The sequence below is a fragment of the Bacillus massiliigorillae genome (genome assembly GCF_000380245.2).
Taxonomy (GTDB): domain Bacteria; phylum Bacillota; class Bacilli; order Bacillales; family DSM-1321; genus Bacillus_AD; species Bacillus_AD massiliigorillae.
This window is the reverse complement of the sequence record NZ_HG428741.1, coordinates 2585692-2643362: the sequence shown is the minus strand read 5'-3', so window position 1 is coordinate 2643362 and position 57671 is coordinate 2585692. Positions and strand designations below refer to the sequence as shown.

Here is a 57671-nt window from a genome sequence, read left to right as displayed (position 1 = left end):
TAGTTTATCATTTAGGTTTTGCTAAAAAGCTAACACTCCTTCAAAATATAATCATTTATGCTTGTCTTATCTTTGGTTGCACGTTACTTACTTTTTTTGCAGTCTTTCTTCCGATGGCAGAAGTGCTTCTCATTACAGCTTTGTTCCTTGGTATATATAGATTTCGCTTACATTTACATAGAAAAGCAAAAAACCACTAATATTTCAATTGAAAAGACCTTCAAGAATCTACAACAAAATCTATCTCTAAAAAATTTCATAAAGGAGGAGCCTTTTGATGAAGTCATTGCAGGATGCTTTATACAATTGGTTGTCGATTAAAGTTGTGAGTGATGCTCGTCCGGAAGATAAGGCGGCTAATGAAACGGTAGCAATGTTTCTAAAGATTCTTGAAGATGATCATAACGTATCGTCATTAGAAATTACAAAAGATGAGGATATGTATTATGTGACTTATGAAAAGAGCGGAATCAGCCATACAAACCGATTTCCAGTAGAATTAATAGAATGTATTTTAATGAGTATTAATGAAAATCCAGCACGCTATAAAAATTATGAATAAATGGATGTTATAACTGGTGAGAGCTTTAGTGTATCACCAGTTATTTAAGTAGAACGAAAATAAAAAGAAATAGCACTGAATATTTCAGTGCTATTTCTATGAAAAAGTAGAGAACTTTTCATTCATTTGGCTTTTACCATTCTTTTTCTTTGTTAAGAGGTTTGCGAAAAATGAAATTCCCTGTGTTTAAACGATCGTTTGTTCTTTCTTCGATTCTTCCGTAACATGACTGACACATAAATGTATGTATAGGACGATTACGTAATTTTTTGGCAGTAGGTGAGTCGTCAGGTATGGTCTCAATATTGTCACAAATTACACATTTAACTTTCATAAGTACACCTCTAGCTTGTTTTCTATTGTTAGTATACCATGTTTATGGGAATAGGAATAATTGAAAGTAGCAAATTATTAGCATATACTTACAATGTGAAGTGAAATATTCAACAATAGAATCGGTACTGATGAAAATATCTTTTTGTGCTAGATTATTGTTTATAAATAAAGGAGTTTGATGTAATGGCTAATTTAGTGGAAAATGTATTAATTCAACCGCTTTTTGATGAATTACAGAAGCAACGTTTTGTGACACTAACGACAATAGATCATGAAACAGGTATACCAAATGTGAATGCAATTTCATGGACAGTAGCGAAGGATGAATCGACGATTGTATTTACTGTAGCTAGTCGTTCGAAAATCGTAGAGAATATTCGTCAATCGAAATATGTTGTAATTACATTAATTGCTAATGAATCGACATATTCGATTAGTGGGGAAGCTGTAGTAAAACAAGAACAATTAGAAGGTGTTAATTTAAAGCTTTCGCTTATTGAATTGCAAATAAGTGAAGTTCGAGATGTTATGTTTTATGGAGCGAGAATTACATCTGAACCTCAGTATGAGTTTACATATGATAAAACTGCAGCCGATACTTTAGATATTCAAGTAATGGAAGCGATGAAAAAAGCTTAGTCATCTGACTAAGCTTTTTTCGGTGTTATTTTGTCATTTGATGATTGGATTGGTCTTGTTGTTCTTTTTGTAATTCTTTTTGATCTTTCGCTGGCATTTGATTGTTTGTGTTCGCGTTATCAGGAGGCATGTGATCTTCCGGAACTTCTGGTATGATTCTTCCAGCAATATCAGCTAATTCATTCATAATACCAGAAATAGGCTTGCCAGCTTTAATATCTTCTCCAACCTCTTTTAAGCGAGCTATGATGTCGGGATCAGCTACAATAACTGCTTTCTTACCGTATGGATCATGTTGCAATCTTTCAGATACAGAATATTTAATTGACCCTACCTGAGAGCGATCAATATTAGCATCAACATCTACTGCAACAAACACATATTTGCCAAGAACAACAGCATCAGCAGCTCTTACGTGAGGTACTTCTAAAGCTGCTTTTTCTAAACGAGTAGCTATTTCTCGGTTTTCTTTTGAATTTATTTCGTTATTTACATTATTTTTAACTTGCTGCTCATTTATTTGCTGATTGTTATTATCATCATTTCTATCGTTCATTTGACATCCGCCAGCAATTAACAGCAGTGTTAGAAACATAAGTCTTAATTTAATCATGTTGGCACCCTCACTTTTAAGTTTGTATGACTTACTTTTCTTATTTTGGTGTAGCTCTTCTAACTTTATTCTCTTGGACATATATTTTTAGCAAGACGATTGTTGCATTCATATAATGTTATTACAAAAGTTACCAAAATGTAGGTGGTTTCTATAATTCTTTCCGGCAGGAGGCATTATATTGAGTAAAATATATGTGTTAGATACAAATGTGTTATTGCAGGATCCTTATTCCATTTATTCATTTGAGGAAAATGAGGTGGTTATACCAGCAGTTGTCTTGGAGGAAGTGGACTCCAAAAAAAGAAACCTAGATGAAGTAGGGAGGAATGCTAGGCAAGTATCAAAGCTTATTGATCATTTGCGACAGTCCGGAAAATTACACGAAAAAATTACCCTTCATAATGGAGGATCTTTACGTATTGAATTAAATCATAAATCTTTCCAGCAATTGCAAGAAATATTTGTGGAGAAAACGAATGATAATAGAATATTAGCTGTTGCTAAAAATTTGTCATTAGAAGAAGAAGCAAAAGAACAAGGTAAACAAGTTATTTTAGTTAGTAAAGATACGCTTGTAAGAGTGAAAGCTGATGCGTTAGGGTTAATAGCTGAAGATTTTCTCAATGATCGTGTAGTGGAAATTGATCATATATACAGCGGTTTTTTTGAAGTATATATTTCGAAGGAAGCGATGGATAAATATTATGAGAAAGGTGAATTATTAGTAGCAGATATTGTTAATCACCCTTTTTATCCGAATCAATTTCTAATCATGAAAGATTCATTAGGAGGAAGGGCTTCTGCAATTGGTATAGTTGATCGAGATGGAAAGAAAGTAAAGCGTCTAGTGTTTGATCAAGAGAGAGTTTGGGGAATTAAATCGAGAAATGTACAACAAATGATGGCAATGGAATTATTACTTCGCGATGATTTACCATTAGTCACAATGATAGGAAAAGCGGGTACAGGTAAAACCTTATTAGCGCTTGCAGCTGCTCTTATGCAGACTGAGGATTTAGGTAAATACAAGAAGTTGTTCGTGGCAAGACCGATTGTACCAGTTGGTAAAGATATTGGCTTCTTGCCCGGTGAAAAGGAAGAGAAATTAAGACCTTGGATGCAGCCTATTTATGATAATTTAGAGTTTTTATTCAACACGAAGAAACCGGGTGAGTTGGATGCGATTTTAGCTGGGATTAGTTCTATTGAGGTAGAAGCGCTTACGTATATTAGAGGTAGAAGTATTCCTGAGCAATTCATCATTATTGATGAAGCACAAAACTTAACGAAACATGAAGTAAAAACGATACTAACACGTGTTGGTGAAAGAAGTAAAATCGTTTTAATGGGAGATCCTGAACAAATTGATCATCCTTATCTTGATGAACATAATAACGGTTTAACATATGTGGTTGAAAAATTTAAGGATCAAAGTATTAGTGGTCATGTGAAGTTAATAAAAGGAGAACGTTCTACACTAGCTCAATTAGCGGCGAATATTTTATAAATCAAATACACATCAAAGGCTGAATTTCAGCCTTTGATGTGTAAATTATATGATATTAAAGGCTGTCACATGCGTGATTACATTGTCTTTTGTATTTCCATAATAAACGTGAATAGGCCCATCTTCTTTCAGGGATTTACCTTTATTAGAGAAACAAAGAATGAACTTCATCGCTTCGTCAATTGAGAATGTTTGATTGCCATTTGAAGATTCAACAACGACTTTCGTTGCGTCTTCGTTAGGTTCACTGTTTCTTAAGAAGTAATGAAAATTAATACCATATGTTTCAGTTGTTAATTCTTCTTTTAAGTATTTCTTTTTCTTTGGAGTTCCTGGTGGCTTTGGAGCAGTATTTCCTTCAATTAACTCCTTGTCCCAATGCTTAGAAACTGCTTTTGTATATTCTTCTAGTTCGTTACGTTCTTCTACTTGGTTTAGAAAAAATTCGTCTAGCTTCTTCTTTCTATCGTCTATAATCCAAACGCTAGGATCAAGTGTAAGTGAATATTTTACATTCCCTTTGATAGGTACAATAATTTCCATGATAATCTCCTCTTTTTTCTTATATTCTCTTTTAAGTATATAGAAGAAAGAATAGTATGAAAAACGGAAAGCACTAATTTATTATATATGACATTTTTTCGGATAACTCCCTTAATAATTGCCTTGCATTTTTATGATAGAAAGGTTAGAATTTATAGATAGATTAAATAGTTAATCGCTCTGAAACGGGGGATTTGTGAATGGCGTCAGAAATGCTTGTTGATCATCGTGAGAAGGCGTTAGCTTTATTGAAAGCTGATGCTGATAAAATATTAAAATTGATCAAGGTACAAATGGATAACCTTACTATGCCTCAGTGTCCGCTTTATGAAGAAGTATTGGATACGCAAATGTTTGGTCTTTCAAGAGAGATAGACTTTGCTGTCCGTTTAGGATTGGTAGAAGTAGTAGATGGTAGAGCGCTTCTTGAACAACTTGAAAGAGAGTTGTCAGTATTACACGAAGCATCCATGAAAAAATAACAAGTTTCTAAAAAACTCAAACAATTGTCACGAATTGTTTGAGTTTTTTTGAATAGTTCAAAGGAATTTGTGTTATTCGGAAGGGTGGATTCAAGAATAAAAGAGGAATGTCTGTTCATATCGACAACAAGTAATGTAACAATTAATTAAATGTGTTATCGGATAAAAATGAATGGTTCACACTATTTGTTTAATGTGTTATACTTAATTAACTGATTCATTTTTTTCGTTAATGCTAGCGGATAAGGACGATAAAAAATGTTGAAAAAAGAAATAAGAAATAAAATAAGGTCGTTTGACTTAGTTTTGATTGTAACTATTATTGCGTTAAGTGTGTTTGGATTAGTCATGATTTACAGTGCAAGCATGATTGTTGGTCCAGCGAAGTATGAAGTAGATAGTAATTACTTTTACATAAAGCAAATCAAAAACTTAATTTTAGCGGCAATAGCGTTTACTATTTTCGCTATTATTCCATATAAATTGTATCAGCGTAAAGCTGTGCTTATGACCATTGTATTTTCATCGATAGGTACTTTATTACTATTAGATGTTTTTGGACATACAGCGAACAATGCCCAAAGTTGGATAAAGGTTTTTGGTATGAACATACAGCCATCAGAGTTTATTAAGCTAGGGGTTATCATCTATCTTTCCGCTATATATGCGAAAAAACAAAAATACATAAATAATTTTAATGCGGGAGTACTTCCACCTTTATTTTTTCTATTAATTGTATGTGTTCTGATTTTTTTACAACCAGATTTCGGTACAATGCTTATTATTTTATTAATAGCAACGACGATTATTTTATCATCGGGTATGAGCTTTAAGAGCTTAATGAAATTAGGTAGTATTCTTCTAATTGCAGCAATTATTATTGTTCCAGTGCTTTTCCTGATGAAGGATCAGATTTTTACTGAAAATCGTATGGGAAGAATTTATAGTTTTATCGAACCTTTTAAGTATGAAGAGAAAGAAGGCTATCAATTAGTTAATTCTTATATAGCGATTGGTTCAGGCGGTGTTAGTGGTTCTGGGTTAGGTAATAGCATTCAGAAATATGGATATTTACCAGAACCTCATACAGACTTTATTATGGCGGTAATTTCTGAGGAATTAGGAGCTAAAGGAGTATTATTTGTATTAGGCTGTTTAAGTTTTATAATTCTGAGAGGTTATCGAATAGCTGTGAAATGTCGAGATCCATTTGGTAGTTTACTTGTGATTGGGATTTCGAGTATGATTGGAATACAATCTTTTATAAATCTCGGAGGAGTAACAGGTTTAATACCGATTACTGGTGTTACCTTGCCGTTTGTTAGTTACGGTGGTTCTTCGATTGTTATTTTAGCCATTTCGATGGGTGTATTAGTAAATGTCTCAATGTTTACTAATTACGAAAACAAATATAAGCTTAATAGGGAAGCGAGAAATATAGCTTCATAAAGAGTTTAATACATTAAATTGTAGTTAATACAAAGGAGTTGTATTTCAACTCCTTTATTAAATATTAAAAATAGAAAAAGTAGGTGTTAAGATTGGAAAAACGTATAAGAAAAGTCCTTGCTGCTAACCGCGGTGAAATTGCAATCCGAGTTTTTCGAGCATGTAATGAGTTAAACATTCGAACAGTAGCTATTTATTCGAAGGAAGATTCCGCATCTTACCACCGATTTAAAGCTGATGAAGCTTATCTTGTCGGCGAAGGCAAAAAGCCAATTGATGCGTACCTTGATATTGAGGGAATCATCACTATTGCCAAAAATTCAGGCGTAGATGCAATTCATCCTGGCTATGGATTCTTGTCTGAGAATATTAACCTCGCTAGACGATGTGAAGAAGAAGGCATTCTATTTATAGGACCAAAATCTAAACATTTAGATATGTTTGGTGACAAGGTCAAAGCACGTACACAAGCAGAATTAGCACAAATTCCTATTATTCCAGGTAGTGATGGTCCTGTTGAAAGTCTTGATGAAGTTGTAGCTTTTGGAACTGAACATGGTTTTCCAATCATCATTAAAGCTTCACTTGGAGGAGGCGGTCGTGGAATGCGTATCGTCAATAGCCTTGATGAAGTTGAAGAGTCGTATAATCGTGCTAAGTCTGAAGCGAAAGCTGCATTTGGGAATGATGAAGTATATGTTGAGAAATACATCAAAAATCCAAAGCATATCGAAGTTCAAATTCTAGGTGACCATGAAGGAAATATTGTTCATTTATTCGAAAGAGATTGCTCTGTTCAAAGACGTCACCAAAAAGTAGTTGAAATTGCTCCTTCAGTCTCACTAACAGATGAATTGCGTCAAGAAATTTGTGATGCAGCCGTTAAACTTATGAAGAATGTCAATTATTTAAATGCGGGAACTGTAGAATTTTTAGTAGCAGATAATCGTTTTTATTTTATTGAAGTTAATCCGCGCGTACAGGTAGAACACACTGTAACAGAGATGATTACAGGAATTGATATTGTACAATCTCAAATATTAATTGCTGAAGGTCACAGCTTACATAATGAAACAGTTAGAATTCCGAAGCAAGAAGATATTCAATTGTTTGGTTATGCTATCCAATCACGTATTACAACAGAAGACCCACTTAATAATTTTATGCCGGATACAGGAAAGATTATGGCATATCGTTCAGCAAGTGGCTTTGGAGTGCGCCTTGATGCAGGAAATGCGTTTCAAGGATCAGTCATTACCCCATACTATGATTCCTTACTTGTGAAAGTGTCTACTTGGGCGCTATCATTCGACCAAGCTTGTAATAAAATGTCACGAAACCTAAAAGAATTCCGTATTCGTGGTATTAAAACAAATATTCCATTTTTAGAAAATGTAATTAAGCATCAAAATTTCCGTACAGGTAATTTTGATACATCATTTATTGATGTAACACCAGAATTATTCGTATTCCCAGTTCGTAAAGACCGTGGAACGAAGATGCTGTCGTATATTGGGAATGTAACAATCAATGGTTTCCCTGGAGTTGAGCAAAAGAAGAAACCGGTATTTGATAAACCACATTCTATTATCTTGCCAACTGATTTGGAATACACACCAGGTACAAAACAAATATTAGACAGCCAAGGTGCTGACGGACTTGTTAAATGGGTTAAAGATCAGAAAGAAGTATTAATTACTGATACGACGTTCCGAGATGCACATCAATCTTTACTGGCAACACGTATACGTACGACAGATATGTTGCAGGTTGCTGAGCCTACAGCAAAAATGTTACCAAATCTTTTCTCATCAGAAATGTGGGGAGGCGCAACTTTCGATGTTGCGTATAGATTCTTAAAAGAAGATCCGTGGGAAAGACTGATTCAATTAAGAGAAAAGATGCCAAATATTTTATTCCAAATGCTTCTTCGAGGTGCGAATGCGGTTGGATATAAGAATTATCCAGATAATGTTATTAGAGAATTTGTTAAGCAATCCGCTCAAACTGGTATCGATGTCTTCCGTATTTTCGATAGCTTAAACTGGGTTAAAGGTATGGAAATAGCTATCGATGCAGTTAGACAAAGTGGAAAAATTGCGGAAGCAGCTATTTGTTATACTGGTGATATCAATGATCCGACGAGAACTAAGTTTGACATTGAGTATTATAAAAATCTTGCCAAAGAATTAGAAAATCAAGGAGCACATATCCTAGCAATTAAAGATATGGCTGGTTTACTAAAACCTGATGCAGCGTATCGCTTAATTTCAGAATTAAAGGATACAATTGATTTACCAATTCATTTGCATACACATGATACGAGTGGTAACGGTATTTACACATACGCTAAAGCTGTTGAAGCAGGTGTAGATATTGTTGATACTGCCTTAAGTACAATGGCGGGTATGACTTCTCAACCGAGTGCGAATACTCTTTATTATGCTCTTGAAGGTTCTGAGCGTAAACCAAACATAGATATTAAATCATTAGAACAACTATCTTATTATTGGGAAGATGTTCGTAAATATTATCAAGATTTTGAAAGTGGAATGATTGCACCACACACAGAAGTGTACCAACATGAAATGCCAGGTGGGCAATATAGTAATCTTCAACAACAAGCGAAAGCTGTTGGTCTTGGAGAACGTTGGGAAGAAGTTAAAGATATGTATCGCCGTGTAAACTTGATGTTCGGAGATATTGTTAAGGTTACACCGTCTTCTAAAGTTGTAGGTGACATGGCGCTGTTTATGGTTCAAAACAATTTAGACGAAGATGCTGTTTTATCAAAAGGTGATACACTTGATTTCCCGGACTCTGTTGTAGAATTATTTGAAGGTATGTTAGGACAACCAGCTGGTGGTTTCCCACAAGAATTACAAAAAGTAATTCTAAAAGGAAAAGAAGCCATCACAGTACGTCCTGGTGAACTATTAGAGGATGTAAACTTTGAAAAATTAGAAGAAGAGCTGTATCAAGAAATTAAACGTCCAGTTACCGAACTTGATTTAATTGCATATGCACTATATCCGAAAGTATTCTTAGAATACGTACGAACTGTTGAGCGTTTCGGAAATATTTCTACGTTAGATACGCCTACATTCCTATACGGAATGCGTAGAGGTGAAGAAATAGAGGTAGAAATTGAAACAGGCAAAACACTTATTGTAAAATTAATATCTATTGGTGATGCACATGCAGACGGTACAAGAAATATTTATTTCGAATTGAACGGTCAGCAACGTGAAATCGTCATCAAAGATGAAAGTGTAAAATCAACAGTTGTGTCAAAACTAAAAGCAGATCCGGGCAACATAAACCATATTGGGGCAACAATGCCAGGTACAGTTATTAAAGTTATAGTGGATAAAGGAGAAAAAGTGAAAAAAGGTGACCATTTAATCATTACAGAAGCGATGAAAATGGAAACAACAGTTCAAGCTCCTTACACTGGTTTTATTAAAGACATTTATGTATCAAATGGTGAAGCTATTTTGACAGGAGATTTATTAATAGAAATCACTAAAGAAGGCTTATAAACAAAAAAAACAGACTTTCACGGTCATTGACCGAGGAAAGTCTGTTTTTTTGTTCAAAGATAAAAAAGTATATAATTTTGCGTGTTGTCTAACCTTACACCTGCCATGCTCGGAAATAAGCCAACCTGTTTTGAAAACCAAGAGCGGGTTTTCAAGAACAGCTCGTCTTACCAATGGTGTCTAGCTTCAGCGACCAACCCTTCGAGTCATAAGCCATCTCGCTTTAGAAATAAAAAGTGTATTTCTTAAGCGAGCCGTCTTATGCTGGTCGGGGCTAAACGGGTCACTTCAGCATTTCAATATTGCCGCATAGCTCTTTTTTGTTTGGGAGTAAATCAAGGAGCGTAAACATCAATCAAAAAAGATCGGTGACGGTTTTTCTTATTAAGAAGCCGGCTGATCTACTTTATTAGTTGAACGTTCTTTTAGAATTATTGAATTGGATTTATTTCTACTAGCTAATAACAATAAATAACTTAAAACCCCAAACAAACAAGAAATAAAGAAGGCATGTGATAGAGCTACATATAGATTTAATCTGCTATATATGATAAATGCTCCTGCAATTACTTGTAGTGCAGATAGAATAAGTGATGCAATCCAACTCCAATAGACTACTTTTTGATGTTTATAATGTTTAACGACTATATAGGTTGTATATGCTATCCAAACAAATGAAAGCCCTGCTAGCGTTCTATGTCCCATTTGAACCCATTCATATAAATTAGTAGGTAGGAAAAATTCATTGTTTCGACACAACGGCCAATCTTTACACACTAAACTAGCTTTGGTATGACGAACAAGCGCACCTGTATAAATAACGAAATAAATATATAGAAGAATTCCTACAGTGTGAAATGTAATTCTTTTATCAATAATGACTGTCTCAGCTTTAAATTTCTTATCAACTTCAAAGATTAAGAGAGTTAATAGAAAAACAGAAGCAAAAGAAATTAACGAAATTCCAAAGTGTAATGCAAGTACAAAGTCTGATTGCCCCCACATAACGGCAGCAGCTCCTACTAATCCTTGGATAACTAGAAATGCGAAGGAGAGTAGGGACAGGAATTTCGTTTCTCGAATATGACCGATACTTTTCCAGCTCCAAATGGATAAAATTAATACCATAATTCCAACAGTTCCAGAGATTAAACGATGAGCTAATTCAATAACTAATTCAGCTGTGATTACAGATGGAATAAATTCCCCTTCACATAATGGCCAAGATCTTCCACACCCCATGCCCGAACCTGTTTTAGTAACTAAAGCGCCTCCAAGAAGTATTAAAAGCATACCTATTGTTGTTAATACTGCAAGTCTTTTTAATCCTCTATGCACAGAACATTCACCTTCTTCATCATAGAAATAAAAAACAGAGAATAAATAAAATATACTTCCTAAATAGTAAAAAAATTGAATTTATTATCTCATTACCATCATAATGAAAAAGAATGTTTGTTTCAAATGATAAATTGCATATTTTGTGGAAAATAAGGTAAACTTTTAAATAATTCCAAAAATATTCAAATTTATTATAACTTTCATGGAAAGTTAATCGTATTGTATTATTTTTAGGTCAAAATTTGTAGAAATAGTGAAAAAGGTTGAAAGGATTGTGTTATTTTGATAGAAATAAAAGGGTGATATGTATTTATATGTAAATTTTCTTTGGTTGTTATGTAGAAATAAAGTTTAGGTTATAAATGAAGTGTGGAAATTAATAAAGTTATAATTGTTAAATAAATACAATAATAACATGTAAAACTTATTAATCCTTGTGTATTGATATGACACAAATAAGACAAAAACAGGACAAAAAAAATTCACAAAAGTGAATGAAACTATGATTTAATATACAGAGAATGTTAAAATATGTTATTATAATCTATTTATTACATAATTAGTATATTCTTAATATTATTATGTTATAATTTGATGCATATTTAGTGAGCGCCTGTCATTACAAATATAGAAAAGTGTGGAATAATGTTAGTATAGATATAATAGAGACTTTTTTATATTTAGTGATTTTATAATAGGGGGAAGAAATATGTCGAATTCAAAGGTCTTGGCTCAAACCTCACATGAATCAAGCCTTCAAAATGAAATACCTAAAACGTCTGCATGGGATGACTTTTTAGCCATTATTAAGATTGGAATTATTAAATCTAATTTAATAACAACTTTCACGGGTTTATGGTTAGCACTTCATTTTTCTGGGATGAGTTTTTTGAATAATTTGGATATTGTGTTCTTGTCGTTAGTTGGATCAGCTCTAATAATAGGCGGAGCGGGTACCTTAAATAACTATATTGATCGAGATATTGATCATTTAATGGAGCGAACAAAAGCTAGACCAACAGTTACTGGGAAGGTAAATTCTATTCGCGTTTTAGTATTAGGTCTTGCTCTTGTTACGGTAGGGACAATCTTGTTAGCAATGACAACGCTATCAGCAGCACTGATTGGACTGTTAGGGGTATTCGCTTATGTTGTACTCTACACTTTTTCTAAGAGATATTTTGTATCTAATACGATCATTGGATGTATTAGTGGTGCTACTCCACCTCTAATCGGTTGGGCAGCTGTGGATGGCAATTTAGATGTTATGGCTTGGGTCTTGTATTTATTGATGTTCATTTGGCAACCACCACATTTTTATGCGTTAGCAATGAGAAGATGTGAAGAATATAGAAAAGCTGGTATACCAATGTTACCAGTTGTAAAAGGGTTCAAGAGAACAAAGTTATCTATTAATTTTTGGGTATTATTATTAATGCCTTTACCTTATTTCTTACTTCCACTTGGCACTCCGCTTGTTATATTAACAATCATTTTGAATGTTGGTTGGTTAGCGTATGGGTTATATGGATTTAAAATGAAAGATGATATTAAATGGGCAAAAGGAATGTTTATTTATTCCTTGAATTATTTAACAATTTTATTTGTTTCAATGGTTATCGTAACCTTGATTTAAAGTAAAATTTTAGGTAGTGGTGATTAGTTACTAATCACCACTACCATCATAATTAAGCAAATTGGTCCCAAACAGGGATTTTTCTTATAACACCACCTTTCTATTGTGATTATAGGGGCCTTTCTGCGGTTTTTAACTGGGAATTCTTTCTTGGTTTGTAAGAAATTTAAATAGAAGGAATTTTGATGTAAAAAAGCAAGTGGGATTCAAGAGAAATTTTTTACGAAAGAGGGGTTTCATTGGTATGAAAAAACGGCTACAAAAATGGCGTGTGTTTGGGTTATTTACACTTTTAACGCTTATACTAGCTGGCTGTGGTAAACCATATTTATCCACGTTAAAGCCTGCGGGAGAAGTAGCGCAAAAACAATACGATTTAATGGCCTTAAGTGTATTTATTATGGTACTAGTAATCGTAGTTGTGACTTTGTTGTTCATTATTGCAGTTCTGCGTTTTAGACGTAAAGACAACAAAATTCCAAAACAAGTAGAGGGAAGTCACAAGCTTGAAATTATTTGGACAGTTATCCCGATTTTATTGTTAATTATCCTTGCTGTTCCAACTGTGTCTTATACTTTCCAGTTTGCTGATACGGCACCAATGGAGAAGAAAGATAAGGATGGTAAAACAAAAGGTGATGTAACAGTAGTTAATGTACGCGCAAATCTTTATTGGTGGGAATTTGAATATCCAGATCATGGCGTAATAACGAGCCAGGATTTAGTTGTTCCTACTGATGAAAGAGTGTATTTTAATGTAACTGGAGCAGACGTAAAGCACTCATTCTGGGTTCCAGCTGTTGGAGGTAAAATCGATACTAACCCAGATAACATTAACAAATTTTATTTAGAGTTTGATAGTGAAAAAGCGAAAGAGGCGGAGAATGTTTTTTATGGAAAATGTGCTGAGCTTTGTGGGCCGTCACATGCTTTAATGGATTTTAAAGTGAAAGCCGTTTCAAAAGATGAATTTAAGCAATGGATTGCTGATATGAAGGGTGCAGAGGCGAAGCCTAAGGTTGAAGGGTCTGTTGCACAACAAGGTGAAGAAATTTTCAACAAAAGTTGTATTGGCTGTCATGCTGTAACACCTAATGATTCGAGACCAGCTGAAGCGCGAAAAGCTCCAAACTTAGCAACTTTTGGAGAGCGTGAAAAAGTAGCTGGTATTCTAGATCATAATGAAGAGAATGTGAAAAAATGGTTAACAGATTCTCAAGAATTAAAACCTGGTAATAAAATGCCTAGCTACGCTAACATGTCACAACAAGAACTGGATGCATTAGCAGCTTATTTAATGCAGTTGAAAGTTCAAAAGTAAGACAGGGGATTTAATTGATTCATAGGGAGGTAGAATCGTGAGTACTTACGCTCGAAAAAAGGGGATAGGTCCATTTATTTGGGACTACATAACAACTGTAGACCATAAAAAAATCGCTATTCTGTACTTAATTGCTGGTGGATTATTCTTCGTAATTGGCGGTATTGAAGCGATGTTCATGCGTATTCAGTTAGCTGTTCCGAACAATGACTTTGTCAGTGCTGGTTTGTTTAATGAATTAATGACGATGCATGGTACTACAATGATCTTTTTGGCAGCGATGCCGTTAGTATTTGCTTTTATGAATGCTGCAGTACCACTTCAAATAGGAGCTCGTGATGTTGCGTTTCCTTTTTTGAATTCATTAGGTTTTTGGTTGTTTTTATTCGGTGGAATTTTCTTAAACTTATCTTGGTTTATAGGAGAAGTCCCAGCGGCAGGTTGGACATCATATGCGTCACTATCTTTAGCTTCTGAAGGGCATGGAATTGATTTTTATGCACTTGGTCTACAAATTTCTGGTGCAGGTACGTTAATTGGAGGTATTAACTTTCTAGTAACGATTATTAATATGCGTGCACCAGGTATGACATTTATGAGAATGCCGCTATTTACTTGGTCAACTTTTGTAGTATCAGCTCTTATCTTATTTGCGTTTCCTCCATTAACAGTTGGTTTGTTTTTCATGATTTTCGATCGTATGTTTGGTTCCAATTTCTTTGATGTAGCTATGGGTGGTAATACAATTATTTGGGAACATTTATTCTGGATTTTTGGTCACCCTGAAGTATATATCTTAATATTACCAGCGTTCGGTATTTTCTCTGAAGTTTTCGCAACATTCTCAAGAAAAAGATTATTCGGTTATTCTTCGATGGTATTTGCAACAATTTTGATTGGTTTCTTAGGTTTCATGGTTTGGGCTCACCATATGTTCACCGTTGGTTTAGGGCCAATTGCCAATGCGATTTTTGCGGTTGCGACAATGGCTATTGCGGTTCCGACGGGTATTAAGATCTTTAACTGGATCTTCACTATGTGGGGCGGAAGTATTAAGTTTACAGTACCAATGATGTATGCAGTTGCCTTTATTCCATCATTCGTAATGGGTGGGGTAACGGGTATTATGAATGCTACTGCAGCAGCGGATTATCAATATCACGATAGCTACTTCGTAGTAGCCCACTTCCACTATGTAATTGTAGGTGGGGTTGTATTGGGTTTACTTGCAGGAGCACACTTCTATTGGCCTAAAATGTTTGGAACGATGTTAAGTGAAACTCTTGGAAAAGTAACTTTCTGGTTCTTCTTAATTGGATTTCATTTAACATTCTTTGTACAACATTTCTTAGGATTAATGGGTATGCCACGTCGTGTATTCACATTCTTGCCAAATCAAGGCTTAGATACTATGAATTTGATTAGTACAGTCGGTGCAGGCTTAATGGCTGTAGGTGTAATTGTTCTATTATACAACGTAATTATTACGTCAATTAAGAATAAGAAAGTTGGTAATGATCCTTGGGGAGATGGACGTACTCTTGAGTGGGCTATTTCTTCTCCACCACCGCATTATAACTTTAAACAGTTACCATTAGTACGTGGATTGGATGCTTTCTGGTTAGAGAAAATGGAAGGTAAGAAGGAAATGACTCCTGCAGAACCACTTGGAGACATTCATATGCCTAACAATTCATTTATTCCTGTCATGATTTCTTTCGGTTTATTCGTTGCAGCATTTGGTGCAATGTATCACTCAGATGAAGGTAAGAGTTGGGCTTTACCGGTGTTAATTATTGGGTTATTGATTACCCTTGGTTCAATGTTTGTTCGATCTATTAAAGATGATTTAGGTCATCATATTCATAAGGAAGATTTAATGAAAGATGATGACGAAAAGGGAGGGATCGCATAATGCATGCAGAAGAAAAATATACTGAAGCAACGTGGCCTTCTTCACCTGAAAAAGCTACCCTAGAAGGTAAAAATAAGTTTATGGGCTTCTGGTTTTTTCTTGGAGGAGAAACAGTTCTCTTTTCTACATTGTTTGCGACTTACCTTGCATTAAAAGATAAGGTACCTAGTGGGGATCATAAACTTGCGGAAGATATATTTTCATTACCTCTTACATTTGTAGCAACAATGCTTCTTCTAACAAGTTCTTTAACAAGTGTTTATGCGATGTATCACATGAAGAATTATAACTTCAAAGGAATGCAAGCATGGTTACTAGTTACTGTACTACTAGGTCTTGGGTTCTTAGGTCTTGAAGTTTATGAATTTAATCATTATGTACATGAGTATAATTTTACTTTTACAAGTAGTGCATTTGGTTCTGCATTCTATACATTAGTTGGCTTCCATGGAGCACACGTTGCATTTGGATTGCTTTGGATTACAACATTGATGGTTAGAAACGCAGGACGTGGATTAAATCTATACAATGCTCCTAAGTTCTATACAGCGAGTCTATACTGGCATTTTATCGACGTTGTATGGGTATTCATTTTTACAGTTGTTTATTTAATGGGAATGGTGGGATAAGTGATGGAAAATAATCATGTTAATTCAACTCACCCGAAGGTAGACATTAACTACCGTCGCAAAAAAAGTGCAGAGGAAATGAGACATCAAGTTATTTCATTTTCACTAATGATATTCTTAACGTTATTGTCTTTTGCAGCTGTAGGATTTGATGGTTTTTCAAGATGGTTTGTTATTCCAGTCATTGTTTTATTAGCTGTGGTTCAAGTAATATTCCAATTATATTACTTTATGCATATGAGTCACAAAGGACATAGTATGCCTGCGTTGTTTCTATACTCTGGCTTAGTTGTCGGAGCAGTAACAATTCTTGCATTTGCTACAATTGTTTGGATTTAAGGGAAAAGATCTTGGGAAAAGGTTGACTAATAAGTGGCTACCCTATATTCGTATAGGGTTAGCTCTTTCTAAGGTCAACCTTTTTACTATTTTAAATGATATGACTTGAAAGTAATTTGTCCGTTACTCGAAGAAATGATGATTATTCGCAAAAAAGAGGTGTAAAGATATGACACTTGAAATTTTTGGATTTAGAGCACTTTGGAGTCCGTTTTTTTTAATAACTATTTTGATTGTTGGGATTTTGTTTTTTGTTGCTGCAACTGTTTATCGTGAAAGATTATCTAATAAAAGTGAAAAATTGACAAAAACACAAGCTGCTTTATTTATTACAGTACTTGTGCTTCTATATATTATAAAGGGATCTCCTATAGATTTATTGGGTCATATCATGTTTAGCGTACATATGACACAAATGGCTATTCTATATTTAGTAATTCCTCCATTATTAATTGTGGCAGTACCTAATTGGATTTGGCGAAGTATATTATCTATTCGTATTATTAAAAGTGTTTTTCAATTCGTGACAAAGCCATTAATTGCACTCATAGTTTTTAATGGAACTTTTTCATTCTATCATATTCCAATTATTTTTGATGCAGTAAAAACTGATATGTTTTTACATGCGCTCTATACAATTTTATTGTTTTTTACCGCTATCTTTATGTGGTGGCCGATTATTAATAAATTAGAAGAGTATCAAGGTTTTTATGGAATTAAGAGAATCGGTTACATATTTGGAAATGGAATACTTTTAACACCTGCGTGTGCGCTAATAATATTTGCAGAAGCACCTATGTATAGTACGTTCTCTAATCCAACTCAATGGTTAACAGCGATGGAGTTATGTGTTCCTGCAAGTACGTTATCTGGGCTAAATATTACAGGACCTGAAGTATTTAACACGATGCCATTGCTTGAGGATCAGAAGACGGGTGGAATCATCATGAAGATTATTCAGGAAATTGTTTATGGTGTAGTCTTGGCACATATTTTCTTTCAATGGAGCCGTCAAGAGAATGTACATGCAGTTGATGAAATACCCGCTGAATTACAAACAAGTGAGATAAAACCTGTTCAATAGATGGATATTCCATTTTTGGATTATATTTATTGTCGGTATTGTTACAATTATTGAAAAATATGAAAATCTTTATTAAAATAGTAATGAATACATACAGGAGAGGACGTTTTATAGCCTATGTCATTACCAATTCTACCCACGATTAGTACATCATTTATTGTATTAAGTGCAATAACAGTAGCTATCGGCTGGGTGTTAATTAAGCAAAGAAAAATAGAAGCTCATCAAAAAACAATGATGCTTGCAGCAGTGTTTGCGATAATCTTCTTTGTCATTTATCTTAGTAGAACGATTTTTATAGGAAACACTGCTTTTGGTGGTCCTGATGATATTAAAATCTATTACACTATATTTTTGATTTTCCATATCACTTTGGCGACAGTTGGAGCAGTAATGGGAATCATTACGCTTTGGTCTGGATACAAACGAAATTTAAAGAGACATCGGAAAATAGGCCCAATTACTAGTATTATATGGTTTTTTACTGCCATTACAGGTGTAGCGGTTTATATGTTACTCTATGTTTTTTATCATGGTGGAGAAACTACTTCAGTTATTAAGGCTATATTAGGTTTTTAAAAATAGGAATGAAAAAAGGATGTTGCTTAATATAATAAAGCAACATCCTTTTTTGTCTGGTCATTTTTTGTATCGAAGGGGGGAAGGTTTTGAAAGATTATAAAACTGAAAAAATTTTAATCATGAATTGTTCGTTAGATATGGCAAAATCCATTATTTTGTTTAGAAAAGAATTAGCGGTCCGTTCACCCATTGAGATTCCTAATAATTGGCCTTCTAATCGATTTTTAAGCTTTCTTCCACTATTAATTGAAGATCTAGAGACTGAAACAGTATCGGACTTTCATTTGTGGATACTAGCGGATATTTTGCAAAAAAAAATGATGGGTGATCTTCTGCTATATAAGATGAAGGATAGACAAGAAACGGCTTTTTTAGAAACATATTTTATATCATTTCAGCATGAGAAGAAATACTATAAAGAAATGATGAAGCTTTTTTTAGAGTATGTCATGATTCATTTCGATGGGGTGTATAAACATGTGAATGTAGAAGTATTGTATACTGATAATTTTAAAATAGATGTGTTGAAACGTTTGGGATTTTATTTGAAGAAAAAAGAGCATCCTCATTTAATGTGGAGTTTTACGTTGAAATAAGGAATAAACAGTAGAATGGAGCTATCCGAAAGGTGATTACAATTACCTTTCGGATAGCTCTTTTCTATATATTAGTAGACCAATAGGGCTTTTTGAATAACCTTAGCCAACCAAAATATGTTTCTATTAATAGACTATATTTTAAAGTTAATTTTAATTAAGTCTGCTTCTCTTGCTGCTGTAAAGGCTATTAAAATAAGTGGTCCAATGATGAAACCAAGTAATCCTAATATTTTTAAGCCTAAATACATGGCGATTAATGTAGCAAGTGGAGACAAACCAATGTGGGCACCCATTACTTTTGGTTCTACTGTTCTTCTAATAATTAGAAGAATAGCTGCTAATATTGCTAGCTGAGCAGCTGAAGATGTATCACCTGTAATTAAATCAAAAATAGACCATGGCGCAAGAATTACGATAGAGCCAATAATAGGTATGAAATCAATCACCCAAATTACAAGTGACATAAATACGGCAACTTCAGGTTTAATTAATAATAAACCGGCTAGTGATACTACAAAAATAATAATACTAACTAAAAATTGCGCTTTCAAAAACCCAAAAACTACACTTGATAATCTTGAACTCATAAAATGTACTTTTTCAGCTGTTTTTTCTTTTAGCATACTGTACAGACCAACTGTGATTTTGGGAAGGTCAATTAGGAAGAGAAAGAGTGCTATTAGAAAGACAAGAAAGCTCACTAAATAATTAGGAATTTCTTTAACGAAATTAGTAACGTTTTCAATCGTAATGAAGTTTCCAATTTCTGAACTGATGTAGTCGAGAGTTGTTTGAACTTGACTACTAATGGCATCTGTAACGGCTTTCGGTAAGTGTTCTGATGCATCAACCATATCTTTCTCGATTTTGTTCCAAGCAGCATTGATTTCGTTCATATATTCAGGTGCATTTTGAACGATTTGTGCAACTTCTGTAACTACTTTAGTAGTAATTACATAAGAAGAAAAGCCGATAAATGCGATGAATACGATAAAGACGGTCATTACAGATAATTTTTGACTGAAGGAGAATTTGTTTTGAAGCATCTTTACTAATGGTGCTAGTAATAGCGAGGTAAAAAAGGCAACTAGTAATGGAACTGAAACTGGTAGGATGTAATAGCATGCAACAATCAGTAACAGTATAATTAATAGTTTAATGATATTTTGCTTTGTAAAAAAGCGTGTCATGTAATCCACTCCAATATGGCAAACTTCTAATAGATGTTGATTTAAGGCTATTTTATTATAAGTGGATTGTATTTGATAAACAAGATATTCATAGTATTTCCCATGTTTTACTTGTTTATCTGGTACTAATTTATATGAAGTATAACAAGCATAAAGGCTATGCAAGAAATGATTAAAAATTACTTCTCGCATAGCCCTGTTTGTAGTTATTACTCAATAATGGCGAACGTGCTGATTTCATTACTAACTTTTTCAAGAATTTGTTCACATTGTTTAATTAGTGTATGAGGAAAGTTCTCGGCGCTACCATATTCAACACCATGCGGATAATAATGCTTACCTAAAAGTGGAGTAAGAAGTTGCATAACTGCATGGTGTGCTCCTACATCACCTTCAATAGCATATGCTTGCACTCGAAGATAATATACTCCTTCCTTTAATTCAAATTTACGATCATAATTTGCACGTTCATAATCCCATTGTTCAGAACGTACTAAGCCATACTCGTCCATAACTTCATCTAAACGAGTTAAATCGGCTTTAAAATCCTGGATTTTTGTGTTTTCGAACCTCACAAATATTACCTCCTAATTGATTTCACCTTTGAATGTTGGGGAAAAAATAAATTATCTAAAATATTGAAGAGAATGATAATTTTTCCTATTTTAATAATAGTATGAATCTATGTATCTTGCAACGAGTAGATGGAAAGAAATAGGTTTTTCACAAAAGTGACAACATTGTTATAAGATATTGAAAAGCTTATGTGTGAGATTATTGAAAATAAAAAACAAGTGTATGTTAGGTGTATTAATGCATTCCAAATAAATTTATATATGAACTTTGTTTTATATACCTTGCTTAAGAGCAAAATGATATAATGTTATTAATTTATTGACAGCATTTCAATAATGGGAGGAGAGAAAATCTCTGAAAATTTTTCTTAAAGTGTGCTTTCTAGCAACACTCATTTTTATTATTAGTATTTATTATTTTCATGAAGAGGAAGAATTATTAAACAAAGAACAATCAGCTAGTCAAATACAAAATCCAATTGTAAATAAAAAACAGCAAATGCAACAAAATGCTTCGGAAGGACTTTCGCTGTTAATTGGAAAGAGTAGTAAAGAGGTTATGAAGCAATTTGGTGAACCCTCTAGAAAAGATCCTTCTCCATATGGATATGAATGGTGGATTTATTCTGATCAAGCAGAGCAGTATATGCAAGTTGGTGTAGAAAATGGACAAGTTGTTTCTGTATATGGACTTGGCAAAGAGTTGAACATTGCACCATTTGCTATTGGACAGCCAATTGATCAATTATTTCAATCTGTAAATCTTGAAACAACAATTGATATCGATTGGAAGGGGAATTCGTATCGTTTTGAGCTTTCAGAAGAAGACTTAGGAATGAGACCACTAGTGAAATTAGGTAATGGATATGCACAAGTGTATATTGATAAATTTACTGGTGAAGTTTCCAGTGTTCGCTTTTTGAATGTGGAAACTCTTATAAAGCAAAGGCCTTATGAACTTGTTTATAGGGGAGAACTACCTGAAGAAGAAGTGCTTTCTGCAGAAAAATGGAAGTTAATTCAGGATGGTGACGATCAGCAAATCTTTGATATAACAAATATTATTCGCAAAAGGTTTGATTTAGACCCAGTCGAGTGGGATGAAGCTACTGCAATAGTAGCTTACAAGCATAGTATGGATATGTTTAAGGGGAATTATTTCTCCCATGAATCACCTCAATATGGAGATTTAGGAAATAGATTAAAGAAAGATCATGTGAAGTTCGAGCTTGCTGGAGAAAATATTGCTGCTCAATATGTGGATGGTGTTGCAGCATTTGAAGGATGGTTAAATAGCAAAGGGCATCGAGAAGCGTTATTAAATAAAGAATTTACCCACTTAGGCGTTGGGGTATATCAAAAATACTACACTCAAAATTTTATAAAAAAACCATAAATATTAACATATTGCTCTCCGTTATTTCTTGGGCAATATGTTTTTTTTTCACCATTTTATTCTTTTATTCATATGTTGAAATAGGCGAAATTCGGAATGGAATGAAAGTTGGAATAAGAGGTGAAGGGATTTGTCAAATAAAACTCAACAATCTATGGAAGAATTTAAAGTATTCATTAGAAATCATCCTTCATTAGTTAAAGAAGTAAGAAGAGGCATATACACGTGGCAAGAAATTTATGAAGACTGGTACTTACTTGGTGAGCAAAATTCTGTTTGGGATGGTTATCGAGAAACAGGAATGGCAGTTGAAAAAGTGGAAGCTGTAAAAAAAGAAGAAGAACAGAAAGATATGATTGCAAATGTTTTTGAATCATTGAAGAGTATTGATGTTCAGTCTATGCAAAAGCATGTATCGAATTTAAGTCAAGCTTTAGGTGCGATATCTGGAGTTATTTCACAGTTTCAAAATACAGCCTCTCCGGAAGAAAAAAGTAATAAGGTAGAAAAAGAAAAACAGCATAATCCATTTGATTCTCGGAAGGATTAAAAAAGGTGGAAGTACATTGAGACAGGATCTTTATGAGTGGATAAAGAATGATGGAGATCAACTGCAATATTTACGTTTGCAACCAATTTGGTATCGAAAATTAACAAGGAACCCCCAGGAGATTGAAAAATTTGGTACGGATACTGTTTTTCATTTTGAAAAGTCGATACCGCAGCGTGTTAATAAATTAACTAATGGTGTGCAAGTTGCTTCTATGATGTTAGGGATGTTACAGTCTATGAATTTTAAAGGATAGTGGGTGTTCTAAACTAGTCTAAAATAAAAAAAGAAAGTATGGAGATTTTCTTTCAGTTATATTACATGGTAATATGTTGTTAGGAGGTGGTTTTTTTCATGCTTGCTACTTTGGAAAGAGTAGAAATATTACAATGTGCAGATGAATTGGCACAAATGGTCTTTGAGTCCGAAGTTGGAGAAAATTATCTTATCTCTTTATATAAATTACAAAATGATGCAGAAGCTCAGAGCAAAATTAAGGCGTTTACTGAGATGAAGGAACGTTATGAAGAGGTTCAGCGATTTGGACGTTATCATCCAGATTATAAATATGTGAATTTAGAAACGAGAACTAGAAAAAGAGACCTTGATTTACATCCGACTGTTGCAGAGTTTAAAGTTGCTGAGAATAAATTTCAAGAGACTTTAGATCAAATAAGTGTTATTATTGCTCGTTCAGTATCAACACATATTAAAACACCTGCTGGTAATCCTTTTTTTGAAGGTGGATGTAGTAGTGGAGGATGTGGCTCAGGGGGAAGCTGTGGCTGTTCATAAAAACTAGTTCAGTTGTAATTTATAATTTTCAAAACCTGTATAGAATTCTTCTATATAGGTTTTTTGAATATCTAGAAAAGTTTCATTTATTTACTTGTGTATAGAAAGAATGTTTTGAATTTGTGAGTTAGATAAGTAGTATTACCGGTTGATAATAAAGACTTGTATATGCTACACTACTTGTAAATATTTATTAGGAGTTTTTTGTAATGCTTGGTGCTAGACAAGGAATCATTGTTTATTTGCATACTTTAAAGCAAGTAAAGATGCTTAGAAGGTTCGGGAATATTCACTATGTTTCGAAAAAAATGAAATATGTTGTCTTGTACACCAATATGGATGACGTAGCTGCAACTGTTGAGAAACTTAACTCATATTCATTTGTTAAAAAAGTTGAAGAGTCATATAAACCTTTTTTAAAGACAAACTTTGAAAATTCCAAGCCGGATAAAGCTAAAGAATACGATTATAAGATGGGAATATAAAAAGATGAGTAGTTTGTACTACTCATCTTTTTATATTTACAGGAAATTACATAGGCCCATAAGATGTTTAACTATATTTATTGTCACAAAAAAGATGTTTAAGAGTTTGAACATTATAACCGATATAAGTAATATCTACTATGAAAGAGGTGCTAGATAGCGGTTCATTCGTAGTATACCAATTAAGTGCTGGTAGAATAACTCCTTTTCTGGGAATAAAGTAGATGGCTTTATATCTATCTTAATAATGTTTTTATCTATTTGCGTAGCGAGCTCTTGAAACATATCATATCTTTTATTAGGAATAGATTCTGGATTTGGAATACCTTCTCTACAGATATAAATAGGTTGGAAATTTCCTGGATTTGTTGGTTTTAATATAATAGCTAGAGAAACTACTTCTTTTTCATTTTTCTTTGTTTGTAGCGCTAATAAGAAGGCAACTCGTTCTTTGTTCGCTCGTCCTATCTCAATGAGTTCATAAAGATCAGAATATCCTTCACCAAGCTCTATAAAGCGTTGTATCACAGTGCTTGCTCCTTTCTAACAGTCAAAAGTTAAGTATAACTTTACCACGTAATGAAGAAAAAATGAAGAATTCTCTAAGTTGTAAGAATTTAGTTGGTTATTATATAGATATATTTGGTAAATTTGTATTAGGAATAATGTCTAAGGGGAAAATGCCATGGTACGAACATTTGTTACGAGTTTATTCATTTTATTATTGGCGACTAGTGGGGTGCTGTTTTGGCAATGGAGTGTGTATTCCAAAGATGAAGTATTAAATGAAAAGAATCATCCATCCATAGTGGAACAGCATATTCGAATCCAACAAAATGAAAAAACATTACAAGTAAGTCAAACGATGTCGGATTTAAAAAAGGGGAATTATAAGCTTGAAAATCATTTAAATGTAGAAATTGACGTTGATGGAAAGAAGATTACAGATGATACTGTGTCCTTAAAAAAAGATGAAAAAAATATAACATTTAACTATAGCATTCCATTTAATTCTAAACAGAATAGCATGATGCTACATGATTGGGCATTACAATTAAAAAACGTTAAAACAAACAAAGCAAAGGTAGAAATGACAGTTGAGGGAAGCCGTACAGGTAGCTGGGCAGCCTTGGCGAATCAGGTAGGAAAAACAAATAAACAATACGTTGATTATTATGTGTTTGAAGGGGACGGCCCTGTATATCCGTTATATTATCAACAAGGTGAGTTAAATCATGAAAAAATAGATGATGGCCCTAATATTTATTATGAAAAAAATTATAAACCTGCGCTCAAACAAGTAGCATCAATGCTCAAAGAATTTCCAACAGTTAAGGAAAGTGTAGTTATCTTGACTTCTAAGCATCAGGAAGAGATTAATAAGAATTTATTAATAATTAATAATGTGAATAATGCTCAGAAGTTAAAAAATAAAATTTCTGATTTATATGTGAATACTACTTTCCCATTTGAAAATGAGCAGGAAAAATGGCAACAGTATATTTTGGAGAATTTGTATACTAATAAAACGGATGGTAGTTCAAAAGTAAATGCTATGGTTGATTTAATTAGGAAAGAGCTATATGAGCCTCAAATAAAGTCTTTTATTGATGTTGCTCTATCAGAAGACAAGCCATTAACAGCGGCTCGATTAGATGGTATTTTATCAAATATAAAAGGAAAAAATACAACGTTTTTTCAAATGAATAGTAATGAAAAAAATAGCCTAATTCCGCTTTATTATGAAGATACGAGAGACGTAGTAGTGAATGGAAAGTCTCTACAAGGGAAGTTTTATTATCAAGATGAAAAACTCTTACTTCCGTTTCTACCAATTATGAAATTAGCGGGATATACGTATGATCTAAATGGCGATGACCATATTTTATTAACGAAAGATGAAGATTCTATAAGATTGTATCCTAATAAAAATGTCTTTATATTAAATGGAATTGATTATTCACTTGCGTCAGCTCCATTAACCATTAAGAATGGTGAATACTATTTACATGCGGATTGGTTTAAAGATATTTTTGGAATGACTATTACAGAAGATGATGAAAAAATATCGATTATCACTAATTAATTTCTTTTTAAAAAAAGCCCTGCAGAAATTCTGCAGGGTCCTTCTATTTCCGTCAAAGGATAGAAGGGAAAGGGAGAGGAGAAACCGGAGGAAGAACTTATGGGGAAACGTAAGTCTTCTCCGCGGTTGGCAACAACATCCTCGATAAAGGTGTTGTTACTAAATAGTATGACCAAAAAGAATAGTGTTATTCATGACTGTAAATTTTTATCTTTTTATTTATTATTGGCGATGGAAAATGAATGTGTTAGGATAATATAGAAATTAATACAGAAATTGAATAGTGGTGATTGTATATGAGGGTTGTATCGGGTGAATGCAAGGGAAGACCTTTGAAAGCAGTTCCAGGCGTCTCAACTCGACCAACAACTGATAAGGTGAAGGAATCAATCTTTAACATGATTGGACCATACTTTGAAGGTGGGTTTGCATTAGATCTTTTTGCGGGAAGCGGAGGCCTTGGTATAGAGGCATTAAGTAGAGGGATGGAGCGTGCAGTGTTTGTAGATCGGGAATTTAAAGCGGTTTCAACTGTGCGAGCTAACTTAGAGGCTTGTGGCTTAACCAATCATGCTGAAGTCTATAAAAATGATAGTGAAAGAGCGTTAAAAGCATTAATTAAACGTGAATTGGTTTTTGATCTAATTTTATTAGATCCACCTTATAAGAAACAAAAGCTAGAAAGTCTATTATCTGTTATCTCAGAAAACAAACTTTTGGATGAAAATGGCATCATTGTTTGTGAACATAGTGATGATGTTGAATTACCTGATCACCTTGGATCTCTTACACGATGGAAACATGAAGCATATGGAATGATAACGATTTCTATTTATACTTATAACAAGATAGCGAATGAGTAGCTGTAGGAGGAAAGCTGATGTCAAAAATAGCAGTATGTCCAGGGAGTTTTGATCCTATTACAAACGGACATATCGATATTATACAACGTGGTGCGAAAATTTTTGATGAATTATATGTAGTAGTTTTAAATAATTCTTCTAAACATCCGTTATTCACAGTTGAAGAACGAGTAGAGTTGATTAAAAGTGTCACAGGTCATATACCGAATGTAAAGGTCGATTCTTTTCAAGGACTACTTGTTGATTATGCAAAAAGCATTGATGCAAATGCGATTATTCGAGGATTACGTGCTGTATCTGATTTTGAATATGAGATGCAGGGTACTTCAATGAACCGAGTACTAGATGAGCATCTTGAAACATTTTTTATGATGACAAATAGTCAATATTCTTTTTTAAGTTCTAGCATTGTTAAAGAGGTAGCGAAATATAAAGGTGATATTTCATCATTAGTACCACCTATTGTAGAAGAAGCGCTAAAAGGAAAAAATTGTTGTTGAAGAAAAGCTGAGCGCTTTGATGGAACCCCATCAAAGCGCTCAGCTTTTTAGGTGTGTGTGCGTTTATAATATAGTGTAACGTATAGCATTAACGATAAGATTGTTATAAAAGGCCCGATGTTAGCTAAGAAGTGAAGAATTTGGGTAAACCAGTCTGATTGAGCTTGGACCATAGTCGGTATTGTGTCGGTTACTGTAGATTTTGTCACGAGTTTTTCATAAACGGGCTTCCATATAATTAATGTAATGAAACTAGCGATAAATCCGTGAATGATACGTGCTATGAAAAAAGGCATGAATCGGATATCTGTTTGAGCTAGAATGCTAGCTGTTTGGGCTTGTACGCTTAAGCCACTAAAAGCTAGAATAAAACTTGTTATAATCGCTTGGAACAAGAGGGAGGTGTCATGTACACCGCTGGTCATTTGTGAGCCAAGTGTGATTTCAAATAAACCTGCTATTAAAGGAATACTAAAATCTTGTGGTATATGTAAAACAGTTAATAAATAATTAAATCCATATGCGAGAGTACCTGTTATATTCATAACGAATAATAGTTTATTAATAACCGAAAATAATATAATAAAGCCACCAATCATTAGGAGTGTTTCGATTGAAGATAATACGGCATCTCCTAGCATTTTTCCTATTGGACGTTGATCTTTAATACGTGTTCGATGTAATTCTTTAAATGCTTGTTTGATGGAATGGTTATTTCTTTCTTTGACTTCCTTTACGGTCTCTTTACCGCCGTAAAATCGCATCATAATTCCTACCAAGAAGTTACCTACATAATGAGCGATAGCTAGAACAATACCGAGAGTTGGGTTTTGAAAAAAACCAATCGAAACAGCACCGAAAATAAAGAGAGGATTCGATGAGTTAGTAAAAGAAACAAGTCGCTCTGCTTCAATTTTTGATAATTGCTTTTCTTTGCGAAATCTTGCTGTGAGTTTAGCTCCAGATGGAAAGCCGGAAGCCATTCCCATTGCCCAAACAAATCCACCAACACCTGGAACTCTAAATAATGGACGCATGAGAGGCTCTAATAGGATACCGATAAAGGTTACTACACCAAAGCTAATTAGCATTTCAGATATGATAAAGAAAGGTAGTAAAGATGGGAAGACAATCTCCCACCACATATTTACGCCACGAATTGAAGCCTCTAAGGAAGGCTGTGGATACTTAATGAGTGCTACTGCTAATATTGTAGCCCCTAGAGCTAGGACGAGTGATTTGAAAACAGATTTATTCACATAACAGGCCTCCTAGGAAGTTTTCTATCTTTGCATGTATGTCGTGCAGTGATAAAATATCGTACATACGTATAAGTATTACTAAAAGAACAATTTTGTTAAAAAGATATCTTGTCCTCATAACAAAATATACTCGTAAGCAGTTTTTTTAGAACTAGTATTATGAATCAAGTAAAATTATTTAGAAAGGAGCTTTTCTTTTGAAACAGAAGCCGAAAATTGGTCTTGCTCTTGGTTCAGGAGGTGCAAGAGGCTTTGCGCATGTAGGGGTAATTAAAGTGTTGAAGGAAGAAAATATCCCTATATCATATATTGCTGGCAGTAGTATGGGTGCACTAGTTGGTAGTATGTATTCAGCAGGTACGGATCTTGAACAATTATATAAAATTGTTACAAAGTTTAAGCGAAAGTATTATTTAGATTTCACTGTACCAAAAATGGGCTTAATTAAAGGTAATAGAATTAAGGAATTTATTAGTATATTTACTCATGCAAAGAAAATTGAAGAGCTAGATATTCCGCTTGCTGTTGTAGCAACCGATATAAAAACGGGTGATAAAGTAGTTTTTACGGAAGGAAGCGTTGCTGATGCTGTCAGGGCTAGTATCGCTATTCCGGGCATATTTACTCCTGAAAAAATAGGAAATCAGTTATTAGTTGATGGTGGAGTAGTCGATAGAGTTCCAGTTTCTGTTGTTAAAGAAATGGGTGCTGATTATGTTATAGCAGTTGATGTATCTCATGTGAAACAGGATATGGAAGTGACTTCAATTTATGATGTAATTATGCAATCATTAGATATTCTTCAGATGGAGATTGTAAGAAATCGAGAAATTGAATCCAATGTGATGATTAGACCGAGAGTAGAACAGTTTAGTTCGCGAGCTTTTACGAATATTGAAGAAATTATCGCAATTGGTGAAAGTGAGACAAGGAAACATATAGATCAAATAAAAAGAGAAATTGAAAAGTGGGAAGAAGGTCCGTATTAATGAAGGGGAGAAGGATATTACAAGGATTTCTAATCATGATTTGCTTATTTGTACTATGTGCATACTTTATACCTTTACCATACTATGTTTCTAAACCTGGTATGGCCAAAGAGCTAGAACCTATTATTGAGGTAGATAACGGAACGGATGCAAGGGGAAGTTTCATGTTGACGACAGTTCAAATGGGAAAAGCGAATATTTTCACATATGCATTAGCTAAAGTTGTCGATTATTGGAGTATTTATAAGGATGATGAGATTAGACGAGAAGACGAAACAGATGATGAGTATGAAATGCGTCAGCTTCACATGATGGAGGGCTCTAAAGAAGACGCGATAATTAGTGCTTTCCGTGAAGCTGGTAAACCGTACAAAACGTTTTATAATGGTATATATGTATATGGATTAGTTAATGGAATGCCAGCAGCTGATGTTCTGAAAGTTGGAGATCGGATTACAAAAGTAAACGAAAAGCAGCTAAAATCATCACATGAGTTTACAGATGATATTGCTAAGCATAAGCAAGGGGATTTTGTTAAACTTGAAATTATTAGAGATAAGGAAGTTTTACATAAAAGTGTAAAGCTGAAAAAAATACCTGAAAGCGGAAAGTTAGGTATTGGCATCATTTTGATTGATGATATCGAAGTGAAAACAACGCCACATGTTTCTATTAATAGCGACCAAATTGGTGGTCCTTCAGCAGGCTTAATGTTTTCATTAGAGATATATAATCAGTTAGTGAAAGAAGATATTACGAAAGGTTATGAAATAGCTGGTACAGGTACCATTAATGAAAAAGGTGAAGTGGGCGCTATTGGTGGTATTGATCAAAAAATAGTTGCTGCTTCAGAAAGTGGTGCGGAAATTTTCTTTGCACCAAATGAGAATGGAAGTAAAGATTCGAATTATGTTATAGCAAAGAAAACAGCTGAAGATATAAAAACAAAAATGAAGATTGTTCCAGTTGATACAATGGAAGACGCACTGAATTATTTGAAGAAGTTAAAGGAAAAATAATAGTACATAAACCCCTAACTCATTTGAGATAGGGGTTTATGTGGCTTGAATTTATACAATAATAGGCTGTTGATATTCTCTTTGAATCATTTTTTTTTGCTTGTTTTGTGGTAAAGCAAGCGAATGGATAATACTCGCTTGTATATCGAAGGTAAGTGCTTCATGCTGAACGTTTGCTATTTTTGAGATGAGAGGCAGTTCTACGCTTTTTTTCTTTTCATTTAAGTATTTTCTTCCATTCTCAGTGAAACCTAGTATGCGAAGATAGGCAGGTTCTTCAAGACAGCGTTTCATTTTTTCTTTTTTTGTGTGTGTTAAAATATGGACACAAATTCTTTGGAGTCGTGTCATTGTGTACCTTTTAGTTTTTACTTTCATGATAAATTCTGCAAATGTATTAGATACAAGTGCTGCTTCTTTCATTCGATGCTGAATGCCTTCCTCTACTTCATAAATTTTTTCTAATTCTTCTACTGTGCTTGAGATTAATTTATATTGTAGTAGTGACCAATAATGTTCCCATTGATGCAATATTTCAAATGTTTGTATGTAGTTTTTTAAATCATGATACGTATAAGCTGGCATAAATGATTCTGTTGTATTTGTCTCTTGGTCGCTATCCAGTAAAGCTTTGCGAATACTTGTTGCACTTGCGATTGTACCGGTAGGAAGTTGGGTATCGTGATATCCGGCTGCAATACGATTAATAAGAGTGGGTTGTATACGATAGTTAGATTCAAGAGCTGCACGAACGTATTGATAGCCTAAAATATTATTAGGTTTTGTTAAGTCGAGGTCACCATCTTGTTGCAATCCTAAGTGTTCAAGTGCTAACGAAATAGCTTTAGGGTAATTATTACCTTCTTTAATAAAGCCTCGAACGGATTCATTTATTTCTTCTGTGTGTTCAGTCATTTGTTTGTGTTTTGAAAGAAATGCCTCAATGGAACCATTTTCACTACCGAAACAAAAGGTGTCACAGCGTAATGCTTCAAGGAGGCTTACCGCTCCAGCAGCAAAGTGTTCAGCATGCTGCGTACTATAGATATAGGGGAGTTCAATAACTAAATCTACTCCACCCTGTAAGGCCATAGCCGCTCTATTCCATTTGCTAACAAGGGCAGGTTCCCCCCTTTGCAGGAATGAACCGCTCATAACGGCAATAACAACGTCAGCATCATTTTGTAATTTACTTGTCTTAACATGGTAATGATGTCCATTATGAAATGGATTGTATTCTACAATTAAACCAACGGCCTTCATACATAACCTCCATATGAGAAATTCTTTCTTACATTATAGAGGATACCAATTATAAGAACAAACTCAATGAATAAGGCATATATCTATTTTAGAACAATACATAGTAAGAAAATGCTTTTAAAATATAGTTACTCTTTATATTTTTAATCGTTTTGCGTTTACTATATAAATAGTGCTACAATACTAGAGATTAAAAAGTATGTACTCGTACATAATAGACAAAAATGAAGGAAAAAGGCTGTAAAGAAATTATATTGACAATCAATAAAATGAAAGCTATAATTACCTTTGTTGCCTTGAGGTGATTTGAATGAAATGGACAATAACTCAACTTCAGAAGTATCGGGCTAAAGGGCTTGTGCTCGATGAAAGTATTGATGTTTCAGATATTAAGGAAGCAGATAAGCAAATACGCGATGTTTCCCCAATTCATGTTACTGGTAGAGCGGATATAAATGCAACGAATATTACATTTCATATCCATTTAACAGGAGTGTTAACCTTGCCTTGTGCAAGAACATTTGTAGACGTGAAACATCCAATCGATATTGAGACTACAGAAACCTTTTTGTTGAATGATGATTTAACTGACTTAGATAACGAGTTTTATACCGTTGTTAAAGGAGATGTCATTGATTTAACACCTGTTATAAGAGAGAACTTATTGTTAGAAGTACCGATGCAAGTATTTTGCGAAGATGCTCATCCAGAAGGTGCTGCTCCTCAATCAGGTAATGATTGGTCTGTGGTTACTGAAGAAGCGCAGGAGAAGAAAGTTGATCCACGCTTAGCGGGTCTCGCAAAATTCTTCGATAACGACAACAAATAATAATATGTAACAAGAAGATTCGGGATTTATCCGGTCCTTCTTCTTAAACCATTTTTTTAAGGAGGTGGGAATAATGGCTGTACCATTTAGAAGAACGTCTAAAACTGTAAAAAGAAAACGCCGCACTCATTTTAAACTTGAGGTACCTGGTATGGTAAGTTGCCCAAACTGTGGTGAAATGAAACTTGCTCACCGCGTATGTAAGGAATGTGGAACATACAAAGGTAAAGAAGTTGTAAGCAAATAATTGCTTTCAAATAAAAGGTCGTAATGAATTTTTTCATTACGACCTTTTTTTGATTAACAATAGTGCCGTTTTTTCTCTGTCCAACCTTACACCTACCATGTTTGGAAATAAGCCAAACTATTTTGAAAACCAAAGGTGGGCTTCCAAGAACAGCTCGTCTTATTTTTGGTGCATAGCTCTTTTTTGGTTGGGAGTAAACCAGGCAGTGTAAACATCAATCAAAAATGATCGGTACCGGTTTTTCTTATTACTAGTTAAATTATTTCAATATTTTGTATAATAAAAAAGAGTTTGTATTATAGTACAGGAAAAGGGGAATTAAGACATGAGTGAACAGCTTCTGCAGAGAGAAATAAACGAAGGGGTTTGTACGTTAACGATTAATCGAATTGAGAAATATAATGCTATTAATTTTGGCCTTATCAATGAGTTTAATCAAGCACTTGAACAGATGCGAACAAATGACGATGTGAAAATGATTGTCATTAGAGGTGCGGGAGAGAAGGCGTTTTGTTCAGGAGGAGATTTAAGTGAGTTCCATGCCTTAAAAACAGAAGTAGAGGCGTATAGTATGCTATCACAAATGGGGGATGTGCTGTATAAGCTTGCAACATTTCCTAAGCCGACAATTGCCTATGTGAATGGTATAGCTATTGGAGGGGGTTGTGAGATTGCGGCAGCCTGTGATATTCGAATAGCTCATGAAAGAGCGAAAATGGGTTTTGTGCAAGGAAATCAAGGCATAACCACGGGGTGGGGCGGTGGCACTCTGCTTATGGAAAGAATTTCACCGGCACAAGGCTTTCAACTATTATGGTCGGCATCTATTTTGCCTGCGACTGAAGCGAAAGACGCTGGGTATATTTCGGAAATCATAAAAGAAGATAGTGAGTTAAATGCGATTTTACAAACGTTTAAAGAAAAACAGAGTGGTGTATTGCAAGCCTATAAGCAAATGCTTGTACGAAAATGGAATATGACAGATTTAAAGAAGCGTATGGAAGAAGAAATTAGGCTTTGTGCCAAGCTTTGGGAAAGTGATGAGCACCATGAGGCTGTAGCGCAATTTAGAAATCGTCGAAAGTAGTATTTATATAGATTGTTAAAATAATTCATAATTGTTTCTATCTTTTCTAGCAAGTGCATAAATATGTAGTAAAACCTTGCGAGGAGGGTGGAAAGATGTCTGTATCTAGACAAGATGCTTGGACACAAGATGAAGATTTAATTCTAGCAGAGCTTGTTTTGCGTCATATAAGAGAAGGTAGTACGCAGTTGAATGCGTTTGAAGAGGTTGGGAAGAGGTTATCTCGAACATCAGCAGCGTGTGGATTCAGATGGAATTCATATGTTAGAAAGCAATATAATTCGGGTATTGAACTAGCTAAAAAGCAAAGAAAAGAAAATAAAAAATTTCGCTTGAATGAAAAAGAGGATGTATTTGAAAACGAAACTGTAGATCATGAGATGAGCGAAAGTGTGGCAATTTTAAGTTTAGAGGATGTTATTGCTTTCCTTATTTCTTTACAAAGAAACTCGACTAGTAAAGGAATTGAGGAAGAAAAATTGAAACATGAAATAGATTTCCTTTGTCAGGAAAACGAAGAATTAAAGAAAGAAGTGAGAGATTTAGAGGATCGTCTTCATATTGTTGAGGATGATTATCGGGCTCTTATTGAAATTATGGATAAAGCTAGGAAAATGGTAGTATCAGAAGATGGAAGGAAAAACCAAAAAGTGAAATTTCAAATGGACAAAAACGGGAATTTAGAAAGGGTGAAGAAGTAAGAGTCATTTCTTTTATCCTTTGAATGATTGAATAAAAAAGAGGTGGTTCTAAGTTTTTACTTAGAGAATCACCTCTTTTAAGTGGTTATTAATATGTTATTTTGTAGCAGGTTTCCAGATGACTGGATTTTGACCTAAATCACGTTCCATATCATAGGAAACGCTTTCAAAATTCATTTTCTTCCAAAATTCATGAGATCGAACTCTTGGATTTGTTTTGATTGGTAGGTTAAAGCTCTTTGCGAATTCAACAAGTGCTCTTCCGTAGCCTTTGAATTGGTATGGAACAAGAACTTCTAATTTCCATAGCTCTAAATATTCTTGAGGTGGTGTGAAATATTGGTCGAATTTAGCGCTTCTTTTATAGAGTGACATTCTTGCGATTAATTTATCCCCGTAGTAAATGCCGTAAAAAGGTGATTCACTATCGTTCTCGATGATGTTCGTTTCTAAATCTTCAAGCATCGATAACTCTTGTATACCATACTCTTTAAATTTTTTAAATTCCTCAAGTGTTTTATAATTGACTAATAGACGTTCAATTTTACACTTCATTCATTTATCCCCCTTGTTTTGCTTTCGTTTTACATTCTGCCCCTAACTCGTATGTTTGTATATATAATTATAACTTTGGTAATATACAGCATATTTAGTAAATTACCTAATATTTATTATATACTACATTTAGTGAAAATACTTCTATTGAATACTTTATTCAATTAGTTCTCTAACTTTTTATGTTTCTTTTTAATTGCTTTATTCCACAATAATCACATTTTTGCTAAAATAACGTTACATTATAAAAATGAGGGATCATAATGAGAATTGGAATAATTGGTGGAGGATCGATAGGTTTATTACTAAGTGCATATTTCGCTCAAAAACATACTGTGACAGTATACACGCGAAGTGAGCAACAAGCGGAAGAAATAAATAGTAATGGTCTTTGTTTAGAGAAAGATAGCAAACAAAGTACACTCCTTATTGAAGCTACTCCATTAAATGAAGGAGCAATTCGTAATCATGATTTAATAATTATTGCGGTTAAGCAATATCATTTGCCTGCAGTCATTCCATATTTGACTAATCTACATAGTAAATTATTATTTGTGCAAAATGGTATGGGGCATTTGAAGTATCTTGAAGCGCTTGCAGCAACGAATGAGGTTTATGTTGGTGTGGTGGAGCATGGGGCTTTAAAAAAGAATGCGAGTGCTGTATTACATAGTGGAGAGGGAATAGTTAAGATAGCCTCTTATTCTGGTGAGTTGGATAATATACATTGGTTAAAAGAGCTACCGAACTTTCCGTTTCAGTTTGAAGTGGATTATACAGAAATGTTAACTCGAAAATTAATCGTGAATGCTATGATTAATCCTCTTACAGCAATATTTGAGGTGACGAATGGAACACTTTTAACGAATCCATATTATAACACTATATTCATAAACTACTTTAAAGAAATTGCATCTCTTCTTGCTTTTAAGAATCCTGATAAAGTGTTGCAACATGTTCTAGCGGTTTGTGAAAAAACAGCAAAAAATCGTTCTTCAATGTTACGAGATATTGAAGAAAAGCGTCCGACTGAAATTGATTCTATATTAGGTTACATACTTGAATTAGCTGAAGAAAAACAGGCTCATGCACCAATCACACATAATCTTTATTGCATGATAAAAGGAAAGGAGTATGAAAGAAAGGAGAGCTAAATGGAGGGTTTGTTCTCAGGTTTTATAGCAACCCTTGTCACTTTTCCGTTTATAGGTTATATAATTGTTTTTGTTGTAACAAAGCAAATAACAAAAAAACATCGGAAATCTATGAGTGTTGCATTGAATTGTAGTTTCATCCTTTTAATTAGTTCTGTTCACTTTTTTATCCTTTCAATTTGGCAAGTTTCATTGCTATGGGCTATTTTAATGATCGTCCTATTATCGGCAATGCTTGTAGTAATTGTGCATCATAAGGTAAAGGAAGAAATTGTGATAGTGAACGTTTTAAAGGGAGTTTTGCGAATTAATTCGTTTTTATTTAGCATAGCTTATGTATTATTAGTAGGTTATGGTCTTGTTGCGAATCTTATTAATCTACTATAAGAAATACATGTTTTTTAACGTATGAAGTGGGCTAATTTTTTGTAATTATACTTGCTGGTGATATACTTTAAAGAGACATGATGAAGTTTTGGAAAGGAAGTCTGTGATGGAAATAAAAGAAATTGTATTGCCATCTATCAATAAATTTGCTTCTGATTATGTGAAAAATCTTGAGGGTGTGGATGATTACTTTCATTATGATTTAAAAGAAGCAAAGGTATATGAACAAAGATATCATGATTTGATGGAGCAATCTTTTAACAGAAAAGATTTAGCCCTTGTTATAGAAAAATACTTAACGCAATTTGGTATTTCTCCCGAAGTGCGAGAGAATATTGAAAGACTTAAACAAGAGGATTCAGTAGTTGTAATCGGTGGTCAACAGGCTGGCTTGTTGACGGGGCCATTATATACAATTCATAAAGTGATTTCTATTATTAAACTTGCCAAAGAGCAAGAAAACCAGTTGCAAAAGCCAGTAATACCTGTGTTTTGGATTGCCGGGGAAGATCATGATTTAGATGAAGTAAATCATGTATACGTTGAAAAAGAAGGTAGCTTCCATAAGAAGGTTTATCGTACAGCTGTGGAGACGAAAGCAATGATTTCGGATGTGCCTATTGATCAAGAATCGTTGGAACAATGGCTACAAGGTGTGTTTTCAAGTTTTGAAGAAACAGTCTTTACGAAAGAGCTCTACCGAAAGCTTCAACAGTATTGTCATCAATTTGATAACTTTACATCGTTCTTCTCTTGTATCATCAATGAATTATTCAAAAATCATGGCTTATTATTAATTGATTCTGGTGATAAATCTTTCAGAAAGATTCAATCTTCTTTCTTTGAAACACTAATTATGCAAAATCGAGAAATTAATGCTGAAGTACGCAAACAACAAGAGTTAATTAAAAATAAAGGATATTCTATTACGATTGGGATGGACGATCGTAACGCGAATCTTTTCTATTATAACGATCAAGAGCGCGTTTTATTAGAATATGATGAAGAAAAAGGTTGTTTCACAGGAAAGAGTCATTCTATTTCGTTTACGAAGGATGAATTGCTTGAAATCGCTAAATGCGAGCCAGAGAAGTTGAGTAACAACGTTGTTACTCGTCCGATGATGCAAGAAAATGTTTTCCCTGTATTAGCATTTATCTCAGGACCTGGTGAAATTGCTTATTGGGCCGAGTTAAAGCAAGCTTTTGAACACTTGGAAATGAAATTACCACCAATCGTTCCTAGAATGAATATTACTATTCTTGAGAGAAAAATAAATAAAGCGTTACAAGAAGTTGATATGGACATTTATGAAGCGCTTGTACAAGGTACTGAAAAAGCGAAACAAAGGTTTTTATCAACAATAGAAGATGATCACGTATCATCTGTGTATCACAAAATGGAACAACAATTAATTCAAAACCATACATTATTTTCTCATGCTGCTCTAGATATAGACAGGGGCCTTGAACCACTGCTGAAAAAAAATGTAGACATTATCCAAAGTCAATTAGAATTTATTCAAGATAAAGTGCAGCAGACTTTGGAAAGTAAGCATCAACATACGATACAGAAGTTTACGAGTATTAATAATGCGCTTAGACCAAATGGAGGTCCACAAGAAAGATTAATAAATATTTATTATTATTTAAATCAATATGGACCACGTTTTGTAGATGAATTGCTTGCTTTACCATTAGAGGCTAATCCATTTCATAAAGTTATTATTGTGTAAGTGATATTGTATTTGGTTTATAAAGGAACAAGGGCGTTTTTGTCCTTGTTCTTTTTTTGTAATGAAAGCATATGATATATAATGGAGTAATATTGTTGTTTCGAGTTGTATTATTTTTTCTTTGAACTTTTTGGGAATAATGCAATTGCAATTGTCTCATCTATTGAGAAGTTGTTACAATAGAGTAGGTGTAAAACGAAATTTAGATAAAAGAGGAAAAGATACGTGAATATATTACACATATATAATGACTTAAAAAAATTAATGCATGAAGAACATGTATTTCAAAATGAACCTTTAAAAAAATATACGTTTACAAAAACGGGTGGTCATGCCGATTTATTAGTACTTCCAACATCTTATAGTGAAGTAGAGGCTGTTTATAAGTATGCAAAACAAAATGATCTTCCGCTTACGATTCTAGGTAATGGCTCAAATCTTATCATAAGAGATGGTGGGATTAGAGGAATCGTAATGATTCTGACAAAACTGAATCAAATAATAGTAGATGGGAATCGAATTATTGCTCAAAGTGGCGCTACAATTATTGATGTTTCTCGTACAGCACAAGCTCACAATTTAACGGGTCTTGAATTTGCTTGTGGAATTCCTGGTACAGCTGGTGGAGCATTATTCATGAATGCAGGAGCATATGGTGGAGAAGTAAAGGATGTTTTAGAAAGTGCCATCGTTCTTGACGAAGAAGGGAATTTAAGAACGTTATCAAAAGATGAATTCGATTTTGGGTATCGCACAAGTGCGTTTGCGAAGAAGAATTATTGTGTACTCGAAGGAACGTTCCTATGTGAAACTGGAGATGCAACAAGTATAAAAGAGAAAATGGATGAGCTGACATATTTACGAGAATCTAAGCAACCTCTTGAATATCCTTCATGTGGTAGTGTGTTTAAGCGTCCACCAGGTCATTTCGCGGGTAAGTTAATACAAGATAGTGATCTACAAGGCGTTCAAATTGGAGGAGTGCAAGTTTCAACAAAGCATGCAGGTTTTATGGTAAATGTGGATCATGGAACGGCAAGCGATTATATCGAATTAATTCAACATGTACAAAAAACGGTTTATGAAAAGTTTGGTATTCAGCTTGAAACAGAAGTGAAAATTATCGGAGAAAACTAATTTAAAAGAAAACACCTTTTCGCAACATTTTGTGAAAGGTGTTTTTTATTTGTGAAAATCGTGTTTCAAAAATTGAGAGTATATAACCAAAACTGCTAAATTATTATGGTTTTATCCTAATGTATTACAGTCTTTTTACTTGATTCTGTGGAATGCTGGAGAAATGTTCGAAATTTGTGTGAAGGGTATGGCGAAGTGGAAAAAGAATACTAAAATCAGTGGAGAAAAGTGGGAGGATGTGGTACTCTAAAATAGAGAAAGTGGGGTTAGGTATATGTTCATGGGACAATATTACCATAACATTGATATAAAGGGCCGCCTAATTATTCCTAGTAAATTTAGAGAAGAATTAGGGCATCAGTTTATTATAACTCGTGGCTTAGACCAATGTTTATTTGGATATTCCCTTGAAGAATGGATACTTATTGAAGATAAGTTGAAAACACTACCACTTACTAAGAAAGACGCTCGTGCATTTACTAGATTTTTCTTTTCGGGGGCATCAGAATGTGAGTTAGATAAGCAAGGGAGGATTAATATCCCTATGCAGCTGACTTCTTATGCAAAGCTTGAAAGGGAATGTGTGATTTTAGGAGTTTCCAATCGAATCGAGATTTGGAGTAAGTCTCAATGGGAAGACTATTTTACAGAATCAGCAGATACTTTTGCTGAATTAGCTGAAAATATGGTCGACTTTGATTTTTGAGCTTGCTGTTGAATTCACAATATGCTTGAAAAGCGGCTATTTATTTATCGATTGGAGTTGAAGTTTTTGTTTAAACATGTAACAGTTCTTTTGAGAGAAACAGTAGATGAGTTAAAGATTAAGCCAGATGGCATTTATGTTGATTGTACTTTAGGTGGTGCAGGGCATAGTGAATATTTATTATCGCAGCTTACAGCGGGTGGTAAACTCTATGCATTCGACCAGGATATTACAGCAATTGAGAATGCGAAAGAAAAACTAAAGTCATATGGTAATCAAGTTGAATTCATCCAAAGTAACTTTAAATATATTCAAGAAGAGTTAAATGCTCGTGGCATCACTGAAGTAGACGGTATTTTATACGATTTAGGTGTTTCATCTCCACAGCTTGATACACCTGAAAGAGGCTTCAGCTATCAACATGATGCACCTCTTGATATGAGAATGGACCAAGATGCTACATTTTCTGCTTATGATGTTGTGAACAATTGGTCATATAATGAGCTTGTGAAAATTTTCTTTCAGTATGGAGAAGAGAAGTTCTCAAAGCAAATAGCTCGAAAAATCGAAGCACAAAGAGCAATTAAGCCAATTGAGACAACTTATGAGCTTGTGGAGTTAATTAAGGAAGGAATTCCAGCACCTGCTCGCAGGAAGGGTGGTCATCCTGCAAAAAGAGTATTTCAAGCTATTCGAATTGCTGTAAATGATGAATTGAAGGTGTTTGAAGAATCACTAGAACAAGGTATCAATCTTCTGAAAAAAGGCGGCCGTATTTCGGTAATTACCTTCCATTCATTAGAGGATCGTATTTGTAAAAGTGTCTTTAAAGAAAAAAGTGATTTACCTCCACTACCACCAGGTTTACCTATTATTCCTGATGAGTTTAAACCAGTTTTGAAACTTGTTAAGAGAAAGCCTATATTGCCTAGTGAAGAGGAATTACAAGCAAATAATCGAGCACGATCAGCCAAGCTGAGAGTTGCAGAGAAACTATAAGACTATACAGTAAATATGTGGAGGGGGACTTTTTGAGTATGTTAGCACGAAAAACCGCAACAGAACAACAACAAACCCAGCAATCTCAAACTATCGTTACAAAGGTATTAATCCCCAAATCAAGGATCACATTAGGAGAGAAAGTACTTTTCGTTGCGTGTGCATTACTATTTACAATGATCTCTGTAAAAGTCATTTCAAATCAATATACGCTATATACCATGAATCAAGAAATTCAAACGTTACAAACAAAAGTAACAGAACAGGTAAAAGTAAATAATGATTTAAATGTTGAAGTAAGTGAGTTAAGCCGCTATGAAAGAATTTGGGAAAGAGCATCAAAACTTGGTCTGAAATTAGATGAAAACAATGTTAAGGTTGTGCAAGACTAATGTATATCAAGAATAAAAATATGAACATTGGAGCAGCGATACTATTTGTATTCTTCGTCCTGCTCTTTTTTGTTTTAGCTGGACGTTTTATTTACATACAAGTTACAGGACAAGTTGATGGACAAGTATTAGCCACTAAAGCTCAGGAGAAAACGCTAAAACAAGCAGGTATTGAATCGTCAAGAGGAAGTATTACGGACCGAAATGGTGCTGTTATTGCTGAGGATACATCTTCTTATACGTTAATTGCTATCTTAAGTAGTAAAATGACGGTTGATGAAAATAACCCAAAACATGTTGTTGATCCTGAAGAAACAGCCAAAAAACTAGCAAAGTATATAGATATGGATGAGAGTAAGATATTAAAAATTCTCTCGAATAAAGGTGCGTTTCAAGTAGAATTCGGAGCAGCTGGTCGTGGGCTTTCTTATGCAAAGAAAAACAAAATTGAAGCTTTAAAACTACCAGGTATCACTTTTGTGAGAGGTACGAAAAGATATTACCCTAATGGTGTATTTGCTTCTCATGTCATAGGATATGCTGAAAATCAGTATAATGAAAAAACGAAGAAAGAAAATGTTACAGGTAAATTAGGGCTTGAAAAAGCCTTGCAATCTAAGCTAGAAGGTACAAATGGGAAAATGAATTATGAGAGTGATCGATGGGGCTTTTTAATTCCAGGCAAAGAAGAAAAGATAATTCAACCAAAAAATGGTGAAGATGTACAATTGACACTTGATAAAAAAATTCAGTCCTTACTAGAAGACTCTATGAGTAAAGTGCAAAAAACATATAATCCGAAGAAATTAATTGCGATTGTATCGAATCCCAAAACAGGTGAAATATTGGCAATGAGCCAACGACCTACATTTAATCCTAATACAAAAGAAGGATTGAGTGATACTTGGAAAAACCTTTCTATTGAGGAGAATTTTGAACCAGGATCAACAATGAAGGCATTTACTTTAGCTGCGGCTGTGGAAGAGGGAGTATTTCAACCAAATGCTTATTTTCAGGCTGGTAAGTATAAAGTTCAGGGAAGTGAATTGAAAGACCATCGAGGGATTACACCAGGTAAATGGATGACTTATTTACAAGGTGTGCAACGTTCGTCAAATGTTGCATTTGTTAAGATTGCTCTTGAACAGCTTGGTGAAGAGAAATTCCGTGAGTATTTAACGAAATTTGGATTTGATGAACCGACAGGTATTGACTTGCCAAATGAAGTTGGTGGTAAAATTCTATTTAAAGAGAAGGTAGAGAAGGCTACAACTGCATTCGGACAAGGGTCAGTAATTACGCCGATTCAGCAAATTCAAGCATTTTCTGCGATTGCTAATAAAGGAAAAATGATGAAGCCGTATGTTATTGACGAAATTAAAGATTCAAAAGGAAATGTAATTGAAAAGACAAAACCAACTGTTGCAGGAGAACCAATTTCCGAAGAAACAGCAAAAACGGTATTAGGTTATTTGGAAACCGTTGTTTCGGATGAGAAAGGTACAGGGCATATATATGGAATTGACGGGTATAAGGTTGCTGGGAAAACAGGTACAGCACAAATACCTGGACCAAATGGTAGATATTTATCAGGCTTTACTGATTATTGGTTTTCTTTTATTGGTGCAGCACCAGCCGAGGATCCTCAATTAACGATGTATGTTGCGATGTTACAGCCAGAGTTACCTTCGGGTAAAACAGCTGCGGATGGTATTTCGGAAATTTTCAATCCGGTTATGAGTAATAGTTTGCGATATTATAATATTAAACCAGCAAATACTACAAAAAAATCGTCAATGAAAATTAAAGATTATGTTGGTAAATCAGTTAGTGAAACATCACAAGAGTTGAAAGAACATGGATATGAAGTGGTAGTGCTTGGTGAAGGTGATATGATAACTCAGCAGGCTCCAGCAGTTGACACCATGATCATCCAAGGTGAAAAAGTGGTCCTGAAAACAAATGGACCGATGAAAATGCATGATTTAACAGGTTGGTCATTACGAGATGTCATGAAAATCGTAAATCTAGGTGAATTGGATTTAAATGTAAGTGGAAGTGGCTATGTGACGAAGCAAAACATTAAAGCAGGTGAAGCTATTTCGAAAGGGGAATACTTCATTATAGAATTACAATCACCTGATCCGAAAAAGGAAGAAAGTAATAAAAAAGTCGAAGATGAAGTTTATGATTAGCTATTAGAAAGGCTGTCTTAAATGTGATTAAGAATCACGTTTAAGATGGCTTTTTTTGTTCTAATCTCTATTGTACAAGCATACATTTTGGATAGCATGTACAGGAGGTGTAAGAAGTGCGCGTTTCGAATGTAACGGTACGGAAACGATTGCTGATTTTTTTTCTTATAGGATTGCTGGTATTTTTATTGATTGCATTGCGGCTTGGTTATGTTCAGTTATATTTAGGAAATACATTAACTGGGAAAGCAAAAGACTCTTGGAGTCGAGATATTCCTTTTGAACCTAAAAGGGGGGAAATTGTTGATCGTAATGGCGTAGCGCTTGCGACCAATTTAAGTGCACCTACTGTATATGTTGTTCCAAGACAAGTTGAGAATGCAAATGAGACGGCAGCGAAGCTAGCGAATGTTTTGGACGCGTCTGTTGACAAAGTATATAAGGAAATTACGAAGAATCAAGTATATGTTCGTCTCTCAGAGGGAACAAAAATTTCTCATGAAAAAGCTAAAGAAATAGAAGCCTTCAGTTTAAAAGGTGTTTTTATTGCAGAAGATTCTGTCCGTTATTATCCTTTTGGTCAATATTTATCACATGTACTTGGGTTTACAGGAAAATATAATCAAGGGTTAATGGGCGTTGAACTGACGTACGATGATGAATTAAAAGGTGAGCGAGGACATGTTCGGTTTTATTCGGATGCGAAAGGTAAGCGCATGGAGAACATGGTGGATGATTATAAAGAACCAACCAATGGAAAGAATCTGCAATTAACGATTGATAGCAAAATACAGACTATTATGGAGCGAGAAATGGATATTGCAGAAGCAACATACAATCCTGATGGAATTATTGGTATTGCTATGAATCCGAATAATGGTGAAATACTGGCGATGTCAAGTCGACCTACTTTTGATCCATCTAAATATCAAGAGGTCAAACCAGATGTGTATAATCGTAATCTTCCAGTGTGGAGCTCGTATGAACCTGGTTCTACGTTTAAAATTATTACATTAGCAGCGGCACTTGAAGAAAAGAAAGTAGATTTAGAGCATGAAGGGTTTTATGATCCGGGATATACAAAAGTTGGGGGAGCTACCTTGCATTGTTGGAAAAGGGGTGGGCATGGGCATCAATCATTTTTAGAAGTTGTACAAAATTCTTGCAACCCTGGATTTGTAGAGTTAGGGAACCGTTTAGGGAAAGAGACGCTTTTTTCATATGTTAAAAAATTTGGCTTTGGAACAAGAACAGGTATTGATTTAGCAGGTGAAGCAACTGGGATCCTTTTTGATTTAAATCGTGTTGGTCCAGTTGAGCAAGCAACAACAGCTTTCGGTCAAGGTGTCTCTGTTACACCAATTCAACAAGTGGCAGCTGTTTCAGCGGCGGTCAATGGTGGAATCTTGTATACTCCTTATGTAGCAAAGCAATTAATTGACCCAGTAACAGGTGAAGTGACCATGCGTAAGACAGCTCAAGAGAAGCGTCGTGTCATTTCAGAAGACACTTCTAAAAAAGTAAGAGAAGCATTAGAATCAGTTGTGGCACTGGGATCTGGTCAGAAAGCATTTATTGAAGGATATCGTGTTGGAGGAAAAACTGGAACAGCTCAAAAGGTACAAAATGGTCAATATATTAAAAATAACCATATTGTATCCTTTATCGGGTTTGCTCCGGCAGACGATCCACAATTAGTTGTATATATCGCGGTTGATAATCCGAAAGGAACTGTTCAATTTGGTAGTACAGTATCAGCTCCAATCGTTGGTAATATTATGAAAGATGCGTTGATTGCTTTAGACGTAAAGCCTCGTAAAGGTGGTTTGGCAAAGGAAAAGAATATTACAGATCCAATTATGGTGGAAATTCCAAATGTAGTTGGTATGACAAAACAAGAATTATATACACAGTTCTCTACATTGAAGTTAGATGTTTCGGGAAAAGGGGATAAAGTTGTTAAACAAGCTCCGGAGGCAGGGGTGAAAGTTAAAGAAGGGTCTACAATACGAATTTACCTTGGTGATTAATAAGTGTGAGTGATTATTAAATAGAGAACCGTTATATAGAGTTTAATGGCAACCTAAAGAAAGCGACTGATAATTCAGTCGCTTTCTTTGGAAATCTAAGAATTATATTTAAAAAGATGTATATTGATAATAATATATGACATTCACATAGAAAACTTTTTCATTTTACGGTATGATAAACTATGTTTGAAAAAAAGATTGAGGAGATTGAAGGAATGAAATTACATAAATTACTTTCATCTTTACCTTCATATAAAGGTGATGACAGTCAAAATCCAACTATTACTTCAATAGAAAACGATACGCGCAAAGTAAAGCAAGGAAGCTTATTTATTTGTGTTAAAGGTTATACAGTAGATGGACATGATTTAGCATCGAACGCCGTAGAAAAGGGTGCAGTAGCAATTGTTGCTGAACGTGAATTACCTCTTTCAGTTCCTGTAATTGTGGTTAAAAGTACAACTAGAGCGATGGCGGTGTTGGCTGATGCTTTTTATAAACAGCCCACTCAACAATTATCTTTAATTGGTATCACTGGTACAAATGGCAAGACAACAACAAGTCATTTAATAGAGAAACTGTTACATGATGATCATAAGAAAACAGGATTAATTGGTACAATGTACACGAAGATTGGTGAAGTAATTCAAGAAACAAAGAACACAACACCAGATAGTGTGACTCTTCAAAAAATCTTTCATGAGATGGTAGAGAGCGGAGTTGATACGGCTGTTATGGAAGTATCATCACATGCGTTGGAGCTTGGTAGAGTACATCGTTGTGATTATGATATTGCGGTATTTACAAATTTAACGCAAGATCATTTAGATTTCCATAAAACAATGGAAGCTTACAAACATGCGAAAACATTACTTTTCTCTCAACTTGGTAATGCCTTTGATGAGAATAAACCTAAATATGCGGTAATTAATAAAGATGATGCGGCTGCAGATGATTTCATTAAAGCAACAGCGGCACATGTTATTTCCTATGGTATTGATCAAGATGCAGATATTATGGCAAAAGATATTACCATTACTTCAGCAGGAACGAAGTTTACAATTGAAACAGTAAATGAATCATTACCTATTCAATTGCAATTAATCGGGAAATTTAGTGTGTATAACGTGCTTGCGGCAGCTTCGGTAGGATTATGCCTAGGGATGAGTCTTCAACAAATCATTACGTCATTAGAAGATGTTTCAGGTGTTGCTGGACGTTTTGAATTAGTAAATGCCGGTCAGGACTTTACAGTTATCGTTGATTATGCCCATACGCCAGATAGCTTAGAGAATGTACTTGAAACAGTCAATGAGTTTGCCAAGGGCACTACGTATGTAGTGGTAGGTTGTGGAGGAGATCGTGATCGTACGAAACGACCTATCATGGCAAAGATAGCTTGTGAATTAGCAATGCAACCTGTACTTACTTCGGATAATCCTCGTACAGAAGATCCTGAGGCAATCTTGAATGATATGGTTGAGGGTGCTACAGGAGACAAGTACAAAGTTATTGTAGACCGTAAAGAAGCGATTAACTGGGTGATTCGTCAAGCGAAAGCAAACGATGTAATTTTAATTGCGGGTAAAGGGCATGAAACGTATCAAGAGGTGAACGGTATTAGAAATCACTTTGATGATCGTGAAATAGCACGAGATGCAATAAGAGAAGTTTTAGAAAAATAATTTCATTTTCGATTTTGAAAAATAATATATTTATGAGTGTGAAAGAATGGTTTAGAATCAAATTGATGCTGACAGTTTTAATGAAACAAATATTATGCATTAAAGGTATAAGCAAGACATTATTATGTGAATCGTTTTACGCACTGAGAAGGGAAGTCAAAGAATAATGATGGAGCAAGTAATTTTTTTCACAATACTAACAGGATTTTTAATAACAGTACTATTATCTCCTGTTTTTATTCCTTTTCTTAGACGTTTGAAATTTGGTCAAAGTATACGTGAAGAGGGACCGCAGTCGCATCAAAAGAAAACAGGAACACCTACTATGGGTGGAATAGTCATCCTGTTATCAATTACAATTACAACACTTGTTATGATTAGTAAATACTCTGAGACATCGACAAATATCTTTTTATTATTATTTGTTACTTTAGGGTTTGGTGTACTTGGATTTTTAGATGATTTTATTAAAGTAGTAATGAAACGTAACCTAGGATTAACTTCATTACAAAAGTTAATTGGTCAAATTGTAATTGCCGTTATTTTTTATTTTGTTTATAAAGGTACAGCTGGATTTACTCCGGAAATCGCTATTCCAGGAACAGATATTGCACTAAATGTTGGCTGGTTTTATGTTGTCATTATTATTTTCTGGCAAGTTGGTTTCTCGAATGCGGTTAACTTAACGGATGGTTTAGATGGTTTAGTATCAGGTACAGGGGCAATAGCGTTTGGAGCATTCGCTGTTATTGCATGGAGCAATGGACAATATGATGTTGCTATCTTCTCTGTAGCGATTGTAGGGGCACTACTTGGATTTCTTGTATTTAATGCACATCCTGCGAAAGTATTTATGGGTGATACAGGATCATTAGCTTTAGGTGGAGCATTAGCAACTGTTGCTTTATTAACGAGTTCTGAGCTACTTCTTGTTATAATAGGAGGAGTATTCGTTATTGAAACCCTTTCTGTTATTCTGCAAGTCGCAAGCTTTAAAACGACAGGTAAGAGAATCTTTAAGATGAGTCCTCTTCACCATCACTATGAGCTGAGCGGTTGGTCTGAATGGAGAGTAGTTGTAACGTTTTGGTCAGTCGGCTTATTACTTGCCGTACTGGGAATCTATTTAGAGGTGTGGTTATAATGAAAACTCCAGAAACATATTTGCGAAAGAAAGTTTTAGTTCTAGGTCTTGCTAAGAGTGGAGTTAGTGCAGCACAGTTACTTCATAATCTTGGTGCCTTTGTAACGGTAAATGATCGCAAGCCTTTATCGGAAAATCCAGAAGCACAAAACTTACTAGAACAAGGAATTACTGTTATTTGTGGTGAACATCCACTTGAGCTTCTAGATGAAGGCTTCCAAGTTATTGTGAAGAATCCAGGTATTCCATATAGTAATCCTTTAATTAAAGGTGCATTGGAGAAAGGTATTCCAGTGATTACGGAAGTAGAGCTCGCTTACCAAATTAGCGAAGCTCCAATTATCGGTATTACAGGTACTAATGGTAAGACTACAACCACAACATTAATTCATGAAGTATTACAAGCAGCAGGAAAGAAACCTCTTATTGCTGGTAATATTGGTACAGTAGCTTCTGGTGTTGCCATGGAAGCTACGAATGAGAATACAATTGTTATGGAATTATCATCATTTCAATTAATGGGCATTCATTCGTTTAAACCTGAAATTGCTCTCATTACTAACTTGTATGAAGCCCACCTTGATTATCATGGTGATTTCGATGCGTATTGTGAAGCGAAAAGTAATATTACGAAGCAACAAACAAAAGAAGATTATTTTGTGTATAATGCAGATCAAGAAAAGGTTGTGGAGATTGCAAAACAATCGTCAGCAACACTAGTTCCTTTCTCTTCAACGCAAGTTGTAGAAGATGGTGCGTATGTGGCAGATGACTGGGTAATGTTTAAAGGTGAGAAAGTAATTGCATTATCTGAAATTGTTTTGCCAGGTCAACATAATTTAGAAAATGTACTGGCAACGGTTGCGGTTTGCAAGATAAAAGGAGCAGATAATGAAGCGATTCATCAAGTATTAACAACGTTTAAAGGAGTAGACCATCGTTTGCAGTTTGTGAAAAATGTAAATGGTCGTCGTTTCTTTAATGATTCAAAAGCAACGAATATTTTAGCGGCAATGAAGGCTCTTCAGTCGTTCAATGAGCCAACAATCTATCTTGCTGGAGGATTGGATCGTGGAAATGAATTTGATGAATTAATCCCTGCATTAAAAAATGTCAAAGTAGTTATTACGTTTGGACAAACTGCTCCAAAAATTGAAAGAGTAGCCAAGGAAGCAGGTATAGAGACAATTATGCGTGTCGATACTGTTAAGGAGGCTGTTCCAGTAGCTTATGAGCATTCTGTAGAAGGAGATACAATTCTACTTTCTCCTGCTTGTGCAAGCTGGGATCAATTTAAAACTTTTGAAGTTCGAGGAGACATTTTTGTAGAAGCTGTGCATAAGCTTAAGTAAGAGCTTGTACATGGTGATGACAGGTACGTATTGTAGACAAAGATTATGAACATAATGGTTTACAAGATGTACATACTTTACTTGAAGACGTGCCTAGAAGAGCTTTAACAACTAAAGTAGCGCCATACAAGATTATAGTCTTCTGTATGGATGCTCTAGTTGGTAAGGCTCTTTTTTAAACGAAAGAAAGTGCTGTCTGACTTCGAGACTTTTCTACTTAGGACTGGTACAGGCTCTAATATGATCGTCAGAGGTGTAGAAGTGTGCACACAAAAAAAAGCCATCCTGATTTTATTTTGATTATAGTTACTTTAGCATTACTATCCATAGGTTTAATTATGGTATATAGTGCAAGTGCTATTTGGGCGGCGTACAAGTTCGATGGCGATTCATTTTATTTCGCTAAACGTCAGCTTCTGTTTGCAGGAGTAGGAGTAGGCGCAATGTTTTTTATTATGAATATTGATTATTGGACTTGGCGTACGTGGGCAAAAGTGCTTGTTATTGCCTGCTTTGTTCTTTTAGTAGCTGTGCTTATTCCAGGTATCGGAATGGAGAGAAATGGTTCTAGAAGCTGGATTGGTGTAGGAGCGTTTTCTATTCAGCCATCTGAATTTATGAAGCTAGCAATGATTGCGTTTTTAGCGAAGTTTTTATCTGAAAGACAGAAATATATAACAACCATTAAAAAGGGCTTAGGTCCATCATTAGGATTTGTATTCTTGGCTTTCGGTATGATTATGCTTCAACCTGACTTAGGTACAGGGACAGTAATGGTTGGAACATGTATTGTAATGATATTCGTTGCAGGCGCAAGAATCTCACATTTTGCTTGGTTAGGAATAATGGGTATTGGTGGCTTTGTGGCGCTTGTATTATCTGCTCCATATCGAATTAAAAGGATTACCTCTTTTCTTGACCCATGGGATGACCCACTTGGCTCCGGCTTTCAAATGATTCAATCCCTATTAGCTATTGGGCCAGGAGGATTGTTTGGATTAGGATTAGGGCAGAGCAGGCAGAAATTTTTCTATTTGCCTGAGCCGCAAACGGATTTTATTTTCGCAATTCTTTCTGAAGAGCTTGGTTTTATTGGTGGAAGCTTTGTCATCCTGTTATTTGCACTATTATTGTGGAGAGGTATACGAATTGCTTTAGGTGCACCTGATCTTTATGGTAGTTTTTTAGCAGTCGGTATTATCAGCATGGTTGCGATTCAAGTTATGATTAATATCGGCGTTGTAACGGGGTTGATTCCGGTTACAGGAATTACACTGCCGTTTTTAAGTTATGGTGGTTCCTCGTTAACGTTAATGTTAATGGCCATTGGGGTATTATTAAACATAAGTCGCCATTCTCGTTTTTAAGAAACCTTGCGAATTAAGTAGGGTTTCTTTTCTTTTTGTAGAATACATATTTAAGAATGAAAATCGCTACTTATGTACTATTGTTATTCTATATACGAGCCTTCTAATGCTGTTTATTATGTAGTAGAATGGGGTATATGCATCAAGCATGATGTATAGGCTAAATTATTATATTGTGAGATTACGTATGAGGTGAATTTATGAAGATTGTAATAAGTGGTGGTGGAACTGGGGGACATATTTATCCAGCACTTGCTTTAATTAGAGAAATACAGAAAAAACATAAAGATTGTTCTTTCTTATACATTGGTACTGAAAAAGGGTTAGAAAGTCAGCTTGTTCCGAGAGAAAATATCCCTTTTAAATCGATACATATTACAGGTTTTAGAAGAAAACTTTCTTTTGAAAACGTGAAAACCATTTTTCGTTTTTTGAAGGGTGTATCAGATAGTAAGAAGATGTTAAAAGAGTTTGGTGCAGATGTTGTTATTGGAACAGGTGGATATGTGTGTGGACCTGTAGTTTATGCAGCTGCTAAGCTAGGGATTCCAACAATCATTCACGAACAAAATAGTGTACCAGGCTTAACAAATAAATTTTTAAGCCGTTATTCTACTAAAATAGCCGTTTGTTTTGATGAGGCGAAAGATTTCTTTCCAGAGGAGAAAACGGTGCTTACAGGGAATCCTAGAGCTTCTGAGGTGCTATCTTATTCTGGTAGTAGAAAAGGATTAGAGACAGTTGGACTTGATCCGAGAAAACCAACAGTATTAGTTGTTGGTGGTAGTCGAGGAGCAAGACCTATTAATGAAGCGATTCTAAAGGTTATGTCTCAATTAGGAGAAAAACCATACCAATTACTATATGTAACTGGTGATGTTCATTTTGATAAAGTTCAAGAGGAAATGAAATTAATAGGAAATCCTACAAATGTAGTTGTAAAGCCGTTTATTCATAATATGCCTGAAGTTTTAGCAGGGGTAGATTTAGTAGTTGCACGTTCAGGTGCGACTACATTAGCAGAATTAACAGCTCTTGGTGTTCCAAGTATTTTAATTCCAAGCCCATATGTAACGAATAATCATCAAGAGAAGAATGCAGATTCGTTAGTCGTTAAAGGAGCAGCAACTAAAATTCTAGAAAAGGAATTAACCGGTTCTAAATTAATAACGATGATTGATCAAATTCTACTTTCGGAAACAGAATTGCATAAAATGAAAGAGGCAGCTAAAAGTCTAGGTATGCCGGATGCAAGTGAAAGAGTCCATCAATTAATGGAAGAAATTGTTTCAAATAAAAAATAAGATAAGTGTTCATCTTACCATTCATTAACTGAGATAAGTAAAAAAGATGCCGTTATGTTTTGTAACATATTTCACAATTCTAAACTACTCTTATATTGGATGGTAAGGTACTTTATCTTTGATAATTTGGGAATACACTACTTCATTTAACAAGTGAAAGAAGTAGTAGCTCAACTGACTTGAGAGGTGAGTGTAGTGGAGAGAGGGAAAATTGTATCATTAGAAGACCGAATACCGAAATTAAAGCAGCGTAGAAGGAAAAAAGCCAATCGAAGAGCCATTTTTCTTTTGTCTCTTTTCTTCATTTTGCTCATACTTGTATTATACTTACTCTCACCATTGAGCAACGTGAAACAAATAACAATTTCAGGTAATCGCTATTTAACGAATGAAGTGATTATTTCAACAAGTGGAATCACAAGTTCGACAAGTGTATGGAAATTAGATAAAAAAGGGATTAAGAAGCGTCTGGAGCAATTACCAGAAGTGAAAACAGCAAGCGTTCAATTAGTTTTACCTAATTCTGTTGAAATTGCAGTAAAAGAGTACGATCGACTTGCTTATCTTGTTCAAGGCTCTGATTTTCATCCAATCTTATCGAGTGGAGAAGTATTAACTCCTTTGAAAGGTGGGACTATTCCTGTCCATGCTCCTTTATTAATGGGCTTTAAAAAAGGAAAGAAGTTAGAATCGATTGTTGAAGTGTTGGATAAACTACCAGAAGAAATTACAAATGCGATTTCCGAAATACATTATGATCCGAGTGATTCAGATGGGTATCGTGTCCGCTTATTTATGAATGATGGATATGAAGTGATTGCTACGTCCCGTACTCTAGCGGACAAGCTTATTCATTATCCTTCGATTATTAGTCAACTTGACCCCAAAAATAAAGGGGTTATTGATTTAGAAGTAGGATCTGTGTTTATTCCGTATCAAAAATCTGCTTCTGACAAGTCTGATAAAGAAAAGGGAGGTCAAGAAAAGAAAGGTGAAGCTGAAAGGTAAACGTGTTATTCTTTCACTTGTCTTTTTAGTTTTAGGTTTTATGATTGCCTTTTCCTATAATCTGACGAGTAAGAAAGAGAAGCAGGAAAGTGTAAATGAGAATTGGAACGCTGAGTACCATCTTCGAGAGCAATACATAGAGCAAGAGGAACAAAATCGTAAGTTACAACAACAAGTTATAAATACTCAAGAGAAAATCGCTAAAATGGAAACAAATCTAGCTCAAGGAGAACAGGTTCTTGCTGATTTAGCAGAAGAAGCAGAGAAGTATCGAATGTTTCTTGGAAAAGTGAAAGTCCAAGGATCTGGAGTTGAAGTAACCTTATCAGATGGAGAGTACGATGCAGCTAAGTACAATATTAATGAATATATCGTTCATGAACATCATGTATTTAATGTAATTAATGAACTTTATATTTCAGGAGCAGAGGCTGTTGCTGTTAATGGACAAAGACTGAAGCACGATTCTTATATTGTATGCAATGGTCCTGTTATTACTGTTGATGGACAGCAGCATCCTGCTCCTTTTGTGATTACGGCAATTGGTAAACCAAATGTCTTAGAAGCTGCATTGATGCTGACAGGTGGCATAAGAGATCAGCTTGTGAATGAAAATATTGTTTTTGCGCTTGAGAAAAAGGATAAAATTATTTTAGATCCTATTATGGGCAGCTAAGCTAGTCGTGAAGGTTTGGTGTTGATAATGAAAAAGAAAAATCAGATAGGCTTTATACTCGTATCAACAATTATTGGCTTTATGCTAGCTGTCCAGTTTAAATCGATTAAAGAGCCTGAAAGAAGAGATACGCGTGATACTTGGCAGTTGAAATCTGATATATTGTATGAACAAAAGCGTCAAGCACAATTAACAAGAGATATTACAGAACTAGAAACTCAAGCATCACGTTATGAAACAGAGTTAAAAACAAGTAAAGAACAAGCTTTGAAAGATGTAGTAGAAGGATTAAAGCGGGAAGTAGGAATTACGCCTGTAACTGGACCAGGACTGATTATTTCAATTAATACAATTTCAGATGAGACGCTTTTTTTGCAAAAAGCTAAAAGGATTGCACCGGATTTGTTAAGACGATTAATCAATGAATTGAATAAATATGATGCAGAACATATTTCTATTAATGGTCAAAGAGTTGTTAATAATACAGTGATTCGGGATATTAATGGCATAACGAAAATTGATGGGTATGCCTTAAATACTTTTCCGATAGAACTTAAAATAATTGCCACAGATGCCGAAAAAGTAAGAGACCGTTTAAAAGTAGCACCAACTATTGAAGAGTTTTTTATTGAGAATCTTACTCTTACAATATCACAACCGCTAGATACGGTAACGGTTCCGGCTTATCGTAATAAAATTCAAGTGCAAAATATGGAACCTGTGAGGTAAAGAAGGAGGATAATCAATAGTGTGGCTTCCGATATTTGGGTTGCTGATAGGAATTTCCGTAGGATTATTAACGGATATTGAGGTACCTTCAGATTATTCTAATTATTTATCGATAGCAATATTGGCTTCTCTTGATACTTTGTTTGGGGGAATCCGTGCTCATTTACAAAATATTTATGACGAATTAGTGTTTGTTTCAGGTTTCTTTTTTAATATTATTTTAGCTACAAGTTTATCTTTTCTAGGTGTACATCTTGGTGTAGACTTGTATTTAGCGGCAATATTTGCGTTTGGAGTAAGATTATTTCAAAATATCGCGGTTATTAGACGGATTTTACTGTCAAATTATATGGATAGAAGAAAAAAACAACTACAAAAGCAATAAACTGTGTTATTTTAGTGAAAAAAGTTTGTTCTAAAAAAGGGATAATCCGTATAGTGACGAATTGATAGATATAGTCTTTTATTAACATTTATACTATTCTATTTACATAAGCTTTTTTAGGCAGAACAACGTTTTTTATATAATTTTGGGTTAAGGAGGTGCCATGGAATGAGCAACAGTGAAATTTATGTAAGTCTTGACATCGGTACATCCAGTATAAAAGTAATCATTGGCGAAATAGTAAATGATGTTTTTAACATACTAGGTGTTGGTAATGTTAAATCTGCGGGGTTACGTAAAGGTGCAATTGTCGATATTGATGAAACGGTTCATTCGATTCGTAAGGCAGTAGAACAAGCTGAGCGAATGATAGGCATGGAAATTAGAAAAGTAGTAGTAGGAATTAGTGGTAATCATGTGCTGTTGCATCCATGTCATGGAGTTGTAGCTGTTTCAAGTGAAAACAAAGAAATTACACAAAATGATATTATTAGAGTAAGAGAAGCTGCAGAGGTTATGACAATTCCAGCGGATCGAGAAGTAATCGATATTATTCCGCTTCATTATAAAGTAGATGAGCTTGATGAAATCAATGATCCAAGAGGAATGATTGGTGTTCGCCTTGAAATGAAGGGAATTTTAATTACAGGTCTGAAAACATTACTACATAATACTTTACGCTGTGTTGAAAAAGCCGGTTTAGAGATTGTAGAGATAGCACTTCAACCTTTAGTAGCAGGGTCGCTAGTTCTTTCGAAAGATGAAAAGGAATTAGGGGTAGCTCTAGTTGATATTGGTGGAGGCTCTACAACGGTTGCAATTTTTGAAGGTGGACATTTAGTTTCCTCCAATGTAATACCGATAGGTGGAGAGACGATAACGAAAGATTTATCGATTGTGTTGCGTACAACAATGGATGATGCTGAATCATTAAAAGTGAAGCATGGACATGCCTATTATGATGATGCTTCTGAAGAAGAGATTTTTCACATACCGATGATTGGAAGCGATCAACAGCAACCTTGTAATCAATTAATGTTAGCAGAAATCATTGAAGCTCGATTAACAGAGATTTTTGATCTTGTTGTGGAGCAATTAAGAAGAAATGGTTATCAGGATATTCCTGGTGGTCTTGTATTAACTGGTGGAGTTGTGAAAATGCCAGGAGTACTAGATTTAGCACAATACGTATTCCAAAATCGAGTACGAACAGCAGAACCAAATCATATTGGTGTGCGCGAGCCACAATATACAACTGCTGTTGGATTAATTAAGCATGCTTGTCAAAAAGCAAAACAACAAGGGATTTCATTAGGAAATGCTACAACAACTATCACAGAAAAACCTGAACAACGGGTTATACCAGAACCAGAACCTGTATTGGTGAAAGAAAAAAGTCCAAAAAAACCTAATGAAAAAGGTAAATTTAAAAAAATAATCGATTATTTCTTTGAATAAGACTAATCCAGGATAATGGTGGAGCTAGGAGGATTATCATGTTAGAGTTTGAGTCTAATTTAGATGCATTGGCAACAATAAAGGTAATTGGCGTTGGTGGAGGTGGAAACAACGCTGTTAATAGAATGATTGAGCATGGGGTAGAGGGAGTAGATTTTATTGCTGTTAATACCGATGCACAAGCTCTTAATCTATCAAAAGCTGAAATTAAAATGCAAATTGGTGGTAAGTTAACTCGAGGACTTGGTGCGGGTGCTAACCCTGAAGTTGGTAAAAAAGCAGCTGAAGAAAGTAGAGAACAATTAGAGGAAGCA

At 34.6% G+C, this 57671-nt stretch carries 59 protein-coding genes (2 of these 59 only partly in view); 49 read left to right on the top strand and 10 right to left on the bottom strand.

Annotated elements, in window-relative coordinates:
• Both TX86_RS12225 and TX86_RS12220 read left to right on the top strand, forming a co-directional pair.
• Positions 1-200 carry the 3' portion of a YlaH-like family protein gene (locus tag TX86_RS12225; RefSeq protein ID WP_042349076.1) on the top strand. The gene continues 109 nt to the left of window position 1, outside the view, so the window shows 200 of its 309 coding nt (coding positions 110-309); the start codon falls outside the window, past its left edge; the stop codon is at positions 198-200.
• 77 nt (positions 201-277) lie between these two features.
• Entirely contained in the window at positions 278-562 is a 285-nt protein-coding gene (locus TX86_RS12220) for a hypothetical protein (RefSeq protein WP_042349075.1), read from the top strand.
• Positions 563-695: 133 nt separating this feature from the next.
• On the opposite strand, the gene TX86_RS12215 is transcribed toward TX86_RS12220, so the two are convergent.
• Entirely contained in the window at positions 696-896 is a 201-nt protein-coding gene (locus TX86_RS12215; RefSeq protein ID WP_042349074.1) for a YlaI family protein, read from the bottom strand.
• A 185-nt stretch (positions 897-1081) separates the two neighbouring features.
• Here TX86_RS12215 and TX86_RS12210 point away from each other — a divergent pair, with 185 nt between their 5' ends.
• Positions 1082-1537 (top strand): pyridoxamine 5'-phosphate oxidase family protein, encoded by a 456-nt coding sequence (locus TX86_RS12210; protein ID WP_042349073.1) that lies wholly within the window; start codon positions 1082-1084, stop codon positions 1535-1537.
• A gap of 25 nt (positions 1538-1562) precedes the next feature.
• On the opposite strand, the gene TX86_RS12205 is transcribed toward TX86_RS12210, so the two are convergent.
• Positions 1563-2150, bottom strand: coding sequence for a YhcN/YlaJ family sporulation lipoprotein (locus tag TX86_RS12205; RefSeq protein WP_042349072.1), 588 nt, complete (start codon positions 2148-2150; stop codon positions 1563-1565).
• Positions 2151-2331: 181 nt separating this feature from the next.
• Here TX86_RS12205 and TX86_RS12200 point away from each other — a divergent pair, with 181 nt between their 5' ends.
• Entirely contained in the window at positions 2332-3660 is a 1329-nt protein-coding gene (locus TX86_RS12200) for a PhoH family protein (protein ID WP_042349071.1), read from the top strand.
• 45 nt (positions 3661-3705) lie between these two features.
• Here TX86_RS12200 and TX86_RS12195 read toward each other — a convergent pair whose 3' ends face one another.
• Positions 3706-4203, bottom strand: coding sequence for a hypothetical protein (locus tag TX86_RS12195; protein WP_042349070.1), 498 nt, complete (start codon positions 4201-4203; stop codon positions 3706-3708).
• A gap of 200 nt (positions 4204-4403) precedes the next feature.
• Here TX86_RS12195 and TX86_RS12190 point away from each other — a divergent pair, with 200 nt between their 5' ends.
• The 3 genes from TX86_RS12190 (at position 4404) to pyc (ending at position 9676) form a co-directional block, all read left to right on the top strand.
• The gene (locus TX86_RS12190; protein WP_042349069.1) at positions 4404-4685 is read left to right on the top strand and encodes an Fpa/YlaN family protein; all 282 of its coding nucleotides are present in this window, start codon (positions 4404-4406) and stop codon (positions 4683-4685) included.
• A 258-nt stretch (positions 4686-4943) separates the two neighbouring features.
• Complete coding sequence (locus TX86_RS12185; RefSeq protein WP_042349068.1) at positions 4944-6134, top strand: FtsW/RodA/SpoVE family cell cycle protein; 1191 nt, start codon at positions 4944-4946, stop codon at positions 6132-6134.
• Positions 6135-6226: 92 nt separating this feature from the next.
• The gene (gene pyc, locus TX86_RS12180; protein ID WP_042349067.1) at positions 6227-9676 is read left to right on the top strand and encodes a pyruvate carboxylase; all 3450 of its coding nucleotides are present in this window, start codon (positions 6227-6229) and stop codon (positions 9674-9676) included.
• A 384-nt stretch (positions 9677-10060) separates the two neighbouring features.
• Here pyc and TX86_RS12175 read toward each other — a convergent pair whose 3' ends face one another.
• Positions 10061-11014, bottom strand: a complete 954-nt coding sequence (locus TX86_RS12175) for a COX15/CtaA family protein (RefSeq protein ID WP_042349066.1) — start codon at positions 11012-11014, stop codon at positions 10061-10063.
• A gap of 712 nt (positions 11015-11726) precedes the next feature.
• On the opposite strand from TX86_RS12175, the gene cyoE reads away from it, so the two are divergent.
• From cyoE to TX86_RS12135, 8 genes are all read left to right on the top strand, one after another.
• Entirely contained in the window at positions 11727-12653 is a 927-nt protein-coding gene (cyoE, locus tag TX86_RS12170) for a heme o synthase (RefSeq protein ID WP_042349065.1), read from the top strand.
• Between the two features lie 244 nt (positions 12654-12897).
• Positions 12898-13974, top strand: a complete 1077-nt coding sequence (coxB, locus tag TX86_RS12165) for a cytochrome c oxidase subunit II (protein ID WP_042349064.1) — start codon at positions 12898-12900, stop codon at positions 13972-13974.
• A gap of 37 nt (positions 13975-14011) precedes the next feature.
• On the top strand, positions 14012-15889 hold the full coding sequence (gene ctaD, locus TX86_RS12160; protein WP_042349063.1) for a cytochrome c oxidase subunit I: 1878 nt from the start codon (positions 14012-14014) through the stop codon (positions 15887-15889).
• Entirely contained in the window at positions 15889-16518 is a 630-nt protein-coding gene (locus tag TX86_RS12155) for a cytochrome c oxidase subunit 3 (RefSeq protein ID WP_042349062.1), read from the top strand. The genes ctaD and TX86_RS12155 overlap by 1 nt, the downstream gene beginning before the upstream one ends.
• Positions 16519-16521: 3 nt before the next feature.
• Positions 16522-16857 carry a cytochrome c oxidase subunit IVB gene (ctaF, locus tag TX86_RS12150; RefSeq protein ID WP_042349061.1) on the top strand — a complete coding sequence of 112 codons (336 nt, stop codon included), beginning with the start codon at positions 16522-16524 and terminating at the stop codon, positions 16855-16857.
• A 169-nt stretch (positions 16858-17026) separates the two neighbouring features.
• A complete protein-coding gene (ctaG, locus tag TX86_RS12145; protein WP_042349060.1) occupies positions 17027-17941 on the top strand; it encodes a cytochrome c oxidase assembly factor CtaG in 915 nt (304 codons plus the stop codon).
• A gap of 117 nt (positions 17942-18058) precedes the next feature.
• A complete protein-coding gene (locus tag TX86_RS12140; RefSeq protein WP_042349059.1) occupies positions 18059-18520 on the top strand; it encodes a DUF420 domain-containing protein in 462 nt (153 codons plus the stop codon).
• An 89-nt stretch (positions 18521-18609) separates the two neighbouring features.
• Entirely contained in the window at positions 18610-19119 is a 510-nt protein-coding gene (locus TX86_RS12135) for a hypothetical protein (RefSeq protein WP_042349058.1), read from the top strand.
• 134 nt (positions 19120-19253) lie between these two features.
• On the opposite strand, the gene ytvI is transcribed toward TX86_RS12135, so the two are convergent.
• Both ytvI and TX86_RS12125 read right to left on the bottom strand, forming a co-directional pair.
• Positions 19254-20312 carry a sporulation integral membrane protein YtvI gene (gene ytvI / locus TX86_RS12130; protein ID WP_042349057.1) on the bottom strand — a complete coding sequence of 353 codons (1059 nt, stop codon included), beginning with the start codon at positions 20310-20312 and terminating at the stop codon, positions 19254-19256.
• Between the two features lie 209 nt (positions 20313-20521).
• The gene (locus TX86_RS12125; protein ID WP_042349056.1) at positions 20522-20887 is read right to left on the bottom strand and encodes a YugN family protein; all 366 of its coding nucleotides are present in this window, start codon (positions 20885-20887) and stop codon (positions 20522-20524) included.
• A 373-nt stretch (positions 20888-21260) separates the two neighbouring features.
• Here TX86_RS12125 and TX86_RS12120 point away from each other — a divergent pair, with 373 nt between their 5' ends.
• The 5 genes from TX86_RS12120 to TX86_RS12100 all read left to right on the top strand — a co-directional run bounded on the left by TX86_RS12120 (position 21261) and on the right by TX86_RS12100 (position 24113).
• Positions 21261-22283, top strand: a complete 1023-nt coding sequence (locus TX86_RS12120; protein WP_052343648.1) for a CAP domain-containing protein — start codon at positions 21261-21263, stop codon at positions 22281-22283.
• Between the two features lie 130 nt (positions 22284-22413).
• On the top strand, positions 22414-22833 hold the full coding sequence (gene ylbD / locus TX86_RS12115) for a spore coat protein YlbD (RefSeq protein WP_052343647.1): 420 nt from the start codon (positions 22414-22416) through the stop codon (positions 22831-22833).
• A 16-nt stretch (positions 22834-22849) separates the two neighbouring features.
• Positions 22850-23089, top strand: coding sequence for a YlbE-like family protein (locus tag TX86_RS12110; RefSeq protein ID WP_042349055.1), 240 nt, complete (start codon positions 22850-22852; stop codon positions 23087-23089).
• 98 nt (positions 23090-23187) lie between these two features.
• Positions 23188-23628, top strand: a complete 441-nt coding sequence (locus TX86_RS12105) for a YlbF/YmcA family competence regulator (RefSeq protein ID WP_042349054.1) — start codon at positions 23188-23190, stop codon at positions 23626-23628.
• A 209-nt stretch (positions 23629-23837) separates the two neighbouring features.
• Complete coding sequence (locus TX86_RS12100; protein ID WP_042349053.1) at positions 23838-24113, top strand: YlbG family protein; 276 nt, start codon at positions 23838-23840, stop codon at positions 24111-24113.
• A gap of 138 nt (positions 24114-24251) precedes the next feature.
• On the opposite strand, the gene TX86_RS12095 is transcribed toward TX86_RS12100, so the two are convergent.
• Positions 24252-24641, bottom strand: a complete 390-nt coding sequence (locus TX86_RS12095) for a DUF7147 family protein (protein WP_042349052.1) — start codon at positions 24639-24641, stop codon at positions 24252-24254.
• A gap of 157 nt (positions 24642-24798) precedes the next feature.
• Here TX86_RS12095 and TX86_RS12090 point away from each other — a divergent pair, with 157 nt between their 5' ends.
• From TX86_RS12090 to coaD, 3 genes are all read left to right on the top strand, one after another.
• Entirely contained in the window at positions 24799-26199 is a 1401-nt protein-coding gene (locus TX86_RS12090) for a stalk domain-containing protein (RefSeq protein ID WP_042349051.1), read from the top strand.
• A gap of 296 nt (positions 26200-26495) precedes the next feature.
• Positions 26496-27062 carry a 16S rRNA (guanine(966)-N(2))-methyltransferase RsmD gene (gene rsmD / locus TX86_RS12085; protein WP_042349050.1) on the top strand — a complete coding sequence of 189 codons (567 nt, stop codon included), beginning with the start codon at positions 26496-26498 and terminating at the stop codon, positions 27060-27062.
• A 17-nt stretch (positions 27063-27079) separates the two neighbouring features.
• Positions 27080-27562: a pantetheine-phosphate adenylyltransferase gene (coaD, locus tag TX86_RS12080; protein ID WP_042349049.1), complete on the top strand. Its 483-nt coding sequence runs from the start codon at positions 27080-27082 to the stop codon at positions 27560-27562.
• 47 nt (positions 27563-27609) lie between these two features.
• Here the strand turns inward: coaD and spoVV are convergent, their stop codons facing one another.
• A complete protein-coding gene (gene spoVV / locus TX86_RS12075; protein WP_042349048.1) occupies positions 27610-28821 on the bottom strand; it encodes a dipicolinic acid transporter SpoVV in 1212 nt (403 codons plus the stop codon).
• A gap of 200 nt (positions 28822-29021) precedes the next feature.
• On the opposite strand from spoVV, the gene TX86_RS12070 reads away from it, so the two are divergent.
• Both TX86_RS12070 and TX86_RS12065 read left to right on the top strand, forming a co-directional pair.
• The gene (locus TX86_RS12070; protein WP_042349047.1) at positions 29022-29813 is read left to right on the top strand and encodes a patatin-like phospholipase family protein; all 792 of its coding nucleotides are present in this window, start codon (positions 29022-29024) and stop codon (positions 29811-29813) included.
• Positions 29814-29848: 35 nt separating this feature from the next.
• Positions 29849-30832 (top strand): SepM family pheromone-processing serine protease, encoded by a 984-nt coding sequence (locus tag TX86_RS12065; RefSeq protein ID WP_272867245.1) that lies wholly within the window; start codon positions 29849-29851, stop codon positions 30830-30832.
• A 51-nt stretch (positions 30833-30883) separates the two neighbouring features.
• On the opposite strand, the gene TX86_RS12060 is transcribed toward TX86_RS12065, so the two are convergent.
• The gene (locus TX86_RS12060) at positions 30884-32095 is read right to left on the bottom strand and encodes a nucleotidyltransferase (RefSeq protein ID WP_042349045.1); all 1212 of its coding nucleotides are present in this window, start codon (positions 32093-32095) and stop codon (positions 30884-30886) included.
• Between the two features lie 310 nt (positions 32096-32405).
• Here TX86_RS12060 and TX86_RS12055 point away from each other — a divergent pair, with 310 nt between their 5' ends.
• The 4 genes from TX86_RS12055 to TX86_RS12040 all read left to right on the top strand — a co-directional run bounded on the left by TX86_RS12055 (position 32406) and on the right by TX86_RS12040 (position 34959).
• Positions 32406-32924: a YceD family protein gene (locus TX86_RS12055; RefSeq protein ID WP_042349043.1), complete on the top strand. Its 519-nt coding sequence runs from the start codon at positions 32406-32408 to the stop codon at positions 32922-32924.
• Between the two features lie 73 nt (positions 32925-32997).
• The gene (rpmF, locus tag TX86_RS12050) at positions 32998-33171 is read left to right on the top strand and encodes a 50S ribosomal protein L32 (protein WP_019242418.1); all 174 of its coding nucleotides are present in this window, start codon (positions 32998-33000) and stop codon (positions 33169-33171) included.
• Positions 33172-33496: 325 nt separating this feature from the next.
• The gene (locus TX86_RS12045; protein WP_042349042.1) at positions 33497-34258 is read left to right on the top strand and encodes an enoyl-CoA hydratase/isomerase family protein; all 762 of its coding nucleotides are present in this window, start codon (positions 33497-33499) and stop codon (positions 34256-34258) included.
• Between the two features lie 95 nt (positions 34259-34353).
• Complete coding sequence (locus TX86_RS12040) at positions 34354-34959, top strand: RsfA family transcriptional regulator (protein ID WP_042349041.1); 606 nt, start codon at positions 34354-34356, stop codon at positions 34957-34959.
• 96 nt (positions 34960-35055) lie between these two features.
• Here the strand turns inward: TX86_RS12040 and TX86_RS12035 are convergent, their stop codons facing one another.
• Positions 35056-35514, bottom strand: a complete 459-nt coding sequence (locus TX86_RS12035) for an N-acetyltransferase (protein ID WP_042349040.1) — start codon at positions 35512-35514, stop codon at positions 35056-35058.
• Between the two features lie 263 nt (positions 35515-35777).
• Here TX86_RS12035 and TX86_RS12030 point away from each other — a divergent pair, with 263 nt between their 5' ends.
• From TX86_RS12030 to ftsZ, 20 genes are all read left to right on the top strand, one after another.
• A complete protein-coding gene (locus tag TX86_RS12030) occupies positions 35778-36668 on the top strand; it encodes a 2-dehydropantoate 2-reductase (protein ID WP_042349039.1) in 891 nt (296 codons plus the stop codon).
• A complete protein-coding gene (locus TX86_RS12025) occupies positions 36669-37055 on the top strand; it encodes a DUF3397 domain-containing protein (RefSeq protein ID WP_042349037.1) in 387 nt (128 codons plus the stop codon).
• A 106-nt stretch (positions 37056-37161) separates the two neighbouring features.
• A complete protein-coding gene (gene bshC, locus TX86_RS12020) occupies positions 37162-38790 on the top strand; it encodes a bacillithiol biosynthesis cysteine-adding enzyme BshC (protein ID WP_042349036.1) in 1629 nt (542 codons plus the stop codon).
• A gap of 225 nt (positions 38791-39015) precedes the next feature.
• Complete coding sequence (gene murB, locus TX86_RS12015) at positions 39016-39927, top strand: UDP-N-acetylmuramate dehydrogenase (protein WP_230203613.1); 912 nt, start codon at positions 39016-39018, stop codon at positions 39925-39927.
• Positions 39928-40201: 274 nt separating this feature from the next.
• Positions 40202-40633: a division/cell wall cluster transcriptional repressor MraZ gene (gene mraZ / locus TX86_RS12010; protein ID WP_042349035.1), complete on the top strand. Its 432-nt coding sequence runs from the start codon at positions 40202-40204 to the stop codon at positions 40631-40633.
• A 66-nt stretch (positions 40634-40699) separates the two neighbouring features.
• Entirely contained in the window at positions 40700-41632 is a 933-nt protein-coding gene (rsmH, locus tag TX86_RS12005) for a 16S rRNA (cytosine(1402)-N(4))-methyltransferase RsmH (protein WP_042349034.1), read from the top strand.
• A 38-nt stretch (positions 41633-41670) separates the two neighbouring features.
• Positions 41671-42024, top strand: coding sequence for a cell division protein FtsL (gene ftsL / locus TX86_RS12000; protein WP_081707643.1), 354 nt, complete (start codon positions 41671-41673; stop codon positions 42022-42024).
• On the top strand, positions 42024-44219 hold the full coding sequence (locus TX86_RS11995; protein ID WP_042349031.1) for a penicillin-binding protein: 2196 nt from the start codon (positions 42024-42026) through the stop codon (positions 44217-44219). Before ftsL ends, TX86_RS11995 begins: the two co-directional genes overlap by 1 nt.
• Before the next feature lie 116 nt (positions 44220-44335).
• Positions 44336-46249: a stage V sporulation protein D gene (locus TX86_RS11990; protein WP_042349029.1), complete on the top strand. Its 1914-nt coding sequence runs from the start codon at positions 44336-44338 to the stop codon at positions 46247-46249.
• 215 nt (positions 46250-46464) lie between these two features.
• Positions 46465-47934 (top strand): UDP-N-acetylmuramoyl-L-alanyl-D-glutamate--2,6-diaminopimelate ligase, encoded by a 1470-nt coding sequence (locus TX86_RS11985; RefSeq protein ID WP_042349028.1) that lies wholly within the window; start codon positions 46465-46467, stop codon positions 47932-47934.
• Positions 47935-48100: 166 nt separating this feature from the next.
• Positions 48101-49078, top strand: coding sequence for a phospho-N-acetylmuramoyl-pentapeptide-transferase (mraY, locus tag TX86_RS11980; RefSeq protein WP_042349027.1), 978 nt, complete (start codon positions 48101-48103; stop codon positions 49076-49078).
• Positions 49078-50430: a UDP-N-acetylmuramoyl-L-alanine--D-glutamate ligase gene (murD, locus tag TX86_RS11975; protein ID WP_042349025.1), complete on the top strand. Its 1353-nt coding sequence runs from the start codon at positions 49078-49080 to the stop codon at positions 50428-50430. Before mraY ends, murD begins: the two co-directional genes overlap by 1 nt.
• A 263-nt stretch (positions 50431-50693) precedes the next feature.
• On the top strand, positions 50694-51797 hold the full coding sequence (gene spoVE / locus TX86_RS11970; protein WP_042349024.1) for a stage V sporulation protein E: 1104 nt from the start codon (positions 50694-50696) through the stop codon (positions 51795-51797).
• A gap of 200 nt (positions 51798-51997) precedes the next feature.
• Positions 51998-53101 carry an undecaprenyldiphospho-muramoylpentapeptide beta-N-acetylglucosaminyltransferase gene (gene murG, locus TX86_RS11965; RefSeq protein ID WP_042349023.1) on the top strand — a complete coding sequence of 368 codons (1104 nt, stop codon included), beginning with the start codon at positions 51998-52000 and terminating at the stop codon, positions 53099-53101.
• A 195-nt stretch (positions 53102-53296) separates the two neighbouring features.
• The gene (locus tag TX86_RS11960; protein ID WP_042349020.1) at positions 53297-54109 is read left to right on the top strand and encodes a cell division protein FtsQ/DivIB; all 813 of its coding nucleotides are present in this window, start codon (positions 53297-53299) and stop codon (positions 54107-54109) included.
• Positions 54099-54785 (top strand): DUF881 domain-containing protein, encoded by a 687-nt coding sequence (locus TX86_RS11955; protein ID WP_042350438.1) that lies wholly within the window; start codon positions 54099-54101, stop codon positions 54783-54785. Before TX86_RS11960 ends, TX86_RS11955 begins: the two co-directional genes overlap by 11 nt.
• 27 nt (positions 54786-54812) lie before the next feature.
• Positions 54813-55514 (top strand): DUF881 domain-containing protein, encoded by a 702-nt coding sequence (locus TX86_RS11950; protein WP_042350436.1) that lies wholly within the window; start codon positions 54813-54815, stop codon positions 55512-55514.
• 19 nt (positions 55515-55533) lie between these two features.
• On the top strand, positions 55534-55899 hold the full coding sequence (locus tag TX86_RS11945; protein WP_042349019.1) for a small basic family protein: 366 nt from the start codon (positions 55534-55536) through the stop codon (positions 55897-55899).
• 168 nt (positions 55900-56067) lie between these two features.
• Positions 56068-57357, top strand: a complete 1290-nt coding sequence (ftsA, locus tag TX86_RS11940) for a cell division protein FtsA (protein ID WP_042349018.1) — start codon at positions 56068-56070, stop codon at positions 57355-57357.
• Positions 57358-57395: 38 nt separating this feature from the next.
• Positions 57396-57671, top strand: partial view of a cell division protein FtsZ gene (ftsZ, locus tag TX86_RS11935; RefSeq protein ID WP_042349016.1) — the start only. The gene runs 867 nt beyond the window's last position; the window shows 276 of its 1143 coding nt (coding positions 1-276); its start codon is at positions 57396-57398; its stop codon lies beyond the right edge, outside the window.

Coding starts and splice junctions, on each gene's coding strand:
- TX86_RS12220 (WP_042349075.1), top strand. CDS start 278: ATGAAGTCATTGCAGGATGCTTTATACAATTGGTTGTCGATTAAAGTT.
- TX86_RS12215 (WP_042349074.1), bottom strand. CDS start 896: ATGAAAGTTAAATGTGTAATTTGTGACAATATTGAGACCATACCTGAC.
- TX86_RS12210 (WP_042349073.1), top strand. CDS start 1,082: ATGGCTAATTTAGTGGAAAATGTATTAATTCAACCGCTTTTTGATGAA.
- TX86_RS12205 (WP_042349072.1), bottom strand. CDS start 2,150: ATGATTAAATTAAGACTTATGTTTCTAACACTGCTGTTAATTGCTGGC.
- TX86_RS12195 (WP_042349070.1), bottom strand. CDS start 4,203: ATGGAAATTATTGTACCTATCAAAGGGAATGTAAAATATTCACTTACA.
- TX86_RS12190 (WP_042349069.1), top strand. CDS start 4,404: ATGGCGTCAGAAATGCTTGTTGATCATCGTGAGAAGGCGTTAGCTTTA.
- TX86_RS12185 (WP_042349068.1), top strand. CDS start 4,944: ATGTTGAAAAAAGAAATAAGAAATAAAATAAGGTCGTTTGACTTAGTT.
- cyoE (WP_042349065.1), top strand. CDS start 11,727: ATGTCGAATTCAAAGGTCTTGGCTCAAACCTCACATGAATCAAGCCTT.
- coxB (WP_042349064.1), top strand. CDS start 12,898: ATGAAAAAACGGCTACAAAAATGGCGTGTGTTTGGGTTATTTACACTT.
- TX86_RS12155 (WP_042349062.1), top strand. CDS start 15,889: ATGCATGCAGAAGAAAAATATACTGAAGCAACGTGGCCTTCTTCACCT.
- ctaF (WP_042349061.1), top strand. CDS start 16,522: ATGGAAAATAATCATGTTAATTCAACTCACCCGAAGGTAGACATTAAC.
- ctaG (WP_042349060.1), top strand. CDS start 17,027: ATGACACTTGAAATTTTTGGATTTAGAGCACTTTGGAGTCCGTTTTTT.
- TX86_RS12140 (WP_042349059.1), top strand. CDS start 18,059: ATGTCATTACCAATTCTACCCACGATTAGTACATCATTTATTGTATTA.
- ytvI (WP_042349057.1), bottom strand. CDS start 20,312: ATGACACGCTTTTTTACAAAGCAAAATATCATTAAACTATTAATTATA.
- TX86_RS12105 (WP_042349054.1), top strand. CDS start 23,188: ATGCTTGCTACTTTGGAAAGAGTAGAAATATTACAATGTGCAGATGAA.
- TX86_RS12100 (WP_042349053.1), top strand. CDS start 23,838: ATGCTTGGTGCTAGACAAGGAATCATTGTTTATTTGCATACTTTAAAG.
- TX86_RS12090 (WP_042349051.1), top strand. CDS start 24,799: ATGGTACGAACATTTGTTACGAGTTTATTCATTTTATTATTGGCGACT.
- rsmD (WP_042349050.1), top strand. CDS start 26,496: ATGAGGGTTGTATCGGGTGAATGCAAGGGAAGACCTTTGAAAGCAGTT.
- coaD (WP_042349049.1), top strand. CDS start 27,080: ATGTCAAAAATAGCAGTATGTCCAGGGAGTTTTGATCCTATTACAAAC.
- TX86_RS12065 (WP_272867245.1), top strand. CDS start 29,849: ATGATTTGCTTATTTGTACTATGTGCATACTTTATACCTTTACCATAC.
- TX86_RS12060 (WP_042349045.1), bottom strand. CDS start 32,095: ATGAAGGCCGTTGGTTTAATTGTAGAATACAATCCATTTCATAATGGA.
- TX86_RS12055 (WP_042349043.1), top strand. CDS start 32,406: ATGAAATGGACAATAACTCAACTTCAGAAGTATCGGGCTAAAGGGCTT.
- rpmF (WP_019242418.1), top strand. CDS start 32,998: ATGGCTGTACCATTTAGAAGAACGTCTAAAACTGTAAAAAGAAAACGC.
- TX86_RS12045 (WP_042349042.1), top strand. CDS start 33,497: ATGAGTGAACAGCTTCTGCAGAGAGAAATAAACGAAGGGGTTTGTACG.
- TX86_RS12040 (WP_042349041.1), top strand. CDS start 34,354: ATGTCTGTATCTAGACAAGATGCTTGGACACAAGATGAAGATTTAATT.
- TX86_RS12035 (WP_042349040.1), bottom strand. CDS start 35,514: ATGAAGTGTAAAATTGAACGTCTATTAGTCAATTATAAAACACTTGAG.
- TX86_RS12030 (WP_042349039.1), top strand. CDS start 35,778: ATGAGAATTGGAATAATTGGTGGAGGATCGATAGGTTTATTACTAAGT.
- TX86_RS12025 (WP_042349037.1), top strand. CDS start 36,669: ATGGAGGGTTTGTTCTCAGGTTTTATAGCAACCCTTGTCACTTTTCCG.
- bshC (WP_042349036.1), top strand. CDS start 37,162: ATGGAAATAAAAGAAATTGTATTGCCATCTATCAATAAATTTGCTTCT.
- mraZ (WP_042349035.1), top strand. CDS start 40,202: ATGTTCATGGGACAATATTACCATAACATTGATATAAAGGGCCGCCTA.
- ftsL (WP_081707643.1), top strand. CDS start 41,671: ATGTTAGCACGAAAAACCGCAACAGAACAACAACAAACCCAGCAATCT.
- TX86_RS11995 (WP_042349031.1), top strand. CDS start 42,024: ATGTATATCAAGAATAAAAATATGAACATTGGAGCAGCGATACTATTT.
- TX86_RS11985 (WP_042349028.1), top strand. CDS start 46,465: ATGAAATTACATAAATTACTTTCATCTTTACCTTCATATAAAGGTGAT.
- mraY (WP_042349027.1), top strand. CDS start 48,101: ATGATGGAGCAAGTAATTTTTTTCACAATACTAACAGGATTTTTAATA.
- murD (WP_042349025.1), top strand. CDS start 49,078: ATGAAAACTCCAGAAACATATTTGCGAAAGAAAGTTTTAGTTCTAGGT.
- murG (WP_042349023.1), top strand. CDS start 51,998: ATGAAGATTGTAATAAGTGGTGGTGGAACTGGGGGACATATTTATCCA.
- TX86_RS11950 (WP_042350436.1), top strand. CDS start 54,813: ATGAAAAAGAAAAATCAGATAGGCTTTATACTCGTATCAACAATTATT.
- ftsA (WP_042349018.1), top strand. CDS start 56,068: ATGAGCAACAGTGAAATTTATGTAAGTCTTGACATCGGTACATCCAGT.